Below are 57337 nucleotides of genomic sequence, written 5' to 3' on the forward strand. Positions count from 1 at the left end.
GGCGGGGCGCAGAAGGAAGAAGAGGCGCACCGCGAGTTCGTCGAACACATCATCGACTTCCTGGAGATCCAGGCCTACCGCAAGACGCCGGTGGGGCAGTTGCCCTACGGGCTGCAGAAGCGCGTGGACCTGGGCCGGGCCCTGGCCATGGAGCCGCAGGTGCTGCTGCTGGACGAGCCGATGGCGGGCATGAACCTGGAGGAGAAGCAGGACATGAGCCGCTTCATCCTGGACGTGAACGACGAGTTCGGCACCACCATCGTGCTCATCGAGCACGACATGGGCGTGGTGATGGACATCTCCGACCGCGTGGTGGTGCTGGACTACGGCAAGAAGATCGGCGACGGCACGCCCGAGGAAGTCCGCCGCAACGAGGAGGTCATCAGCGCCTACCTCGGCACATCATGAAACACCCCCGCCGCGCTGCGCGCGCCCCCCTCAAGGGGGCGGCGCCTGTGGCCTGGCAAAGCCAGTTCCACGGCACCACTTGACGGCACCTTTTCTCGCGAACGGAAGCATCCATGGCGTTTTTTCTTGAAACTCTCTTCGGCGGCTTGATGGCCGGCATGCTGTATTCGCTCGTGGCCCTGGGCTTCGTGCTGATCTTCAAGGCCTCCGGTGTCTTCAACTTCGCCCAGGGCGCGATGGTGCTGTTCGCCGCCCTGGCCATGGCCCGCTTCTCGGAATGGATTCCGGTGTGGCTGGGCATCGAGAGCCGGGTGCTGGCCAATGTGCTGGCCTTCGTCCTGTCGGCATTGCTGATGGGCGTCGTGGCCTGGCTGATCGAGCGACTGGTGCTGCGCCACCTGGTCAACCAGGAGGCCGTGACCCTGCTGATGGCCACCCTGGGCATCACCTACTTCATCGACGGCCTGGGCCAGACGATCTTTGGCTCGAACATCTACCCCATCAACGTGGGCATGCCCAAGGACCCGCTGGTGCTGTTCGAGAGCACGTTCGACGGCGGTGTCCTGCTCAACCTGGAGGACGTCTACGCGGCGTGCGTGGCCGCCTTGCTGGTCGCGGTCCTTTCGCTCTTCTTCCAGAAGACGGCCACCGGCCGTGCGCTGCGCGCGGTGGCCGACGACCACCAGGCCGCGCAGTCCATCGGCATTCCGCTCAACCGCATCTGGGTCATCGTCTGGTCGGTGGCGGGCATCACCGCGCTGGTGGCGGGGATCATCTGGGGCTCCAAGCTGGGCGTGCAGTTCTCGCTCACCACGGTGGCGCTGCGCGCGCTGCCGGTGGTGATCCTGGGCGGTCTCACCTCGGTGCCCGGCGCCATCATCGGCGGGCTGATCATCGGCGTGGGCGAGAAGCTCTCCGAGGTCTACCTCGGGCCGTTCGTGGGCGGCGGCATCGAGATCTGGTTTGCCTACGTGCTGGCGCTCGTGTTCCTGCTGTTCCGGCCTCAGGGGCTGTTCGGCGAAAAGATCATTGACAGAGTTTGAATACCTTGCGGGTCAGACCACGATTTGCGCAGCAAATGTGCTCTGACCCCAACTGAAAAAAGAGCCCGCCATGTTCTATCGTGAAAACGGTCAGTTCAAGACCACCTACCGCGCCGACCAGCAGATCTTCCCGATCACCCAGGACCGACGGCTGGTCCTGGCCTTCATCGCCTTCGCTTTCGTCGCGGTCCCCTTGCTCGCGGACGAGTACCTCTTGCGCGCCATCCTGATCCCGTTCCTGATCATGTCGCTGGCGGCGCTGGGCGTGAACATCCTGGTGGGCTACTGCGGCCAGATTTCGCTGGGCTCGGGCGCCTTCATGGCCGTGGGGGCCTATGGCGCCTACAACTTCTTCGTGCGCGTGCCGGGCATGCCGCTGATCCCGGCGCTGATCCTGGGTGGGCTGTGTGCCACCTTCTTCGGCATCCTGTTCGGCCTGCCCAGCCTGCGCGTGCGCGGCCTGTACCTGGCGGTGGCCACGCTGGCCGCGCAGTTCTTCGCCGACTGGATGTTCCTGCGCATCAAGTGGTTCACGCTGAACACGCCTTCGGGTTCGGTGTCGGTCTCCAACCTGCAGGTGTTCGGCTTCTCGCTGGAGAGCGCCGCCGGCAAGTACCTGTTCTGCCTGGCGGTGCTGGCGGTGATCGCGCTGCTGGCCAAGAACCTGGTGCGCAGCGCCATCGGCCGCGAGTGGATGGCGATCCGCGACATGGACGTGGCCGCCGCCGTGATCGGCATCCGGCCCATGTACGCCAAGCTCAGCGCCTTCGCCGTCAGCAGCTTCATCATCGGCGTGGCCGGTGCGCTCTGGGCCTTCGTTCACCTCAGCGCCTGGGAGCCGGCGGCGTTCTCCGTGGACGTGTCCTTCCGCCTGCTGTTCATGGTGATCATCGGCGGCCTCGGTTCCATCGTGGGCAGCTTCTTCGGCGCGGCCTTCATCGTCGTGCTGCCGATCTTTCTCAATCAGGTCCTCCCCGCCGCCGGGGCGCTCGTGGGCATCGAAATCTCCACGGTCGCGGTCTCGCACGCGGAGTTCATGGTCTTCGGGGCCCTGATCGTCTGGTTCCTGATCGTCGAGCCCCACGGGCTCGGCAAGCTCTGGTCACTCGGAAAACAAAAGTTGAGGATCTGGCCGTTTCCTCACTGACAGCCTGGGAGGTTTTGAATCCGGCCACGAGGCACCCCACCACCATCTGGAGACAACATGAAGAAGACCTGCGCGATTTTCGCGACGGTGTTGGCCTTGCTCGCCCCGAGCATGACGACCACCGCCATCGCCCAAGAAAAACAACAGTATTTCCCGCTGCTCACCTTCCGCACCGGCCCGTATGCGCCCAGCGGATCGCCCTGGGCGAACGGCTTTGTCGACTACTTCAAGCTCGCCAACCTCAAGGGCGGCATCAACGGCGTTCGCATCGCCTGGGAAGAGTGCGAGACGGCTTATGCCACCGACCGGGGCGTCGAGTGCTACGAGCGCATGAAGGGGAAGAACGGCGGCGCGACGGTCTTCCAGACCATGTCCACCGGCATCACGCTGGCTTTGACGGAACGCGGCATGACCGATGGCATCCCCATCCTGACGCCGGCCTACGGCTTGAGCGAGAGTGCCGACGGCGAGGTCTTCAAGTGGAGCTTTCCGATCGGCGGCAGCCACTGGGCTTCGGCCGACACGCAGATCCAGTACATCGCGCAGAAGGCGGGCGGGCTGGACAAGCTCAAGGGCAAGAAGGTCACCCTGCTGTACCACGACAGCCCGTACGGCAAGGAAGCGATTCCCGTGGTGACGGCGCGTGCGAAGAAGCACGACTTCGAGCTGACCGCGATTCCGGTGTCTCACCCCGGCGTGGACCAGAAGGCGGCGTGGTTGCAGATCCGCCGCGCACGCCCGGACTTCGTGCTGCTCTGGGGTTGGGGTGTGATGAACTCCACCGCGCTGAAAGAGGCGCAGTCCACCGGCTTCCCGCGCGACCGCGTGGTGGGGGTCTGGCCCTCCGGCTCCGACTCCGATGTGCGGGAAGTGGCGGGTGCCGCCGGCTACAGCGCCGTGCTCGTCTTGCCGGGCCCGGGGTTCGATTCCGCCATCGCCAAGGAGGTGCGCGAGAAGCTGCACGACAAAGGCCAGGGCTCTGGTCCGAAGGAGGAAGTCGGCGAGGCGCTGTACATGCGCGGGCTGATGAACGCCATGGTGGCGGTGGAAGGTGTGCGCCGTGCGCAGGAGAAGTTCGGCAAGGGCCAGGTGATGACGCCTGCCCAGGCCCGGTGGGGGTATGAGAACCTGCAGATCAACGACAAGCGCCTGGCGGAGCTCGGCATTGCCGACGTGATGCAACCGCTGGCCACCACCTGCAAGGACCACATGGGCCCCTCCGCCGCGCGCGCCTACACCTGGAACGGCAGCAAGTGGGAGGTGAGCTCGGAGTGGCTGCACGCGGACCCCGCCGTGCTCAACCCCTTGATCAAGGCCGCAGGCGACAAGTACGCGGGCGAGAAGAAGCTCACGCGCCGTGCAGCCGCCGACTGCCAGAGTTAAGCACCCCCGCCGCGCTGCGCGCGACCCCCTCAAGGGGGCGACACCTTGGGCCGGCGAAGCCGGACCCTCGGTGTCCCTGGAGGGGGCACGCGCTCCGGTAGTGGTTGTTTCTTCTTGCGGCTGGTTCGTCCAGCCGCCATTTGCAAGGCCCGCTGGCCGTGTCTTGCAAATGGTCCCCAAGGAATCGGAATTGTCATGAGCACATCGAACACCGTCCTCAACGTCAATGGCATCGAGGTCATCTACAACCACGTCATCCTGGTGCTCAAGGGCGTCTCGCTGCAGGTGCCCCAGGGCCAGATCGCGGCCATCCTGGGCGGCAACGGCGCGGGCAAGACCACCACGTTGCGCGCCATCTCCAACCTGCTCAAGGGCGAGCGCGGCGAGGTCACCAAGGGCAGCATCGAGCTGCGCGGCGAGCGCATCGAGAACCTCTCCCCCGCCGACCTCGTGCAGCGCGGCGTGGTCCAGGTCATGGAGGGGCGCCACTGCTTCGCCCACCTCACCATCGAGGAGAACCTCATGACCGGCTCCTACACCCGCAAGAGCAAGGCCGAGGTCGCGACCAACCTGGAGAAGGTCTACGCCTACTTCCCGCGCCTGAAGACCCGGCGCACCAGCCAGGCCGCCTACACCTCGGGCGGCGAGCAGCAGATGTGCGCCATCGGCCGCGCCCTCATGACCAACCCCAGCGTGATGCTGCTCGACGAGCCCTCCATGGGCCTGGCCCCGCAGATCGTCGAAGAGGTGTTCGAGATCGTCAAGGACCTCAACCAGAAGGAGAAGGTCACCTTCCTGCTGGCCGAGCAGAACACCAACATGGCGCTGAAGTACGCGGACTACGGCTACATCATGGAGAGCGGGCGCATCGTGATGGACGGCGTGGCCAGCGAGCTGCGCAACAACGAGGACGTCAAGGAGTTCTACCTCGGCATGGGCGGGGGCGAGCGCAAGTCCTTCAAGGACATCAAGAGCTACAAGCGGCGCAAGCGCTGGCTGGCCTGAAGGCTCCCCCCCGCGCCGCGCCTTCGGCGCGTCACCCCCTCCAGGGGGCGATGCCTGAGGCCCGGCAAAGCCGGTTCCTCGGCATCTCTGGATTCAGACACCTCACTCCACATTTGCAGCCATGGCACAGACCGAATTCTTCGACGCACTGGAAACGCGCTCGGCCGATGAGCGCGAGGCCGCGCACATGGCAGCCCTGCCCGTGCAGATTGCGCATGCACAGAGGAATGCGCCCGCGTTTGCCGAGCTGCTGGCGGGCGTGGACGCTTCCGCCATCACCTCGCGCGCGGCGCTGGTCAAGCTGCCGGTGATTCGCAAGCACGAGCTGCTCGAGCGGCAGAAGGCGCACCGCGCCCAGGACCCGTTCGGCGGCTTCTCGGCCTTGCGCTGGGGGCCAGGCATGAGCCGGGTCTGCGCCAGCCCGGGTCCGATCTACGAGCCCGAGGCCAGCACGCGCGACTACTGGCGCGCGGCGCGCGCCCTCTTCGCGGCCGGCTTTCGCAGCGGGGATCTGGTGCACAACGCCTTCAGCTACCACATGACGCCAGGCGCCTTTATCCTGGAATCGGGCGCGCTCGCCGTCGGATGCACCGTGTTTCCGGCCGGCACCGGTCAGACCGAGCAGCAGCTCCAGGCCATCGCCGAGCTGCGGCCCCAGGCCTACACCGGCACGCCGAGCTTTCTGCGCATCCTGATCGAAAAGGCGGCCGCGACCGGCGCCGCCGTTTCCAGCCTGCGCAAGGCCTCGGTGGGCGGCGAAGCCTGCCCGCCCAGCCTGCGCGACTGGTTCGCCGAGCGCGGCGTGGCGGTCTACCAGAGCTACGCCACCGCCGACCTGGGCCTGGTGGCCTACGAGACGAGCGCGCGCGAGGGCCTGGTGGTGGACGAGGGCGTCATCGTCGAGATCGTGCGCCCCGGCACCGGCGAGCCCGTGCCCGAGGGCGAGGTGGGCGAGCTGGTGGTCACCACCCTGAACCCGGCCTACCCGCTGATCCGCTTCGGCACCGGCGACCTCTCGGCCATCCTGCCCGGCGCCTGCCCGACCGGGCGCACCGCACCGCGCATCAAGGGCTGGATGGGGCGCGCCGACCAGACCACCAAGGTGCGCGGCATGTTCGTGCACCCGGCCCAGGTGGCCGACATCGCGCGGCGCTTCCCGCAGGTGAAGAAGGCCCGCCTGGTCGTCAGCGGCGAGATGGCCAACGACCAGATGTGCCTGCGTGTGGAGGCCAGCGTGGCCGACAGCGCTCTGCAGCAGCAGATCGAGGCCGCCGTGCGCGAGGTCACCAAGCTGCGCGCCCAGGTCGATCTGATGCCGCCCGGCTCCTTGCCCAACGACGGCAAGGTGATCGAGGACGCGCGCAGCTTGGCCTGAGCCGGTGCTGTCGTGCTTCTTCACCTCGCGCACCTGCATGCATTGCGCACCACGCCATGGCTGCAGGGTTGGAGCAGGGGCCCCACTTCCAGGAACAGGGTTTCGCCCGCACCGCCGTCTCGGGTGGCGCGGCTGATCTGCGTGGCCAGCCTGAAAGGCCGGGCATATGCAGGGCCATCGCACAAGCCTCAGGGCTCGCGCGGGCAACCGCTGCCGGGCCTGCCGTCCAGGTGGGGCATCAGCACCGGTGCCATGGAGCGCAGGATCTGCACCGGCAGGCCGGAGGTGAAGCGGTAGCCGGCGGCGTCCGGTCCGATCACGTAGGCGGTCACGCTGCCGAAGTGACGCGGTCCCAGGTAGAACACGAAGGTGGCCGTGCGGTTCAGGGCCACGCCGCCGCGCCGGTTCACCACCACGCGGTTGTCGCCGGTGCCGGTCTTGCCGCCGGGCGACAGGTCTTCTCCCGAAGCCGACCGAAAACTGCCCGAGAGCCGGCGGGCGGTGCCGGCTTCCACCACTTCCGACAAGGCCTTCTTCAAGGCCTGGGCCACCTCGGGCACCATGACGCGCTCACCTTCGGCCGGCGTGGGCCGCAGCGCCGTTTCCCAGGGTGTGCCTTGCGCGAAACGCAGGTCGGCGATGCGCAGCGTGGGCCGGCGCACCCCGCCGTTGACGATGATGCCCATCAGCTCGGCCAGCGCGGCGGGCCGGTCCCCGGAACTGCCCAGGGCCGTGGCCAGCGACGGCACCAGATGGCCGAAGGGGTAACCCAGCCGGGCCCACCGGCGGTGGATTTCCAGGAAGGCTTCCACCTCCAGCATGGTGTGGATGCGGGCATCCTGCGCGTCCTTCGCGCGCGTGCGGAACAGCCACCGGTAGACCGCCTGGCGCTCGGCGGCGCTGGCGGCGACCGCCTCGTCCAGCGTGGCCTGGGGGTGTTGCCGGCGGTAGGCCACCAGCCAGAGTTCCAGCGGGTGCACGCGGGCCACGTAGCCCCGGTCCGGCAGGTCGAGGGCGTCGAGCGCGAAGCGCTCGTACAGCTGCGCCACGCGGGGCGCCTCGGGCGCCTTGTCGCCCAGGCGGGCCGAGAGGAAGGCGCCCAGGGCTTCGGGCGATGCCGTGGGCTCCAGGTAGCGGAACACCGCGGTCAGCCGGTCGGCGCCGGGGCGCAGGCCGTCGAGCAGCATGTCGCTCAGCTCGGCCGGTGTGCGGTTGTCGGTCTTGCGCCAGAAGCGGCGCAGGAAGGCCTGGCCTTCGCGGTCGGCGAACAGGGCCAGGTAGGTGTCGCGGCGCGGATCGAGGTGGTCCTCCAGCAGCCGCGCGGTGTCGCCGGGCCCCTGGTACATGGTGTGGCGCACGATCTCGCGCAGCAGGCGCACGAAGGGCAGGTTGATGGAGGCCTGCATGGCCTCGCGCAGGCTGGGCTGCCGCGCGTCGTCCTTCTTGTTGAAGTTGTTGAAGCTGTGCAGGCCGCCGCCGGTGAAGAACTGTTCATGGGGGCTGGCGGAGAAGCGCCGGTCCATCGCCGCTTCCAGCATCGCGCTCAGGCCGTGGTCGTTCGGGCCCGACAGGTAGTCCACGGCCCAGCGGCTCAGGCTGTCCTGCGGGCTGACCTCGGTGGCTTTCAGCGCGGCGGGTTCCAGCGGCGCGAGCCTGGCGTGGAGCTCGGCGACCAGTTCCAGGTAGGTCGCCAGCACCCGCAGCTTGGCGGTGGAGCCCAGCTCCAGCTTGCTGCCTTCGTTGATGTCCAGCGGCTGTTGTGTCGTGTCGGTCTGCACCCGCACCAGGTTGCCCTGCGGCGTGCTTTCCAGCAGGGTGAAGCTGTAGCGCACCTCGCCCAGGGTGTCGGGCTGCAGCAGGCGCTCGCCCATCAGCTCCTGCGAGCGGGCGAAGGCCGGGTCGGTCAGGCGCCCGAGGTAGGTGCTGACCGCGTCCTGCAGCTGGCCGTTCAGCGTGGTGCCGGCCTGGGCGTCGAGCCGGTCCAGGCTGTAGAGCGAGGTGCCGAGCAGGCCGGCCAGCCGGGTGCGCACGGCGGTCGTGCCCTTGCTCGCCGCAGCAGGCAGCAGCGGCGGGTTCTTGGCCATGTCGCGGAACACGAGCTTCTGCCGCAGGGCGGCGTCGCGCCAGGCGGTGTCGATGATGCCGGCCTCGGTCAGCAGGCGCAGGTGGGCGTCGGTGGCGCGGTCGAGTTCCTGGCGGCCCTGCGCGAGGTACCACGAGGGCCGGCGGTGGGCGATCATCAGCGCCACCGCCTGGCGCAGGACGCGGCCGCGGGCCGCGCCGTCGCCAGGGGCCGAGAGCGCGGCCATGGCGCGATCGAAGTCGGTGCCGAACCACACCCACAGGCCATCGCCCAGGCCATGCACTTCGCCATGGCGCGGCGCCGCCGACAGCGGCACCGTGTTGAGGTAGTCCAGCACGAGCTGCCGGCGCACCGGCAGCGTGTCGGTGCCTTGCTGGTAGGCCCGCACCGAGGCCGAGGCCATCTGCCGCAGCTTCTCGCGCGCGTCGTGCGTGATGCCGCCCGGCGAATGGCGGTACTTCTCGATCTGCGTGGCCAGCGTGCTGCCACCGTGCGCGTCGATGTCGGGATCGATCTGGCTGCCCAGCTGCGCGAGCACCGCGCGCGTGAAGCGCAGCCAGTCCACCGCCGGGTTCATCTGCGGGCGCTCGGGGTCGAGCAGGTCGCGGTTCTCGATGAAAAGCAGGGCCTGCACCACCACCGCGGGCACGCTCTCGAAGCTCTCGAAGCGCCGGTAGGGGTAACGGAAGGCGTGCAGCGATTCCCGGCTGCAGTCGAACACGGTCAGTCCGGTGTGGGTCTTCTCCGCGTAGGGGGCGAACCAGCCGCGCTCCAGGTGGGTTCGCAGGGCATCGTCCTGGCGCGACTGCTCCGCGATCTCGAAGCCGCGCTCCCGCAGGCGGGTGGTGAAGGCCGGAAGGCTGGTGTAGCCCATGCGTTCGTCGAACGGGCCGTGGGTGGGGAACCGGATGGGGTCGGCCGGACCAGGGGCGACGTGGTAGTTCAGCGTGGCCGCATAGCCGTGCAGTTCCCGCGCCTGCCAGTGCGAGGTCTGCATCTCCCGGCGCAGCAGCAGCGCGGCGGCCGCGCACAGGATCAGGAGGACCAGCAGGAGCACCCGCCACCGCAGGCGAAAGCCAGGTGGGCGCTGGTACCCGGGTGGGTCACCGGCGTGGGCCGTGTTGGGCGCTGCCTCCATCTGTGGTTCGACCATGTTGTGTTCCATTGGCTTCAAAGCCCCTGTGCGGATCCTGTGCGTGTGTGGACCGTGCCCAGGGTCATCTTGCGCCTGTGCGGGCGCGCTGTTGGGCAGACCGGACCGGCGGCGATGCCACCGCGACGGGGACGGGTGCGGCGTGATGGCTGTCACGCCTGCGGGGTGCGGTGCGCTCGGCGGCGACCTGGCGAACCAGTTGCCAGGCCAGCTCCGCCGGGGGGGTCAAGGTCCGGTGGGCGCGGCGCACCAGCGCGATGTGCCGGTCGATGCGGGGCAGCAGCGGGCGCATCACCAGGCCCTGCAGCCCCGCGGGCGGCAAGGCCAGCATGGGCACGACCGAGATGCCCAGGCCCGCGTCCAGCATGCGGAAGATGGTGGTGACGTGGCCCACTTCCTGCGCCACGGAGGCCTCCACGCCGTGGTGGTGCAAGGCCTCGTCGATCAGGCCCCGGCTGCCGGAGGCGTGGTCCAGCAGCACCAGCGATTCACCGGCCAGATCCGCCCATTTCGCGCCTCGCCGCCGGGCCAGGCGGTGTGAAGGCGGGCAGACGAGGCAGAAGGGCTCGGACAGGATGGTCTCGGCCTGAAGGTCGTCGCGCGCGCCTGTGTCGATCACCACACCGAAGTCCACTTCACCCGCCAGAACGCTGGCCAGGGCATCGTGCTGGATGCGATCCAGCAGCAGCAGGTCCAACCCCGGGTGTTCGCTTCGGCAGCGCGCGATGCATTCGGGCAGCAGGTTGGCCGACAAGGTCGGGCTGCTGGCCACGCGAACCCGGCCATGGCGCTGCGTGGCCTGGCCTCGTGACTCCTGCAGCACGGCATCCAGGTCTTCCAGCACGCGTTCTAGCTGCACGGCCAGGCTGCGGCCGGCATCGGTCAGCACCACCTCGCGCGTGGTGCGGTCGAGCAGCTTGAGCCCGAGGTGCTGTTCCAGTTCGGTCACGCAGCGGCTGACCGCGGGTTGGGACAAGCCGATGTGGGTGCCCGCCCGCGTGAAGCTGCCCTGTGAGGCGACGGCCTTGAAGACCCGCAACTGCCGCAAGCTGACATTCATTTGATATTGGTATCAATGGATCCGATAAATTCATTTTACTGTCGTCGGCGACTGCGGTTCAATGGCCGTCCCACCGACTGACACGCGCGACGCCGCGCGCTCCCGCCATGGCCCGTTCCCGGCTGCTGCCCGACAACTTCACGCTGTATCTCGTTGTGACCGTCGTTCTGGCCAGTCTGTGGCCGGCCCGGAGTGGGTTCGCCCAGGCGCTGAGCTGGGCCACCACGCTGGCGGTGAGCCTGCTCTTCTTTCTGCACGGTGCGAAGCTTTCGCGAGCGGCCATCTGGGCGGGCATCGGGCACTGGCGCCTGCAGTTGATGGTGGTGTCCACCACCTTCGTGCTGTTTCCCTTGCTCGGCTGGGTGCTGGCACCGCTGCTGCGGCCGCTGGTGACGCCCGACCTCTACATGGGCGTCCTGTACCTGTGCGCGCTGCCCGCCACGGTCCAGTCGGCGATCGCGTTCGCCTCCATGGCGCGCGGCAACATTCCCGCGGCCGTCTGCAGCGCCTCGGCCTCGACCTTGCTGGGCGTGGTTCTCACGCCCCTGGTGCTGGGTCTGCTGCTGACGCACAACGCCGCCATGGGCGATCCCCTGCAGGCGGTGGGCCGCATCAGCGTGCAACTCCTGCTGCCCTTCATTGCCGGCCATCTGATGCGGCCCTGGGTGGCGGGTTTCCTGCAGCGCCGCGCTTCCATCATGAAAGTGGTGGACCAGGGCTCCATCCTGCTGGTGGTGTACGCGGCGTTCAGCCACGCCGTCATCGCCGGGCTGTGGTCGCAACTGCCCCTGACGGCCATGCTGGGCCTGCTGGCCGTGTGCGCGGTGCTGCTTGCGCTGGTGCTCACGCTCACGGTCTGGGGCAGCCGCCGGCTGGGCTTCTCGAAGGAAGACGAGATCGCCATCGTCTTCTGCGGATCGACCAAGAGCCTGATCAGCGGCGTGCCCATGGCCAACGTGCTGTTTGCCGCGCCCGTGGCGGGCGCGATCGTGTTGCCGCTGATGGTGTTTCATCAGATGCAGCTGATGGTGTGCGGGGTGATGGCGCAGCGGTATGCGCGCCGCCAGGGGGGATCAGGCCATCTCACCGAAGTGGCCGGCGTTCAACCCAGGGGGGGATAACCACACCTCTGCGGCCACAGGTTGTCGAACGCATGGACCGATGCGCTTGCGTAGAGGCCTGCCTGGGTGAACGGCTCGTTGCGCTGCCAGCGCGCCGCTTCCTCGCGATTCTCGAAGTCGATGGCCAGCAGACTGCCCACCATGGCCGCGCCATCGTCACTTGTCAGGGGCCCTGCAAATGCGATGCGATCGGCCACCCGGGCCAGGTACGCCTTGTGCGATGGCCGCATCGCCTCACGAAGCGCCGCGGCGCCAGGCCGATCCAGCAAGTGAAAAACAAAAATCATGATCGCCTTCGGCTTGTGGCTCGCTGGCGTTTTTATCCGCCGTAGCGGGATTCGATGGTCGACCAGCGATCGAAGCCGACGATCGTCTTGTACGCCTCGAACCCGACGCCGGTGCCCACCAGCTTCAACTCGCCGCTGCGGATGTCCGCAAGGCTTTCCTGCATGACGCGCACGCTGCGCATCAAGAGCGAAATGCCGTAGATGACGATGCGGAACCCGAGGTCTTCCAGTTCCTGCGGGCGCAGGATGGGGGTGCGCCCCCCCTCGAGCATGTTCGCCATCAGGGGCACGCCTGCCAGGTGTCGGCCAATGAGCGCAAGTTCCTCCACCGATTCAGGGGCTTCGATGAACAGGCCGTCGGCACCTGCCTGGGCGTAGCGTTCGCCACGTCGCAAGGCCTCGTCCATGCCGCAGACCTCGCGGGCATCGGTGCGGGCAATGATGAAGGTGCGGGGGTCGCGGCGTTGCTCCGCGGCGGCGCGGATGCGGCGCTCCATTTCCTCGCAGGGCAGGAGCTCCTTGCCCGCGATGTGGCCACACCGCTTGGGAGAGACCTGGTCTTCAAAGAACAGGGCCTGCGCGCCCATCTTCTCGTAGGTGTGCACCGCATGAACCACGTTCTTGACGTCGCCGTAGCCGTTGTCGACATCCACCAGCACGGGCAGGTCGGACACCGCGAGGATGTCGCGCACGCCAGCACCGATTTCCCCCAACGTGGCCAGGCCGATGTCGGGCAGGCCGAACCGAGCGCCGACCAGAGGGAAGCCGCCAATGAAGTAGGCCTTGAAGCCGGCCTGCTGGATGAGCAGGGCGGAGAGCGCATCGTGGGCTCCGGGGAGCACCAGCGGGCGCTCGCTGGCGACCAGATCGCGGAAGTGGAGGGGCATGGACGTGCTTGGTGTGGTCATGGCTTGAGCGTTGCCTTCTTTTTCACTGTTCGATCTTGATGTTGCCCGTGGTGATGACCTTGGCCCATCGGCTGCCATCGTCCCGAACGAGCTTTTCCAGGTCCTGCGGCGTGCCGCCCAAAGCCTCGGCGCCCTGGCGTTCAAACTGGGCTCGCAGGTCGGGGTCGCGCAGCGCCGCGTTGATGTGGCGATTGAGCTCCGCCACGATCTTCGGGGGGATCCCCGCCGGCCCCATGAGCGCAAACCACGTCGTGCCGTCGAACCCCGCGAATCCCGCCTCACGCATCGTCGGCAGATCGGGGGCCAACGGCGATCGTTCCGGGCTGCCGATGGCCAGGGCCCTGATCTTGCCGGCCTGGGCCTGGGGCAGGGCCCAGACGATGCTGTCGAAGGTGAAGTCGATCTGTCCGCTGTTGAGCTCGGGCAGGGCTTGGATGCCCGTCTTGTAGGGAATGTGCCGAGCGCGGATGCCCGCGCGCTGGACAAAGTCCGCCGCAATGAGGTGCGTGACGCTGCCGCTCCCGCTGGACGAGTAGGTCAGTCCACCCTCGCGGGAGGTCGCCAGCTGCGCCAGATCCTTGACGGTGGCCACCTTGAGTGCGGGGCTGACCATGAGCACGTTGGGCGCCGAGGCGATGCGCGCGATGGCTGTGAAGTCCTTGATCGCGTCGTAGGGCAGCGGGCGCAGGTGGGGCAGCACCGCATGGGTGCTGCTTGTCGCCAGCAGGAACGTGGTGCCATCGGGCGCGGCCTTGGACACGGCCTGTGCGCCGATGGCGCCGGCGGCGCCCGCGCGGTTTTCAATGACGACGGTCTGTCCGACGAGCCCCCCCAGCTTCTCTGCCAGGATGCGAGCGAGCGCATCGGTGCTGCCACCCGCGCCGAACGGCACCACGATGCGAATGGGGCGATCCGGCCAGTCGGCGGCCTGCGCGTGGCCGCCCAGCAGCGCGCACAGCGCGGCAGCGCAAAACACGGTGGCCAGGCTGCGCCTGCCTTTGGCCGCCGCTGGTGGGGGAGAGTGGGTCTTGCGGTGCATGGCTGCTCGTCTCCAGGATGGGTGGTTGTCTGATATTCATGCGCACGATGAATAGGCCTTCTTCAGAAGGTGATTGCAATGTAGATATTTCGACAGCCGAGGTCCAATGATGCTTTTCCATTCTCTTCAATGAATGGAATGCATAATGGATTCATGGACCTTCGACGGCTCGATCTCAACCTGTTGGTGGTATTCGATGCGGTGCTCAGCGAACGCAGCGTCTCGCGCGCAGCGGACCGTCTGGCATTGACCCAACCCGCGGTGAGCCATGCGCTGACGCGTTTGCGCCAGGCCTGCGGCGACCAGATCGTTGTCCGGCGCGGGCATGCCATGGTGCCCACGCCCAAGGCCGTCGCCTTGCAGCAGGAAGTCCGGGCGATTCTGGTGCGGGCTCAGCGGGTGTTTGCGATGTCCAGCGCATTCGATCCCGCGCGGTCCCGGCGGCACTATCAGGTCGGTTGCTCAGACCATGCCGCCGTCGCGATCCTCGAACCCGTGCTTGGCCGCATTCTTGCGCAGGCGCCCTTCGTGCGCATTCAACTGACGCACGTGGGGCGAACGCATGCGGCGGACATGATCCGCTCCGGGGCGCTGGATCTGGCACTGGGGGTGCTCAACAGCGCCGACGATGCCATCGCCGTGAAGACCCTGAGGGAGGTTCCCTATGTCTGCGTCGCGCGCGAGGGCCATCCCGCCTTCCAGCGCCGGCTCACGCTGGATCGGTATCTGGCGGCTGAGCACTTGCAGGTGCTGGTGCAGCCCGGGTCCTTCGGGGTCATCGACCAGACGCTGAGCCGCTTGGGGCAGGAGCGGAACATTCGACTCGTCGCCGCTCATTTCGAGGCGGCACTGCGCCTGCTGCCATCGACCGACCTGATCCTGACCGTCCCGAAAGACCTCGTCACACGGCAGGAAGCGCGTTGGTCCCTGCAGGCCGTGCCATTCGCTTTGGAGCCCTTCCGGCATCAGATCGCGATGGGCCGGTCGTTCGCCGATGATCCAGGCACATCCTGGTTGATCGACATGCTGTCTGCCTGAGTTCTCCGGTCTCGCTGCGCCGATCCGTCAATGGCCGGGATCCAGAGGTCGCGCGGTCACCGCTCCCGCCAGCGGCGGGGCCTCGCGCGACACGCCATGGGTGACCTGCCTGGCGAGCTGCTCGGCGATGCGGTGCCGTGAAGAGAAGGTGTCGCCTTTTCGGGGCCGGTACCAGACCGTGATCCAGTTCAGCGAACCCAGAATGCCCTTGGAGGCCAGCGAGGGCTCCACGGCCGCAAGACTTCCGGCCGCGATGCCCTCCCGAAGCACGCTCTCGAACAGGCGCTCGTAGGCATCGCGCATCGCAACGACTTCCTTCAGCGCCTCCCTCTCCGAAGCGCTGGTCGTGGTGGACTGGTGAAGCTCCACACCCTGGACGGTGACACGCTGGTAGTGCAAGTGCTCCATCATCACCATCGCATGCCGATAGGACATGCTTTGCAGCTTCTGGACGGGGTCCAGCGACTTGTCCTGCACCACCGGCAGCAGCGCGCGCAGGTTCAGCACCATCGCACGTTTGTGCACGGCAAAGAACAGGTCGGCCTTGCTGCGGTAGTGGTAGTAGACGCTGCCTTTGGTGGCACCGATCTGGGCCGCGATGACGTCGATGGACGCGGCCGCAAAACCGAAGTTCGTGAAGGCCCTCGCCGCCGCATCGAGAAGGGCCAGTTGCGTCGCCGGCATCGACTCGTAGTCGGTATCCACCCAAGCCATGATGGTGTCCGCAAGTTCCACGAAATGTCCTCTCTCCACGCACGCAGGATCGTCGATCCTACTACGGGCGCGGACAGCGTCAGGCCTGGTCGAACGGGTCGGCATCGGGCTCCAGCGCCGTGCTCCCCAGGGAGGGCGTCCCCTTGCGAATGCTCCCTGGCGTGTCGGAGAGCTTGATCGGAATGCCGGGGCCGACATAGTCGGGCTGGCGAACCACCATCTGCCGGTACTGGGCGTGCTCGGAGGCTGCCACGCTGGCGATGTCCAGAATCGGGGCGGCTGGCACACCGTCCGCCAGCAAGCGCTTGCCGAACTCGTCCCCATCGACCTTGGAAAAAGCCTGGGACAACGCCACTTCGAGCGCCTCGCGGTTCTCGACCCGCAGCTTGTTCGTCGCGAAACGCGGGTCCGTGGGCAGGTGGGGCGTCTGCAGATGCGTGCACAGCTTCGCGAAGAGGCGGTCGTTCGCCACGGCGATGAACAGCGGATAGGACGCTGTCTGGTACACGTTGTAGGGCACGATGTTGGCGTGCCGATTGCCCGTCGGGCCCGGCACCTTGCCCGAATGGAGGTAGTTGCTCAGGAAGGGATGCGCCACCGACACCGCGCAGTCGTAGAGACTGACGTCCGCCATCTGGCCCCGGCCCGTCCGGGCGCGGGCCTGCAGGGCCAGCAAGACCGCCATCGCCGCATTCATGCCGGTGGTGAGGTCGACGACCGGCACGCCGATGCGCACCGGCTCAGCGCCCTGGTCGCCATTGATCGAGAGCAGCCCCGCCATCGCCTGCACGGCGGCGTCGTAGCCTGGCAGCCCGCCGTAGGGCCCGGTATCGCCGAAGCCCGTGATGCGGCAGTGGATCAGGCGCGGATAGCGCTCGGTGAACCATTGGACATTGGGAATGCCCCAGGATTGCAGCGTGCTGAGCTTGAAGTTCTCGAGCAGGACGTCGGCCGTCTCCAACATGGCGTAGAGGCGATCCCGTTCCTCCGCCTTTCCCAGGTCCAGCACGACGCTGCGCTTGTTGCGGTTGACGGCGTTGAAGTAGGCCGAATGGCCGTTGACAAAGGGAGGGCCGAAACCGCGGCACTCGTCGCCTTCCGGACTCTCGATCTTGAGCACGTCTGCGCCGTGGTCCCCCAGGATCTGCCCTGCAAAAGGGCCGGCGAGCACGCGCGCCGCATCGACCACCTTCAGTCCCGCCAGCGCGCCCAACCCGGGTTGCGACGTGTTTTCGGCCTTGGTCGTCATGCCTGGATGCTCCAGCGAAGCTCATGCCCGCCCTGGACTTCCTGGTGCACGAAACCCAGGGAGAGCCGGCGGTTGTGGGCTTGCAAGGCCCCTTCGAAAAGGCCGTTCCATGCGAGGTCCAGGCCAGGGTCCCACTCGGCCACCCCTTCGCGGAATGCCCAGCCTTGCTGCCTCACCTCCATGCCACCGTCGATGCGGGTCAGATCGGCGCGGTCACCGTGAGCGATCGCGATCGCCTGGAGGAAGCGGCCAAAGCCTGCGGCGTCTGTCCCGAAGTCTTCGCCGAGCCTGCGCGAGGTCGCGTGGTAGAACTGCATGCCGATCATCTTGGCCGCCAGTCGAAGGCGCGAAGAGGCCTCGTCGGGTCCCCACAAGGCGAGCGCGGTGGGGAACGCGGAACGCACGTACTCCATCGCGTAGTTGCGATGCGCCTTGTCCAGGCGCTCCTGTGGCCAGGTCTGGGTCGGCAGCTTCGGCGCCTTCTCGGGATCGAAGTCCGGTGCGTCCTCATTGCGGGCGAAGCGCAGCCGCTCGTGCGGCGCCAGGTCGCGGTCGTATTCGAAGTAGTAGCCCTCGAGGCCCGATTGGCCATCGACCGTCTGCTTGGTGCACACGAAACCCAGGCGCGGGTTGTTCAACATGGTGCCGTTCTGGGCGTGCCAGCCCAGGAGCATCGCCCTGGAGACTTCGGGCGGAATGCCACACAGCGCGGTGTCCGCCCAGATCCACCGCGGCGCGGCGTACCGGATCCAGGCTTTGCGTTCGGTCTCGGGCATGAACTCCACGGAGACGCCGCCAATGTGGTTCGAGAGGTAGTGGTACTGCGCGGCAGCGACGGCGGGCGGCAGCTGGTCGATGCCGAGCTTCTTCAGTCCTGGGAGAAACCGTTCACGCCGCTGGCGGCAGAAGATCTCATGCACCAGCTCTTCCGCTTTGGCTGTGCCGAGCCGAGACACGGCGAAAAGCACGATGCCCGTGAAGTAGGCGTGATAGAGCTCAGCGACCGCGCGCCATGCACCGGACTGCGCTGAGATGGAAGGGTCGTTCGGCATCTTCAAGGTGGATTTCATCGTTGCGTCAGGAATGGGAGGCCGAGGCCTCGCGCTTGATCGCCCGGGCGATCACCAGCCGTTGAATCTCCGAGGTGCCCTCGTAGATTTCCGTGATTCGCTGGTCACGATAGCAGCGCTCGACCACATTCGGCTTCACATAGCCTCGACCGGCCAGCACGGACATCGACGTGTCGCAGATCTCGTGGGAAGCTTCCGTGGAGAAGAGCTTCGCCATGGCGCCGAGCGCACTGACGTCCTTGCCCGCGTCGTAGGCCTTCGCGGCTTCGAACACCATCATGCGCGCGGCAGAAAAGCTTGTCGCCGCGTCGGCCATCATGAAACCAACGCCCTGGTGGTCGATGATCGACTTGCCGAAGGTCTTGCGCGACGCCGCGAACTCAGCGGCAGCCCGGTAGCTGCACAGGGCGATGCCGAGCGCCTGCGCCGCGACGACGATCCGTCCGACATTGAGCGTGGACAGCGCGAGCTTCAAACCCTGCCCTTCCTCGCCGACCATGCTCTCTGGCGGCACCCAGACGTCCACCTTCAGGTTCGTCGTCGTCGTGCCGCGAATGCCCATCTTGTCTTCGTAGAAGTCGACGACCGCGCCTGCGGTTGACCGGGGCACCCAGAACGCCGTGATGTTGTTGCGCGCACCTTCTTCACCCGTGCGGGCAAACACGATGAAGTGCGTCGAGTGCCCACCATTCCCGAGCCAGCACTTTTCACCCCGGATGCGCCAGCCGTCACCTTCACGGACGGCCGTGGTCACGACCGCCGCCGCGTCCGATCCGGCGCCACGCTCGCTCAACGCGAAGTTGACCGCCTCCCCCTTGCGCGCCAGCCCCCCGAGCAAGGCCTGCTTCTGCGCTTCGTTGCCGCCCAGGAGCACCGGGAAGGCGCCGAGAGACAGCGCCGCCATGATCGCCGCGGTCGACCCGCAGCCAGCACCGATGGCCTCCACCACGGCGACCAGCGACACGAGTGACGCGCCGCCACCGCCGTAGGCCTTCGGCAGAAACATGCCCGAGATGCCGGACTCCCGCAGCGGGTCCAGGTGCTCGATCGGATAGCGCTGCTCGCGATCGATGGCATCGGCGGCCGGCGCGAAGTGCTTCGCGGTGAGTTCCTGCGCGAGCCCCTGCCAACGCAGCGACTCATCCTCCAGCGGCATTTCCCATAAGACCGACATCTGTTTCTCCGTGTTTTGAGGCGCGGTGCGCCGATGAATACTAGTTGGTATCTTACGACTTCATCGATTGCTGTGCAATGGATATTCTTGGCAATGTACCTATTCCAAACTTGCAAGATACTTGTTAGTATGTTGAAAACAGATGCAGGATGACATGACTGGACCATTGCTTGGAATTCGAGTGCTGGACGCGACCGCGGCCCTTTCAGGGCCGGTCGCGACACAAATCCTGGGTGACATGGGTGCCGATGTCATCAAGGTGGAGTCGCCTGACGGCGACACCATTCGCGGAATGGGCCCCGCCCGCCATGACGGCATGGGGGCGATGTTCCTGCACACGAACCGCAGCAAGCGCAGCATCGTTCTCGACCTGAAGGAGGGCGCCGCACGAGAGGCGTTCGTTCGCCTGTCTGGCACTTGCGACATCGTCGTGTGCAACACGCGACCGAAGGCCATGGCCCGCCTGGGCCTGGACTACGCGAGCCTCAGCAAGGAAAGGCCTGGCCTCGTCTACGTGAGCATCGTGGGCTACGGGGCCGGTGGGCCCGATTCCGACAAGCCGGCCTATGACGACCTGATCCAGGCCGTTGCAGGCATACCCTTGCTCCACGCGCCTGGCGAGCCACCGCGGTACGCGCCCATTGCCGTCGCGGACCGGGTGACCGGCATCTGCGCCGCGAACGCCGCGCTGGGCGCCATGGTGCACAAGCTGCGCACAGGCCAGGGCCAGCACGTTGAAGTCCCCATGTTCGAGACCATCGCAGCGCTCGTCCTCGCCGACCACATGGCAGGACTGACGTTCGAACCCGCCTTGGGCCCGCCCATCTTCCAGCGGTACGTGTCCATCCGGCGGCCATTCCCGACCGCCGATGGCTCCATCTGCCTCATGGTCCTGACGGACAAGCAGTGGCGCACCTTCTTCAACACCGCCGGCCAGCCCGAGGTGATGGACGACGAGCGCTTCAAGACGGTGGCGAGCCGCACCCGCCATCTCGAGGCGCTGTACGGCATCGTTGCCTCACTGCTCAAACAGCGACCCACGGACGAGTGGATCGCCCTGCTGCAGGAGGCCGACATCCCGGTGGCCAAGCTGGAGACGGTGCAGTCCCTCATGTCGCATGCGCATTTGATCAAGACGGGATTCTTCCAGGCACTGCAGCACCCCAGCGAGGGTGCCATCCGAACGGTCGCAAAGACCAGCAACTGGTCGCTCACGCCAACGGGACCGACCAGGCCGACGCCGAGGTTGGGCGAACACACGCGCGAAATCCTCGCGGAATGCGGCTATTCGCCGCAGCAGGCAGACGAGCTCATCGCTGCCGGCGCAGCCCGGGAGGCCCCATGAAAGCCGTCGTGTGCCGCGAGTACGGCGGGCTCGATGCCGCCAGGCTGGAGGAGGTGCCTTCGCCAACGATCCGGCCGGGGTGCGTGCGCATCCGGGTGGAAGCCTGCAGCGCCAGCTTCGCCAGCCTCCTGGTCATGGAGGGCAAGCACCAGAACAAGGCACCCTTGCCCCTGATTCCCGGCACCGAACTGGCCGGCGTGGTCACCGAAATCGGCGAAGGCGCATCGCGATTTGCCCTCGGCGACCGGGTCATCGCAGGGGTCCAGTCTGGGGCGTACGCCCAGGAAGTGATTGCGCCCGAAGAGACGGTGTTCGCCCTGCCTGACGGGGTGAGCTTCGACACGGGTGCGCAGATCCCCACGATCTACGGCACAGCGTTCGGTGCGTTTGCCTGGCGGGCGAAGGTCGAGCCTGGTGAAGTCGTGCTGGTTCATGGTGCAGGCGGCGGGAGTGGCCTGGCGGCCATCGAGGTCGCCAAGGCGTTGGGGGCACGCGTGATTGCCACAGCAGGTTCGGAAGAGAAGGCGGCGATCGCGCGGGCCCATGGTGCGGATCTCGCCATCAACTACCGGACAGAAAACTGGCGGGAGGCCGTTCTCGCGGCCACCCATGCCCGCGGCGCAGACGTCATCTACGACCCGGTCGGCGGCGAGACGTTCGACACCTCGCTGCGATGCATCGCACCCGACGGGCGCATCATTCCCATGGGGTTTGCCAGCGGCACCATCCCGACCATCCCGGCCAACATCGTGCTGGTCAAGAACATCACCGTCATCGGGGTGTACTGGGGCTACTACTTCGGCTGGGGCAAGCACCCGGTGCCGGCCACCAACGACACCAGGCTGCGGCGCACCTACGCCCAACTGTTCGCGTGGGTCCTGGAGCAGAAGCTGCGCCCCCGTGCGCACGCTGTCCTTCCTCTCGCCAACTTTCGCGAAGCCCTCGAAATGATTGCCTCTCGCGAGGTCATCGGCCGCGTCCTGATGCGGCCACAGCAAGAGACTGCGCCGTCAGCCTCGAAAACCACCTGAACCCAGAAGGAGACACCATGTTGATTCGCCGAGCCTTGTGCGCCATTCCACTGCTTGCCCTCATCGGGGCCGCACACGCGCAAGACAAGTACCCGTCCCGCCCGATCATGCTGGTCTCGCCCTATGCCGCCGGCGGGGCCACAGAGACCTTCGCACGCCTGCTGAGCGAGGATTTCTCGGCCATCATCGGGCAGCCCCTGGTCATCGAACAGAGAGCGGGCGCCGCCGGAACGATCGGTGCGCGCTACGTCGCGACCAGCAAACCGGATGGGTACACGCTTCTCGCGAACACGTCACAGCACGTGATGTACGAGGGCATGTACCGGAAGCTGCCCTTCGATGCCATGAAGGACTTCAAGCCCGTCGGCATTCTGGGCTCGTCGCCGATCCTGGTCGTCGTGGCCGAAGCGTCCCCGTACAAGAGCTTCAAGGACGTGCTCGAAGCGGCCAAGACGAAGGACATCACCTACGCATCTGGCGCGCTGGGCTCCTTGCCGCACCTCACAGGTGAGCGCGTCGCGAGCCTGGCCAAGATCAAGATGACCCATGTCCCGTTCTCGGGCAACGCGCCGGCGGTGACCAGCACGCTCGGTGGACACGTCGACATGATGTACTCCACCGCTCCCAGCGTCATCACGCAGATCAAGGGCGGCAAGATGCGGGCCTTGGCGGTCTCGACCAAGGAACGCATGCCCGAACTGCCGAATGTGCCAACCATCGCCGAGTCCGGCATGGCCGGCTTCGACGTCACGGCCTGGTATGCGGTGTGGGCGCCGAAAGACACGCCCAACGACGTGGTGCGGACCCTCAATGAAACGCTGCGCGCTGCCTCTGCGAAGCCGGCGACTCGCAAGCGCATGGCCGACGCGAGCGTGACGCCCAGCAACCTGACCGCCGAGCAGTTCGCGACCTTCGCGGAGCGCGAGCGCCAGGTTTGGCTGCCCGTGATGAAGGCTGCCGGCCTGGAGCCTGAGAACTGACATGGCCGACGGTGGCGTTGAGGTCCGCGTCGACGGACACGTGGCCTGGGTGACGATCAACCGGCCCGGGCGGATGAATGCGTTGGCCGAGGCCACGTTCGCCGAGCTCGCGCAGGCTTCGCTCACGCTGGACGACGATCCGCAGGTTCGAGTCGTCGTCTACACCGGCGCAGGTGAGCGCGCGTTCTCTGCGGGCGTGGACTTGAAGGAGCTGAACGCCGCCGGCCGCATGGCACACCCCATGGGCGGGCGGGAGCGAAACCTCAATGAGCTTGTGCTGGAGATGTCCAAGCCCACCATCGCCGCCATCAACGGTGTCGCTGCCGGCGGCGGGTGCGAACTCGCGCTCGCCTGCGACATCCGGATCGCCGCGCAAGGCGCAAGAATGGGCCTGCCGGAAGCCAAGGTGGGGATGGGGGCCAACTTCGGCAGTGTGGTCCTGCCCTTGCTGGTCCCGCGAGGCATCGCCCTGGAACTGTTGTACACCGGGCAACTGGTCGACATGGAGGTGGCGCAGCGGATCGGCCTGGTGAACCACGTGGTGCCTCAGGCCGAGCTCATTGAGCGGACCCGTGCGCTGGCCACCCACATCGCGGACAACGCACCGTTGACGGTGCAGCGCATGAAGGCCGTCACCTTCAAGAGCATCGGACTGCCGGCCTCGGCCGCCTTGCGCTTGAACGTGGGCCCGAATCCGTACATCTCTGAAGATCGGCTCGAAGGCAACCGCGCCTTTGTGGAAAAGCGCAAGCCCAGATTCCTTGGCCGCTAAGGCCGCGCCTGTTTCGTAGGGAGTCTGAACGGGTCGCGACCCCTTGAGCGTCATCAAGGGGTGGCGGAGGACCTAGAAAGCAGCGAACCCTTCTCACGGAAGTTGGTGAGCGTTAACCATTGAATTTCTGCAGGCGTTTAAAAAATGCGCTCGCCGCCTCAGCGCCCCCCAGTGGCCCTACGGGTTGCTCTAAGGGACGTTGTGGCTTGCAGTGGCCGTGCGACGAGGGGCCCGACCTTGATCGCACGAAGCTGATGTGGCGGCAGGTCCAGGCGTCTTCGGCAACGTGCCATTCGAGACGCTGTGGCTCATTGGACTTGCGCCAGTCTGCGAAACTTTTCCAGCCATGGCGATCCGCCTCCTTGGTTCTGTGAGGTTGGCCCTCAGTCAGGGCCAATGATCTGGGGCGCGCAGCCGCCCGCGCCGGTTCCCTGCGTCACGCAAGGGAACCGGAGGGGGAAGCCGCAACTACGCGCCTCACCTTGGAAACTGGCGGTACGGGCGACCTCAGCGACCTCGGAAACTCCTTTGAGCGTAGTTGACAAAGCTAACGAGAGATGGGTTCAAGCTGCCGAACTGCGTCTTGCCCAGAATGATTTTCCGGCAGATCGGCGTTCGCGAGGCCGGCGCATCAGCAAGTACACCGCGGGGATCACAAACATGGACAGCAAGGGGGCGGTGATCATGCCGCCGACCATGGGCGCGGCAATGCGTTGCATGACCTCGGAGCCGGTTCCCGTCCCCCACATGATGGGAAACAAACCGCCCAGAATGACGGCCACGGTCATCGCCTTGGGACGCACTCGCAGCACCGCGCCTTCCCGAATCGCATCGAGCAGGTCGGCCGCCGTGGTCTTGCCCTGGTCGAGTCGGTCGCTCCAGGCGGATTTCAGGTACAGCAGCATGATCACGCCGAACTCGGCGGACACCCCGGCCAAGGCGATGAACCCGACGGCGCCGGCCACCGACAGGTTGTAGCCCAACAGGTACAGCAGCCAGATGCCACCCACCAGCGCAAACGGCAGCGTGGCCATGATCAGCAAAGCCTCGTCAAAGCGTTTGAACGTCAGGTAGAGCAGCACGAAGATGGTCAGCAGCGTGAACGGCACCACCACCTTGAGCTTGGCCGTGGCGCGCTCCAGAAACTCGAACTGGCCGGACCAGGAGACCGAATAACCTGGCGGCAGCTGGACCTTGTCCGCGACGGCTTTCTGCATGTCCTGCACGGCCGAGCGCAGATCACGTCCGCGAATGTCTACATAGACCAAGCCCGACAGGCGGGCGTTTTCGCTGCGCAGCATGGGTGGACCGTCGGTGATGCGGATGTCGGCCACGTCCGACAGCAGCAGGCGCGAGCCGCGTTCTGTCACAAAGGGCAGGCTGCGCAGCTTCTCCAGCGAATCCCGGATCTCGCGCGGGTAGCGCATGTTGATCGGGAAGCGCTGCAGGCCTTCCACCGTCTCACCAATGTTCTCGCCACCCACGGCCGCGCTGATGACCGACTGCACGTCGGCCACGTTGAGGCCAAAGCGCGATGCCGCATCCCGCTTGATATTGACGTCCACATAGCGCCCCCCGGTCAGGCGCTCGGCCAGCACGCTCGTGACGCCAGGAACACCCTTGAGGGCCCGCTCGATCTCGCCAGTCAGTCGGTCTATCGTGACCAGGTCGGCACCCGCCACCTTGACCCCCACCGGGCTCTTGATGCCGGTGGCCAGCATGTCGATGCGGTTGCGGATGGGCGGCACCCAAATGTTGGACAGGCCGGGCACCTTGACGATGCGGTCCAGTTCTTCCACCAGCTTGTCCTGCGTCATGCCGGCGCGCCACTGTTCGCGTGGCTTGAACTGAATGGTGGTTTCAAACATCTCCATCGGTGCCGGGTCGGTTGCCGTCTCGGCGCGGCCGGCTTTGCCATACACGCTGGCGACCTCGGGCACGGTCTTGATCAACCGATCGGTCTGCTGCAGCAACTCGCTGGCCTTGCCAGCCGACAGACCTGGCAGCGCGGACGGCATGTAGAGCAGATCACCTTCGTCCAGCCGCGGCATGAACTCGCCGCCGATGTGCCGCAGCGGCCAGAGGCTGATGAGCAGGACCATGCCGGCGGCCAGCAGCGTGATCTTGGGCGCGCGCAGTACAACCTCCAACGTCGGCCGGTAGACGGCGATCAGCATGCGGTTCAACGGATTGGACTTCTCATCGGGAATCCGGCCCCGGATCAGGTAACCCATCAGCACAGGAATCAAGGTCACCGACAACCCGGCCGCCGCCGCCATGGCGTAGGTCTTGGTGAACGCCAGCGGCGAGAACAGCCTTCCTTCCTGGGCTTCCAGCGTGAACACCGGGATGAACGACAAGGTGATGATCAGCAGCGAGAAGAACAGCGCCGGCCCGACTTCGGCCGCCGCGTCGCCGATGACCCGCCAGCGCGCTTCCCCTTTCAGTGTTTCGCCCGGATGATCTTGCCCCCAATGCTCCAGGTGTTTGTGGGCGTTCTCGATCATCACCACGGCGGCGTCTACCATGGCGCCGATGGCAATCGCAATGCCGCCCAGCGACATGATATTGGCGTTGACGCCCTGGTAGTGCATCACGATGAAGGCGGCCAGGATGCCCAGTGGCAACGAAACGATGGCCACAAACGCCGAGCGCAGGTGGAACAGGAAGATGAAGCACACCACGGCGACGACCAGGAACTCCTCCAGCAGCTTGTGTATGAGGTTGTCCACGGCACGTTCGATCAGTCCCGAGCGGTCGTAGACCGGGACGATTTCAACGCCCCTGGGCAAGCTGGCCTGCAGGGTCTGGATCTTCGCCTTGACGGCGCCAATGGTCTCCAGCGCGTTCTTGCCGGAACGCATGATGATCACGCCACCGGTGGCCTCACCTTCACCGTCCAGCTCGCCGATGCCGCGGCGCATCTCCGGGCCGATCTGGATACGTGCCACGTCTCCCAGGCGCACGGAGATGCCGGCAGGCGTGGTCGTCAACGGCACCGAACGGAAATCCTCCAGGCTCTGCAGGTAGCCCGAAGCCCGCACCATGTATTCGGCCTCCCCGAGTTCCAGCACCGAGCCACCGGCTTCCTGGTTGGCCTTCTGGATGGCGTCGGCCACCTTGGTATGCGCAATCGCATAGGCCGCCAGCTTGTCCGGGTCCAACACGATCTGATACTGCTGCACCATGCCACCGACCGATGCGACCTCGGCCACGTTGGGCACGGTCTTGAGCTCGTACTTCAGGAACCAGTCCTGCAGGGCACGCAGCTGCCCGACGTCCTGAGTGCCGCTGCGGTCGATCAGGGCGTACTGGTAAATCCAGCCCACTCCGGTGGCGTCCGGCCCCAGCGAGGCCTTGGCCGCCGCCGGCAGACGCGACTGGACCTGGTTGAGGTACTCCAGCACGCGGGAGCGCGCCCAGTAGAGGTCGGTCCCGTCCTCGAACAGCACATAGACGTAGGAGTCGCCAAAGAAGGAATAGCCGCGCACCGTCTTCGCCCCCGGCACCGAGAGCATGGTCGTGGTCAGCGGATAGGTGACCTGGTTCTCGACAAGGCGCGGTGCCTGGCCGGGATAGGTGGTGCGGATGATGACCTGCACATCCGACAGATCAGGCAAGGCGTCCAGCGGCGTTCTCATCACCGAGTACACGCCCCAGGCCGCGATCATCAGCGTGGCCAGCAGCACCAGAAAACGGTTGCCGATGGACCAGCGTATCAGGCGGGCGATCACCGCGGAACTCCCGATGCCGGGGTAACGGGTGCCAAGGGCTGAATGGAGGTCAGGGTCGGCTCGCCGTCCTTGGGCATCACGAACTCGAACTGGACCCTGTCGCCCTTGACCACGTTGCTCGGCATGCCGCTGGCAGGTGCTTTGAATTCCATGGTCATGGCGCCCATACCGGCCGTAGGGAGCGGGCCATGGGCCAGCAGCGCGCTGTGCTGGTCGATGGCGATCACCTGTGCTTCGCCGGGGTGCCGGGCCAGCGGCGGCGGAGCGGCCTCGCTGTTGAGCCGGGCCTCCACGCCCTTGAGGCTGGCCTCCGAGTCAATCAGGAACTGCGAGGACACCACCACACGCTGGCCAGCCTGCAGGCCGCGTCTGATTTCCGTCTGCCCGCCGCTTTCAATGCCGGCCTCGACATCGACGGGCCGGAAGCGGCCGTTGTCCTCGGCCAGCATCACGACGGTGCGTTTACCGGTCTGGATGACCGCTTCGGTGGGGACTAGCAAGGCCTTCTCCGCCCGCATGTCCATGAACTGCATGGTCACAAACATGCCCGGCACCAGGCGCGAGCCCGGGTTGGCCAGCTCCAGCCGGGCCTTGAGCGTGCGCGTCGCCGCATTGACGTCCGGCAAGATGGCTTGCACCTTGCCATCGAAGACCGTGCCGGGCATGGCCGGACTGCGGGCTTGCAGCTTGGCACCCGGGCGCAGCAGCGCCGCCTGGCTCTCGGGCACCTCGGCGTTGGCCCAGACTGTGGACAGCCCATTGATGCGGAACAGGGTCATCCCCGCCGACACCGCCATGCCCTCACGTGCCACCAGTTCCACCACCACGCCACCCAATGGCGCCGTGACCGTGGTGTGGGCCTGCGTCTTGCCGCTGGCCTCCACCCGCTGGATCTGCTGCTCGCTCATGCCCGCCTGGCGCATGCGCTGGCGCGCGCCATCGACCAACGATCCCAAGTCGTTGCCCTGCATGCGCTTGAGCGCCAAAAACTCTTCTTGAGCGGCCACCCAATCCGGAACATACAGGTCCAGCACAGGCTGCCCATTGGTCACAGGGTCCAGCGTGGCGCGCACATGCAGACGCTCGACGTAGCCGGTCGCCCGGGCTTGCACGGTGGCCTGGTTGCGCTCGTTGAAAGCAATGTTGCCGACCGCGGAGACCTGAGGCGACAGCGTGCCCTCGGTGACGGCTGCGGTGCGCACCCCCAGGCTCTGCTGAATCCGCGGGCTGACGGTGACCTTGCTTTGGTCGGCATCGCTATCCGCATAGACCGGCACCAGCATCATGTCCATGAAAGGCGACTTGGCCGGCTTGTCGAACTTGTTGCCCGGCACCATCGGGTCGTGGTAGTAGAGGATCTTGCGGCCAGTGACCAAGTCGGTATCGCCCGCCTTGAGGCCTGCGCTGATGTGGCGGCGTGTGGCTTCTTCGCCTTCGGCGATGCTTTGGGGTCCGGCTGTGGGCGCTGTCGCTAGGGTCGACGCTGATCCACTCGGTGAGGTGGTGGCAGTCATGCTGCTGCCGTTTTTCATGCCCAGGGCGTACAGGCCATAGCCTGCGGCGCCCAGCACGCCGGCAGCGATCAGCCCGGCAGCGAGGTGTTTCTTGTTCATGGCAGTTTCCTGGCTTGAGCCGGCATGCTGTGTTCGGCGGGGACGAGGAAGTTGAGCTGGGCCCAGGCGCGCGCGGCTTCCATTTCCAGCGTCAGGGCCTGCGCACGGATGTCGATCTCATCGCGGCGCGCGGCCAGCACGCTGGCCAGGTCGCTCTTGCCGGTGCGGTAGCTGGTCAGTGCCGCCTCGGTGCGCTGACGCGCTGTCGGGATCAGCTCATTGCGGTACCGGGCGACCCGGTCCTTCCCGGTTTGCCAGTCGTTGAGCCAGCCGCGCACCTCGGCTTCATGGTTGCGCAGCGTGTCTTCGTAACGGGCCTTGGCTTCGTCGACCATGGCCAGCTTGGCGGCCAGTTCGCGGTCTTGGCGGTTCCTCTGATCCCATTGAAGGGGGATCGATACGCCGATCGAGACCATGTTGGCGTACGCCGGGCCACGCTGGGCGTAGCTGGCCTCGACGCTCCAGTCGGCTTGTTTGTTGGCTTGGGCCAGCCGGGCATCGGTTTGCGCGGCATCGACCTCTGCGCTCACGACCAGCAGCTCCGGGTGTTGCTTGAGGTGCTCGCTTGAAACTCCGCTCGGGAAAGGATGGCTCTGCCAAGGCGGCGAACCGGAAAGCGGTCGCTCCGCATCGGGAGCGCCCACCCAGCGGGCCAGCATCAGGCTGGCGTTGCGCGACTGGCGGTCGATCTGGCTGAGCCGGTCCTCCAGCTGAATCACGGCGCTGCGGGCAGCGAACACATCGGCCTGACTGCCCCGCGCGGTGCGAAAGGCGCTATCGGCAGACTGCATCTGCAGCCGGGATTCGTCGACCTGTTGCTGAACCAGCTCGCGCATGGCCTGGGTGTAATACCGGTCCAGCCAGGCCAGTGATGTGTCGCGTTGCAGTTTGGCCAGTGTCAACTGGCGCTGTGCCTGCACTCGTTGCGCGTCGCGTTCAAAGCGCTCCGAGCGCAACTGACGCTTTTCGGACCGGGTGATTTCCTGCATGACGCCGATGCGGCGCATGGTCATGAAGTCGCGCGTCAGGCTGCCGCGGTCCGAGCCATTGGCAGGCAGGTTGTCGATGCCGAATTTGAGCACCGGATCGGGGAGCTGGCCGGCCGCCACCGCCTGTTCGCGGGCAGAGGCGGTCAGCGCACCTTGGGCAGCCAATTGTTGGGACCGATCGACGGCAATGCGCTGCGCATCAATCAAGGACAAAGGGCCAGCGGCCCACGCCGCAGACGCCATGGCCACCATCAAGGCTGGCGCGGCAGTCCGATAAATCGGAAGGGGAATCAACATAAAACCTCCAGAGCACGAAGAACGACCTGTCGATGCACGGGCAATGCATCAGACAGGACCTAAGTGGTCTGAGAGGTCAGAGGCGGAAGCAGCAGTTCCGGATAGCTACAGGGGGCGCGGTGGTGCGCTGCAGATGAGGCGCCTGTAGCGGCGCTTCAGAAAACACGGGGATGGCCACATGCAAGCTGAAATTGGCTGGCAACGTGCCGATGGCCACCGGCGACGGCAACTCATACTTGTCGGCGGACTGCTGCCCAGCTTGGCAATGTGCATGGCACAGACTGGGCTGCCCGTCGTCCATTGTGAGCGGCATGGACTCCGCGCAGGGCATACCCGCTTCGGCCATCGCGGCCGCTTCAGCGATTTTTGCTTTGGAACCGGGACAGACGTAGCTCGCCACAGCCAACTGCATGAACAGCAGGCTGATCAGTGCAAAGAGCACGGTGATCAGGCGGTGGCGACGGTTTCGGGTCACGATTTAAGTTTACTGGAGGTGCAGAGCGGGTGAAAGTTCCATGCGAGCACAACGCGTGGTCTTGTTCGTGGCGACTTTTGGCACTCCTTCTCGGTTGCCCGTCAGTGCGGACGCGGAAACCGCAAGCAAAACTGCGTTTTCCCGGCTGTCGATGTGACCGATACGCTTCCACCGTGAGCCAGCATGATGGCTTTCGTGATGGCCAGACCAAGTCCTGCACCATCCGATGAAGGGTGCGCGCGCGACTTGTCAACCCGGTAGAACCGATCAAACAGCCGGGGCAGATCGGACGCATCAATGACGTCACCGGTGTTCGTCACGCACAGGCTGCAATCCTGCTCCGAAGAGCGGATGGTGAGTTCGATATCGGTGCGGGGGTGCGCATGGCGCAGCGCGTTGGACAGCAGGTTGCCGATGGCCCGCCGGATCATCAGGCGGTCGCCAGATACCGCGCCCGACCCCAGGACCCGCAGACGAATCTCTTTGTCCTCGGCAACCGCATCGTAGAAATCCAGCAGGCTGGCCACCTCGTCTTCCAGCGCGACCTTCTCTCGATTCGGGAGCTGAATGCCGTGATCGGTCTTCGCGAGAAACAGCATGTCTGACACCATGCGAGCCAGGCGCTGGAGCTCCTCGGCATTGGAGGCGAGGATGTCTCGGTAGGTGTCGGGATCGCGACGTTGCGAGAGGGACACCTGGGTCTGGGTCAATAAGTTGCTGATGGGTGTACGCAGTTCATGTGCGAGGTCGCTTGAGAACTCCATCAGCTTCGCAAAATCCAACTCCAGCCGCTCAAGCATCGTGTTGAGGCTGTTGGCCAGTTCCGCCATCTCTACCGGTACCGCCTCGATCGGCATCCGCTCGTCGAGCTTGTGGGCGGTCACCTTCAGTGCTCGATCCTTCATGATCCGCAGCGGCGCCAGACCGCCGCGAGCAGCCCACCAACCCAGCAAGCCACTGAGCAGGGTGGCGATCACCACGTATATCGCCAGCTGCTGGCGCAATACCTGCATGAAATGGTTGTGGTGTAGTGTGTCCAGGGCGAGCGTCAAGCGGATGCGCTTCCCTGAACTTCCAGCTCCGCCAGTCACCTGGGCTGCCGACAGCTCTGTGCTCATTCCGCGCAACTGTCGTTCGCCGTCGGCCCAATCCATGGGCTGACCTATGGCGCTTTGGGCGGCCAGTTCGGGTGGAAAAGAGATGCTGCTTGGTCCAAACAGTTGTTCATCGCCAAGCGTGATTGCGATAAACAAGCCATGGTGGCTGTCCAGCAGCTCATTGAGCTTGTCGGTCAGCTCGGCGGCATCTGGCGTCTCATCGACGATCTTCTGGATCAAATGCACCTTGTCCTGCAGGTAGTGACGGTCTAGATCGACGAAGTGCAGATGGGTGGACCACGCAACCAGCAGCCCCAGACCGAGTAGAACCGAGGCGGAAACCAGGGTGTGCAGAACGGTGAGACGGGCGGTGAGGGTCAAGCGCCGGATCATCAGGATGACTCCGGTACTTCCAGCACGTAACCCATGCCCCGCACCGTCTGCAGCAGACGGTATTCAAATCCGTCGTCCACCTTGGCACGCAGTCGGCGCATGGCCACCTCGATCACGTTGGTGTCGCTGTCGAAATTGACGTCCCACACCTGAGAGGCGATCAACGAGCGAGGCAGCACCTCACCCTTGCGGCGCATCAGCAACTCCAGCAAACCGAACTCCTTGGCGGTCAGGTCGATGCGCTTGCCCGCGCGGGTCACCCGGCGGCGCAGCAAGTCCAGCTCCAGATCGGCGACTTGCAAGGTGGTCGGCTCCATGCCAGAGCGCCCCCTACGCAGGATGGTGCGCACCCTCGCCAGAAGCTCGGAGAATGAGAACGGCTTGACCAGATAGTCATCCGCGCCCAGTTCCAGTCCCCTGACGCGGTCATCCACATGGTCTTTGGCCGTCAGGAACAACACCGGTATCTGGCGGCCTTGGTCGCGCAGACCCTTGAGGATCTCCCATCCGCTCATACCGGGCAGCATGACGTCCAGGATGACGAGGTCGTGGTCGCCCTCCAGGGCCTGGTGCAGTCCATCCACCCCATTGACGAGCCATTCAACGGCGTAACCGGCCTCGCGCAGCCCCAGACGGAGGTAGTCACCGGTCTTGGGTTCGTCTTCAACGATCAGAATTTTCACATGCACTCCTGGCCGGCATTTTCGCTGCGAGCGGCTGCCATGAACCGAGCCTGACAACTTTGTAATGTGCTCGAAAGGTTCGCGACGGGGGGGGCTTTGCAAACTGCATGCAGCTTGAAACGGCTGAACAGGAGCAAATAAGTGATTCATCGACGCAATTCCTTCCCAGCACTGCGGGCCATCGCTCTGAGTGTGTTGGTCATTCCTTTGGGGGTGTCTGCCCAGCTCGCTCCGGCACCCACCGAAAAGAACTGGCGTGAGGCCAACGACGCCGTTGGGCAATTCAAACGTGGCCATGCGGACATTCTCAAATGGGAAAAAGAAAACGCGCCCGCAGCGCAAAACCAGGTGGAGCCTGCCGCCAGTCTGAGCTTGATGTCGTCAGAAGAGGCTGTGCGCCAAGCCTGGCGGGCGCACCGTGAACTGATCAAGCCGATGAACCGGATCGGTGAAGCGAACGTGGACCTGCTTGCCAAGGGCCGATGGGTCGAACTGGATCCAACGCTTCAGCGCAGGGTAGACGATCTGGACGAACTGATGGAAGTCGCCGCGCAGGGTCGCAAGGCGTGGCTTCAAGCCGTCGCCGCCCGCCAGGTCCTCAAGCAACACCGTAGCGCTAAGGATGCCGCCGAGGCCGGTAACGAATTGGGTCGCCGGATGGTGAGCGTGGGCAACTGGAGCAAGCTCCAGCAGGCTCAGGTTCAGCTGGCGCAGTCTTCCGCTCAGATGAATGTGCGACGAGCACAGTACGCGGCCACACAGGCGGAGGCCGCCCTCATCAGGACACTGGGGCTCACGGGAATGCACACCGCTGTCGCCCTCCCAGACCAATTGCCAGACCTACCGGCCCAAGCCCTGTCGCTACAGTTTTTAGATGGGCGGGCCACGGCCATTGCGGCACAACTGCCGCGTGCAGAGGGCATGAAAAACGGGGCCAACGTCCGACAGGCGCGCCAGGCCTATCTGTCCAGCCACGTCTTGGCCGTGAGCGCACGTGAGGAAGTGCTGAAGGTGCGCGAGTTCATCACCGAGGAAACCATTCTTCATTACAACGGAATGCTCAAGAGCGTCTGGGACTTGTTGGGTGAGGTTTCCAGTCAGTCGCAAGCGGTGGCCAGTGCTATCGAAGCGCAACGCGACTTCTGGATCGCCGAGACCGACCTGCAGTGGGTCCTTCAAGGTGGAGCTCCTGACAGCTTTGTCTCTCTGGGCGGTGGCAGCGGTGAGCCCGCGTCCGCTGCCGGTCACTGAACGCAATGAAAGCACGGAAAGAAAATTAGCATGAGCCTCCTCAATTCACGTCGTCAATTCTTCGCAGGTGCTGCAGCTTCGGTGGCTGGGCTGGCGGTTGCGCGATCTGCCATGGCCGCCTTGCCCGAACCGGTCTACGCGACCTCTGTGGACACCGCGCCTCCGTTGATGCCGACCACAGGCCGACCCTACAACCCGGTGGTGACGCTCAATGGATGGACCTTGCCCTGGAAGATGAACAACGGTGTCAAGGAATTCCACCTGGTGGCCGAACCTGTGGTGCGCGAAGTCTCGCCTGGATTCAAGGTCAACATGTGGGGCTACAACGGCCAGAGCCCGGGCCCGACGATTGAAGTGGTCGAAGGCGACCGGGTGCGCATCTTCGTCACCAACAAGCTTCCCGAGCACACCACCATTCATTGGCATGGCCAGCGTCTGCCCAACGGCATGGACGGCGTGGGTGGTCTTAACCAGCCCGCCATCCCCGTGGGAAAAACCTTCGTTTATGAGTTCGAAGCGCGCCGTCCGGGCACCTTCATGTACCACCCCCACGCGGACGAAATGGTCCAGATGGCCATGGGCATGATGGGCATGTGGGTCACCCACCCCAAGGCCAAGCACCCGCACATCAGCGAGGTGGATCGAGACTTCTGCTTCCTTCTCAACGCCTTTGACGTCGAGCCCGGCAGCAAGACGCCCAAAACCGCCACGATGACCGACTTCAACATCTGGTGCATGAACAGTCGGGTGTTCCCGGCCATTGACACGCTCAACGTGCGTCTGAACGACCGTGTCCGGATTCGGGTGGGCAACCTGACCATGACCAACCACCCCATTCACCTACATGGGCACGAGTTTCTGGTGACGGGCACTGACGGTGGGCCGACGCCACCGAGCACACGCTGGTACGAGGTGACGACCGACGTGGCCGTGGGGCAGATGCGCCAGATTGAACTGATCGCCGATGAGGAGGGCGACTGGGCTATGCATTGCCACAAGAGCCACCACACCATGAACGCCATGGGCCACGACGTGCCAACCATGATCGGCGTGGACCACCGAGGGATGATCAACAAGATCCAGAAACTGGTGCCTGACTACATGCTGATGGGCGAGCGCGGCATGGCCGACATGGGCGAAATGCAAATGCCCATACCCGACAACACCGCCCCCATGATGACCGGCACAGGCCAGTTTGGGCCGCTGGAGATGGGTGGCATGTTCACGGTGTTCAAGGTGCGCAAGGATCAGAAGCCCGGCGACTATAAGGATCCGGGGCACTACAAGTTCCCCGAGGGCACCGTCGCGCGCGAATGGACAGGTGGCCCGTTGCCCGCTGTCAGGCCGAAGGCCAGTGCAGACACAGCGCCTGCCAGGGCGACGGCGGTCAAACCCAGTGGCGCGGCCATGAAGCACTGAGCAGAATTGTTATCTCCCCACCCCCTCAACTCCACCAGCCGATAGGAACCTTCATCATGCGTATCACCCAAACCCTGTTCGTGGCCGCTATTCTTGCTGCCTCCACCGCTTCATTCGCTCATGGCGATGAAAAGCACACCAAAGGGACTGCTCCCATGAAAATGGAGCAAAAGGAATGGGGTATTGGCGGCCTCTCGAATGCTGTCAAGCGCACCGTGGAGATCCGCATGACGGACAACATGCGCTTTACGCCCGACCTCGTTGAAGTCAAGCAAGGCGAAACGATCAAGTTTGTTCACGTCAACAACGGCAAGGTAATGCACGAATTCGTCTTGGGAACCAAGAAGGAGCTCGATGAGCATTCCGCGTTGATGAAGAAGTTTCCTGGTATGGAGCACGATGAACCCTACATGGCCCACGTGGCGGCAGGCAAGAAGGGGGAGATCATCTGGAACTTCAACAAGGTCGGTGAGTTTGACTTCGCCTGTTTGCTTCCTGGCCACTACGAGGCAGGCATGGTTGGCAAGATCAAGGTCGTTGCCAATTAGACCTTCACGACATCTCGATCAAGGAACGACATCATGAACACATACGCCCAAAATGTGGCGCAACTTCTTGCCGCTGCTGCGCTTTCACTGTCTTTGCCGTCGATGGCACAGATGACAATGGACCACAGCAAGATGGGCATGGATCAAGCCAGAACGGGTACGGCGGCTACACCAAGTCTGACTGACGGCGAAGTACGCAAGATCGACAAAGAAAACGGCAAGATCACGATCAAGCATGGCGAAATCAAGCACATGGACATGCCCCCCATGACCATGGTCTTCAACGCCAAGGACAAGGCCATGCTGGACAAGATTCAGGTGGGCCAGAAGATCCAGTTCATCGTTATTCAGGACGCCGGAAAGATGGTCGTCACGGACATTCAGCCCGGCAAATGAGCTGACGAGCGCACTCAAAGGCATCTCACGTGAAGGGCTCGGTTTCTAAGACCGGGTCCTGTGCTTTTTTGATCTCCAGTGTTCCTCGTATGCATTGGTAGCATCGGATGTCATCCTGGTCGACTTCTTCTGAGGGAAGTTGTTTTCGATCGTGAGGTGAGGCCCTCATCCATCACGAGTATTTCTATAGGCCCGATCACCAGGAGATACAAATGACAGCTACAACTCAGCCGCAAAAGGCCACGCTCTACCGCATGGTCATGGACAAGCACGTGTGCCCCTATGGATTGAAGGCAAAGGATCTTCTGCGCCGCAAAGGATTCAAGGTGGAAGACAACTGGCTGACCACCGAGGAGCAAACCGACAACTTCAAATCGGAGCATGGCGTGAAAACCACGCCACAAATCTTCATTGATGGAGTTCGGGTCGGCGGATACGACGACCTCCGCCGCCGCTTTGGTCTGACTGTCGCAGACCCGAAGGCCACGACCTATCGGCCTGTGCTCGCGCTCTTCTGCATGACGGCGCTGATGGCCCTCGCGGTGAGCTACGCCGTTTTCGACAATCCTTTCACAAGCCGAGCAGCGGAGTGGTTTGTTGCCTTCAGCATGGCTGCGCTGGCGCTGCTCAAGCTTCAGAACGTCGAGAGCTTCGCGACGATGTTCCTGAACTACGACTTGTTGGCCCGGCGGTGGGTACCCTACTCGTACATCTATCCGTTCGCCGAAGGTCTAGCAGGGGTCTTGATGATCGCGGGTGCCCTGAATTGGTTTTCGATCCCGGTGGCTCTATTCATCGGAACCGTGGGGGCCGTTTCCGTCGTCAAGGCTGTGTACATCGATCGCCGCGATTTGAAGTGCGCATGCGTTGGCGGCGCCAGCAATGTGCCGCTGGGCTTCGTATCACTCACCGAAAATCTTCTGATGATCGGCATGGGTGTCTGGATGGCCTTGTCAACGTCAAGCCACGCAGCAGCCCCGTGAGCTCTTACGCCTCCTGACTTTGTGCTGACCAAGATGTAATGGATTCGAAAGCTGCAGGTCATGGGTCCCTCGATACATTGAGCTCGTACGCTGTACCACATTGATTCAGTCGAACGATGTGATTTTTGTTCTCAAAGGAGATCTCCATGAATCGCAAGCTCAGCATCCTCATCCTCTCCATCGCCGCCATGGCGCCCGTTTTCGCAATGGACGCCGCCCAGTCCGAGGCCAAGCAAGTCATTTCGCTGCAGGGCGGCGAGAAGCTCTACGTTTTCAAGGACGGCCTGATGGCGAAGGAAGGCAAGTTCGGTGGCGTGGTTCACCTCAGCAAGGGTGAAGTTGTCCAGACGGCCGATGGGAAAAGCATCACCACGATGGGCAATGAAGTTGCGCGCCTGCATGTATTGCTGAACAAGGGCCACAGCAATTGAGGCAGGGCCAACTTAGCTAGAGCACCCAAGGCTTCGCTGCATTCGAACCAGGACTCCAAGACCTTCTCGTCATTGCTCGTGAGAGGGTCTTTTCTGTGGAGTATCTGCTCTTTGGGTGCTTTTCCTGGATCGCCGCGTTGCGTAACCAAAGTGCATCGCCGATCACCAGTGCCGCGGTGGTGTTGGGGGGGGGGCGGACGAAAACTTGGACTACCAGGAGGTAGTTCATGTGTTCCTACTGACGTGCCTCCGAAAAATCTGCACAGGTCAAAACTAGAGGTACTGTCGCTTTCCAAGGCCTCGAGAGGGGCAAGGAGAAGCGATGAAGAAGTCCCGATTCAGCGAAGAGCAGATCGCATATGCGCTGCGAATGTCCGACGGCGGTACGCCAGTGGTAGACGTGTGCCGCCAGATCGGCATCTCAGAGGCCACGTTCTGCACCTGGAAAAAGAAGTACGGGGAGCTGGGCGTGAGCGAGCTGCGCAAGCTCAGACAGCGTAGCCTGTGGATGCAGGAACGTTGCAAGGTCAGCGTGCACCGCTCGTGCCGACTGGCGCTGCTGCAGCGTTCGAGCTGGTACGCCAAGAGCGCGGCGCGCGATCAGAGCCTCCTGCGTCAGCGCATTCGAGACCTCGCGATGAGTAGGCCCCGGTTTGGCTATCGGCGTGTCCTGGTGATGCTCAAACGCGAGGGCTGGGAGGTGGGAGAAAAGCGCGTGTACCGGTTGTATCGCCTGGAAGGCCTGCAGTTGCGTATGAAGGTCAAGCGCCGCAAGCGCATCGCGTTGCCGCGCGGCAAACCGCAGCCTGCAACCGGGCCAAACCAGCACTGGAGCATGGACTTTGTGCACGACCAGACACAAGATGGACGACTACAACCACCACCGTCCACACGGCTCACTCGGCAACCTGACCTCGAGCGAGTTCGTCAACAGCAGGTCAGTTCAACCCCAGGAAGCGGTCAGACTCTAGTTGTTAACTGCCCGGTCTAAGGGGGCACGTCAGTACCCCGGAACATGGGCCGTCGAGAGAAACTGAGAGAGCAAACGGCCAGAACCGGAGGAGGAGCCGCCTGAGAATCTGCCCAGAGAGAAAGCGACTGTTGCGAAACCCGCATAAAACGGGGCTTTGCACCAGAAAAAAAGCCTCAGTGAAACTGAGGCTCCAGACTTGCTGGCGGAGAGGGTGGGATTCGAACCCACGGTACGTTGAAAACGTACACGGGATTTCGAGTCCCGCGCATTCGACCACTCTGCCACCTCTCCGTGTTCGAAGCCTTGGATTCTAGCAGGCTGCGGAGCGGGGTTTGCCTCAGGTGGTCCGGGCAGGCCGGGTGAGACAATGCGCCATCGCTTGTCCGCTGGTCCTTCATGCTCGTCGATACCCAACCCGCCACCTACCAGCATGTGCCCGCTTCGCCCGAAGTGCGCGACCACTGGGTCAATTCCCAACTCATCGGGGTCCTGATGGACAACATGGGGCCCTCGCTGCTGGCGGGGGTGCTCTCCCTGCCGGTGCTGGTCTACCTCATGGCCGGGCAGGCGAACACCATCGCGCTGGTGGTGTGGGCAAGCTTGACGCTCGCCATGCTTGTGATGCGCTACCGCCTGATCGGCATCTACCGGCTGCGCCACGACAGCCTGGAAGGCCCGCAGCGCATGAATTTCGTGGAGCGCTACCAGTGGTCCTGGACGGCCATGGCGCTGCTCTGGGGTGGCCCGGTATTGCTGAGCTACCAGCAGTCCTCCCAGGCAACCCAGTTCGTGTGTGGGCTGGTCGTGCTGGGTCACGGCCTGCTCACCCTGACGGCCTTCAGCGCCTACCTGCCGGTGTTCCGCCAGTACGCCAACGCCCTGATCTTCTCGGTGTTCGTCGGGTTGGCCTGGAACACCTTGTGGATGCTGCACAAGCCCGAAGTGGTGCAGATCGGCCTGGTGCTGATGGCGCTGCTGTTCGTCTTCTGGGGCTTGCTGATCATGGCGGGCCGGCGCCTGCACGAGGTGCACCGCTCCAGTTTCGAGCTGCAGTTCTCCAACCAGGAACTGATCGATTCGCTGACGCTGCAGACCCGCGCCTCGCTGCGGGCGGTGGCGACCAAGAACCGTTTCCTTGCCTCGGCCGCGCACGATCTGCGCCAGCCGGTGCACGCGCTCAGCCTGTACGCCGACTGGCTGGCCACCGAACCGGAGATGGCGCGCGACATTGCGCCGCGCATCCTGCAGTCCACGCGGGCGATCAATGAGCTGTTCGACTCCCTGTTCGACCTGACCCGCATTGACGCCGGCAACTACAAGGTGCGCCTGCAGCACGTGGACGTGAAAAAACTGTTTGCCGACCTGTCTCTGCAGTTCGAGCCGGTGGCGGTGGGCAAGTCGCTGCGCCTGCGCACGCACACCCGGCCCTGCACGATCTGGTCCGACCCGGTGGTGCTGCGCCGCATCCTGGGCAACCTGGTGTCCAACGCCTTGCGCCACACGCAGCACGGTGGCGTGCTGCTCGGGCTGCGCCACCGCGAGGACATGCTGGTGTTCGAGGTGTGGGACACGGGGGTGGGTATTGCCCGCGAGCACCAGCAGGCGATCTTCCAGGAGTTTTTCCGGGTGTCGCAGCACCAGGGCACCGAGGACAGCCTGGGCCTGGGTCTGACAATCGTCTCGAAGCTGACGTCCCTGATGGGCTACCAGCTGGCCCTGAACTCGGTGGCCAACCGGGGCAGCGTGTTCCGCGTGATGCTGCCCGACTTCACCCAGCGCGAGCCGCTGGAGGCGCATCCGACGGCCTCGGGCGCCAACTCCGGTTTTTGAGGGGGTGCCTGGCCGCCCGGTTGGGGGCGGGCCAGCAGGGTGATCAGAGGTCGAGCAGGCCGGCGGTGCGGGCCAGGTGGCTCGCCTGCGAACGGCTCTTCACGTTGAGTCGGCGGAACAGCCGCCACAGGTGCACCTTGACAGTGTGTTCGCTGATCTGCAGCTGTTCGGCGATGTCGCGGTTGCTCAGGCCCCGGTCGAGCATGACCAGCAGCTGCTTCTGGCGCTTGGAGAGCTTGTCGGGGATGGTGGGCGCGTTTTCGTCTTCCACCTCGTCGGCCAGGAACTCGCGCAGCACCTTGGCGATCTGCGCGGCACCAGCGGACTTTTCCACATAGGCATCGGCACCGGCTTCCCGGGCCAGGTCTTCGTAGTCGGAGGAGGGCGAGGCCGAGAGCACGATCAGCGAGGTGTCTGGCAGCATCTGTCGCACCTCGCGCACGCCCGAGACGCCGTTGGTGTCGGGCAGCTTCAGGTCCAGGCAGACCAGCTCGGGCTCGCCATGCTCGGCGATGGCCTTGCTCACGGCCGCCAGACGTTCAAGTTCAACGACCTGCGTGGAAGCACGCAGGCGTCGCAACAGCATGACGACGGCTTCGCGCATCAGCGGGTGGTCGTCGATAACAAAAATACTCATGTCTGGCGGGCCGGTAATAACGGAGGTCGAGTTGACAGCATATCGAGAATGCACGTGTTTGGCGATAGCCAATAACGGGCCAATGCAGTCGTTCTTTTTACTTTTGGAACCCTACACCCGGGGGTATTTGAGCCGAGGGGCTCAACGCCGCTGGGGGATCGAGGTCGGAAGAACACGTTCTCGGGGTGCACTGCAAGCCCCGATTGTGTATCAAAGCTTGAGCAGGGGTGACACAGGGCGGACACTTATGCCTTGTCGGGGCCGAAATGGGCCAGGGCCTGGGCCAGTGCCGCAGGGTCGGCCTGGGTGATCAGTTGCGCCTGCAACCCGTCGAGGGCCTGGCTGCCTTGCTGCTGAAGGCGCGCAATGGCGCCGGCGGCTTCCTTGCCCGAAGCGAATCCCGTGCTCTGCAGCAGCAGCTGCCCGCCGGCGTCGACCAGCTTGAAATAGAACAGGCCATCGCTTTCGCGGTACTGCTTGAACGCCGGCGCGGCCGCCTTGGCGGCTTTGGTGGCGGTGGCCGACACCGCGCTGTCGAGCCGGCGCAGGCCGACGGCCTCGCGCAGCCGGGCGGTGAAGGGCGTGGCGATGGCGCGGGCCTTGTCGGCGCCGGCCTTGAGGGTTTTTTCGATGCGCGCCGGGTCCTGGATGAGCCGGTCGTAGACCTCGCGCAGCGGCGCGATCTCGCGATCCAGGCGTTCGAACAGGGTCTGCTTGGCGTCACCCCAGGCGATGCCCTCGGCGAACGCCTGGGCCAGCGCGGTGGTTTCGTCGGCCGAGGCGAAGGCCTGGTAGAGCTGGAACAGCGCTGAGCCTTCGGTGGGCTTGGGTTCGCCGGGCGCGCGCGAGTCGGTCACGATGCCCATGATGAGCTTGCGCAGCTGTTCGCGCGGCACGAACAGCGGAATCGTGTTGTCGTAGCTCTTGCTCATCTTGCGGCCGTCCAGGCCGGGCAGCAGGGCCACATGGTCCTCGGTCACCGCTTCGGGCAGCGTGAAGTGCTCGCCATAGAGGTGGTTGAAGCTGGACGCCATGTCGCGCGCCATCTCGATGTGCTGGATCTGGTCGCGGCCCACCGGCACCTGGTGCGCGTTGAACATCAGGATGTCGGCAGCCATCAGCACCGGGTACATGAAGAGGCCGGCGGTCACGCCCGCGTCCGGGTCCTCCCCGGCGGCGTTGTTCTTGTCGACCGAGGCCTTGTAGGCATGGGCGCGGTTGAGGATGCCCTTGCCGGTCACGCAGGTGAGCAGCCAGGTGAGTTCGGGGATCTCGGGGATATCGGACTGGCGGTAGAAGGTCACCTTCTCCGGGTCGAGCCCGCAGGCCAGCCAGGTGGCGGCGATTTCCAGCGTGGAGCGCTGCACGCGAGCGGGCTCACCCACCTTGATGAGCGCGTGGTAGTCGGCCAGGAAGTAGAAGCTCTCCACCTCGGCCAGGCGGCTGGCGCGCACGGTCGGGCGGATGGCGCCGACGTAGTTGCCCAGGTGGGGGGTGCCGGAGGTGGTGATGCCGGTGAGGACGCGGTGGGTTTTCATGGCGGGATCAGAACAGCAGCATGCGAAGGGGGGAAAGCAGCACCTGGATGGCGCTCTGCGTGATTGACATCAGGGGGAGCAGCCAGAAGGTGCCGACCACGCCGGTGATGACCAGGGCCATCACGATGAAGAAGCCCCAGGGTTCGACGCGGGAGACGAGGGCGGCCTGTTTCCAGGGCAGCAGGCCGACGAGGATGCGGCCGCCGTCCAGCGGCGGCAGCGGGAACAGGTTGAAGGCGTACATGACGAGGTTGACCTTCAGCCCGGCCTCGCACATCTTGAGGAAGAAGGGCTCTTCCACGCCGGTGGCCACCAGCACATAGAACAGCACGATCCAGGCGATGGCCTGGATCAGGTTGGCGCCCGGGCCGGCCAGAGCGACCCAGATCATGTCGCGCTTGGGGTTGCGCAGGCGACCGAAATTCACCGGCACGGGCTTGGCATAACCAAACAGGAAGGCGCCGGAGGTGGCGAAGTACAGCAGCAGCGGCATGGCGATGGTGCCGATCGGGTCGATGTGGCTCAGCGGGTTGAGCGTGATGCGCCCCATCATCTCCGCGGTGTTGTCGCCATAGTGCCGGGCCACGTAACCGTGCGCCGCCTCGTGCAGGGTGATGGCGAACAGCACCGGGATGGCGTAGAGAGCGACGGTTTGAACGATCTGGGCGAAATCCATGGTGGGGCGCGGCGGGCAAACCGGTATTGTCCCAGACTGGGCGGGCCGCCCGGTGGGACGGCTCAGAGGCCGAGGCGGGCCAGGGCGCCCTGGCCGGTGCGCACCACCTCGGGTTCGCCGCCGGTGCCCATGGGCGTGAGATCGACCACCGTGGTGGGGGCCAGCGCGCAGGCGCCCGCGTCGATCACGCCGGCCAGATCGTGTTCGAGCCGGTCGCGGATGTCCTGCGCGTCGTTGAGCGGGTCGGTTTCGTCGGGCAGGATCAGCGTGGTGGCCAGCAGTGGGGCGTTGTGCAGGTCCAGCAGGGCCTGCAGGGTCTTGTGCTCGGGCACACGCAGGCCGATGGTCTTGCGCGAGGGGTGGCTCACGCGGCGCGGCACCTCCTTGCTGGCTTCGAGGATGAAGGTGTAGGGGCCGGGCGTGGCGAGCTTGAGCAGGCGGTACTGCCGGTTGTCCACCTTGGCGTAGCTCGCGAGCTCGCTCAGGTCGCGGCAGAGCAGAGTGAGGTGGTGCTTGTCGTCCACCTGCCGGATGCGGCGCAGCCGGTCGGCTGCGGCCTTGTCGTCGAGGTGGCAGACCAGGGCGTAGCTCGAATCGGTGGGCACCGCGAGCACGCCGCCGCGTTCGAGCAATTGCACCGCCTGCTTGAGCAGGCGCGGCTGCGGGTTTTCGGGGTGGACTTCGAAGTACTGGGACATGCCGACATTGTGACCCGCTCGGCGCGATCGACGCACACCAGGGGAGACAGTAGAAATTGCCGCAAAGGCGGTGTGCGGCGCGGCCTGCGCCCTTGGCCGTCCTCTGTCGTGGCGGCGGGCGCGCCAATTGCCCTGGGACTGCATGGCGGCCACCACCACCACCACCAACTCCTCCAACCTGCTGCAGCGGTACAAGGCCAAGCGCGATTTCGCGCGCACACCGGAGCCACAGGGCGAGGTCGGCCGCGCCGCCAAGGCCCTGGGCTTCGTGGTCCAGAAACATTGGGCGAGCCGGCTGCACTACGACTTCCGCATCGAACTGGATGGCGTGATGAAGAGCTGGGCCGTGCCCAAGGGCCCCAGCCTGGACCCCATGGACAAGCGCATGGCGGTGGAGGTGGAAGACCACCCCCTGGCCTACGCCGCCTTCGAAGGCACGATTCCGCCCAGGCAGTACGGGGCGGGCAAGGTCATCATCTGGGACAAGGGGGTGTGGGCGCCCGAGGGCGACCCCCACGCCGGGCTGCGCAGCGGCAACCTGAAGTTCGAGTTGCTGGGCCACAAGCTGCGCGGGCGCTGGGCCCTGGTGCGCATGAAGACGCGCGACGAGAAAAAGCCCGCCTGGCTGCTGATCAAGGAGCGCGACGCCTTTGCCCGGCCTGCGGACGAGTTCAGCGTGGTCGACGCCGCGCCGGACAGCGTGGCCTCGCAAGGCCTGCCATCGAAGGACGCCGCCGACTGGCCGCCCGAAGCCGTGCCAGCCGCGCTGCCGGCCACCCTGTCGCCGCAGCTCGCCACGCGCTCGGAAAGCCCACCCGCCGCCGAGGCGGACTGGCTTTACGAAATCAAGTTCGATGGGTACCGCATGCTGGCGCGCATCGACGGCACCGAGGTGAAGCTGTTCACCCGCAACGGCCACGACTGGACGCACCGCCTGCGGCCGCTGCAACAGGCGCTGAAGGACAGACACCTGCCGCCGGGCTGGTACGACGGCGAGATCGTCGTGTTCGGCGACAGTGGCCTGCCCGACTTCGGCGCGCTGCAGCAATCGTTGGAGAACGAGCGCACCTCGGCTGTGGTGTTCTACCTGTTCGACCTGCCCTACGTGGGCGGCCACGATCTGCGGGCCGCGCCGCTGGTGGCGCGCCGCGCGGTGCTGGAGCGCCTGCTGCGCGACCACCCCGGCGGTGATGCGGTGCGCTTCAGCGCGGTGTTCGAGGAGTCCGCCGCCAGCGTGTTGACGTCGGCTTGCCGGCTCGGCCTGGAGGGCGTGATCGCCAAGCGCAAGGATGCCCTTTACCGAACCACGCGCGGTACCGACTGGCTCAAGCTCAAGTGCGGGCAGCGCCAGGAGTTCGTGATCGGCGGTTTCACCGAGGGCAAGGGCTCGCGCACCGGCTTTGGCGCCCTGCTGCTGGGTCTGCACGAAGCGGACGGCTCGCTGCGGCATGTGGGCAACGTGGGCACCGGCTTCGACACGGGCACCCTGTCCAGCCTGCACCGCAAGCTCAAAGCCCTGGAGCGGCGGACCAGCCCGTTCGCCCAGGCGACCCTGGCGGGCAAGCCGCACTGGGTCACGCCTTCATTGGTGGCCGAGGTGGCCTTCTCGGACTGGACACACGCGGGCCACATCCGCCATGCGGTGTTCGTGGGACTGCGCGAAGACAAGGCCGCAACCGCGGTGGAACGGGAGGTGGAAGTGCCCAAGCCGAACGACTCGCCCGCGCCGGTGCGAAAACCGGGCAACCCGCCCGTGCCGGCGCAGAAGCCGCCCGCGCCTTCATCGGTGCGCGTGACCCACCCCGAGCGCGTGATCGACGCGAGCACCGGCGTGTCCAAGCTCGATCTGGTCACGTTCTACGCCGCCGTGGGGCCGTTGATGATTGAGCACCTGCGGCAGCGGCCGGTGGCCCTGATGCGCGCGCCTTCGGGCATCGAGGGCGAGCTGTTCTTCCAGAAGCATGTGCCGCCGTCGATGAAGATGGCCGGCGTGGTGCAGCTCGATCCCGCGCTGGACCCGGGCCACGACCCCTGGGTGGCGGTGGCCACGCGGCGCGGGCTGCTCTCGGCGGCGCAATGGAACGTGGTCGAGTTCCACACCCAGAACGCGTTCGCGCGCACGTTCGAGAAGCCCAACCGCATCGTGTTCGACCTCGACCCCGGGGAAGGCGTGGCCTGGGCGCAGGTGCAGGAGGCGGCGCAGCTCACGCATTCGCTGCTGGACCACCTGGGCCTGGTGAGCTTTCTCAAGACCAGCGGTGGCAAGGGCCTGCACGTGGTCGTGCCGGTGCGCCAGCAGCACGGGTGGGACACCGTGAAGGGGTTCGCGCAGGCCGTGGTGCGGCACATGAGCGAGACCATCCCGCAGCGCTTCGTGGCCAAGAGCGGGCCGAAGAACCGGGTCGGCAAGGTCTTCGTCGACTACCTGCGCAACGGGCGCGGGGCGACCACCGTCAGTGCCTGGTCGGCGCGCGCGCGTGCGGGCATGGGTGTGTCGGTGCCGCTGGACTGGAGCGAGCTGCCGGCCTTGCGCGGCAGCGACCACTGGCACGTGCGCAACATCGCCGAGCGCCTGCCCATCGGCAACCGGCCCTGGAACGGCTATGCGCGGTCCGCGCGCTCGCTCACGCCGGCCATGAAGCTGCTGGGGTACCAGCCATGAGCCCGCGCGTGATCTGGAAAGGCGCGATCAGCTTCGGTCTGGTGCATGTGCCGGTGGCGCTGTACCCGGCCTCGCAGGACAGCGGCATCGACTTCGATTGGCTGGACCGGCGCTCCATGGACCCGGTGGGCTACCAGCGCATCAACAAGCGCACGGGCAAGCCGATCAAGGGCGACGACATTGTCAAGGGTGTCCAGCAGGACGATGGCGAGTACGTGATCGTGAGCGACGAGCAGATCAAGGCCGCGTACCCGGTGTCCACGCAGACCATCGAGATCGAGTCCTTCGTGCAGGCGGCCGAGATCCCGTTCCTGCTGCTGGAGAAGCCGTACTACCTGGAGCCCATCGGCAAGGGTGAGAAGGTCTATGCCCTGTTGCGCGAGGCCATGGCGCAGGCTGGCGTGATCGGCATCGCGCGCGTGGTGATGCACACCAAGGAACACCTGGCCGCGCTGATTCCCATGGGGCCTGCGCTGGTGCTCAACACCATCCGTTGGGCCAGCGAGATCCGGCCGGTGGAGGACCTGAAACTCCCGGCGGCCGGCAAGTCGGCCGCGGGCGTGAAGGCGGCCGAGCTCAAGATGGCCACGCAGCTCATCAGCGACATGACCGGTCCCTGGGACCCGGAGGCCTATGAGAACCGGTTCGTCAGCGCGGTGCAGGCCCTGGTGCGGCAGAAGGTGAAGGCCGGCGACACCAAGACCGTGACGCCGCTGGAGGACGCGACCGAAGCGGCGGCACCGTCGAACGTGGTCGATCTCACCGAGCTGCTCGCGCGCAGCCTGGCCGGTCGCAAGGGCGGCACCCCGAAAGCCGCCGCGGCGAAGAAAACCGCCCCGGCGCGTCGGCGGGCGTGAATCACTCGGGTGGGTGGGCGTCGGCTGGCAGGCGCCGGTCGCGCGCGGTGAGCCAGCTCGCGGTCGCGCCGCACAGCACGATCAGCGCGATGCCGATCAACTCCCACCGGCCTGGCACGTGGCCGAACACCAGCCAGCCGCAGAACATGGCGAAGCCGATCTGGCCGTAGAGGTAGGGCGTGAGCGTGGAGGCCGGCGTGCGCTGGAACGCCAGGATCAGCAGGAAGTGGCCGACCGTGCCCATGAGCCCGATCAGGCACAGGATGGCGAAGGTGGCCATGTCAGGAATCGTCTGCCAGACCACCGGCAGCATCAGGCTGGAGACCAGCGCACCGACCCAGCCAGTGTAGAAGTGCATGGTCATCGGGTCTTCGGTGCGCGCCATCTTGCTGGTGAGGATCTGGAACCAGGCGTAGGTGAACACCATCACCAGCGGCAGCAGGCTGGCCCAGCCGATCACGTCGCCACCGGGCTGCACCACCAGCAGCGCGCCGGCAAAGCCGCCCACCACCAGCAGCCAGCGCAACGGCGGCACGCGCTCGCGCAGGAACAGGGCCGCCAGCAGCGTGACCACCAGCGGCGTGATCATCACGATGGCGGTGAATTCGCCCACCGGCATGTACTGCAGAGCGACGAAGGACAGGGCACTCACCGTCAGCAGCAGCGCGCCGCGCAGCAGCTGGAAGCGCGGGTGCTCGGTGCGCACCAGGCCGCGGCCGCGCACCGGCAGCATGACGGCAGTGACGAGCACCGCATGGAACACGTAGCGGAACCACACGGCCATCAGCACCGGCACGAAGGCGCCGACGTACTTCACCGAGGTGTCGAGCACCGCGAAGCAGGCCGTGGCCAGGATCAGGAAACCGATGCCCAGTGCGGCCTGCGCGGGCGTGTGGCGCGGGGGCTGCGCCATCACTGCAGGATGCGCGACTGCAGCAAGGCCCACACGGGCGTGACACTGCCCGGCAGGTCGGGCAACTGGCCCAGGTCGGTGTGGCTTTCCTCGGGGCTGTGGAAGTCGCTGCCGCGCGACGCGGCCAGGCCGAACTCCTGGCAGAACCCGGCGTACTTCACGTAGTCGGCCTGCCCGTGCGCGCCGGTCATCACTTCCACGCCCTGGCCGCCATGGGACTTGAATTCGGTGAACAGCGCGAACTCTTCGTTGGGCGTGAGCTTGTAGCGCCCCGGGTGAGCGATCACCGCGACCCCACCGGACTGCGTGATCCAGCCCACCGCGTCACCCAGCGCCGCCCAGCGGTGCGGCACGTAGCCGGGCTTGCCTTCGGTGATGTACTTTCGGAACACCTCGTTGGTCTCCTTGCACACGCCGATCTCCACCAGATAGCGCGCGAAATGCGAGCGCGAGATCAGTTCCGGGTTGCCCACGTACTTCAAGGCGCCTTCGTACACGCCCTTGATGCCCACGCGGGCCAGGTCGTCGCTCATTTCGCGCGCGCGCTGTTCGCGCCCGCCGCGCGTGGCGCGCAGGCCGGCCAGCAGGGCGGGGTGATGGTGGTCCATGCCCAGGCCGACGATGTGCACGGTGATGCCGGCGAAAGTGACCGAGATCTCCGTGCCCGTGAGGTAGGGCAGGCCGGCCTCGCGCGCCGCGGCGATGGCGCGGTCCTGGCCGCTCAGTTCGTCGTGGTCGGTCAGCGCCCACAGCTCGACGCCGTTGGCCTTGGCGCGCTGGGCGAGCACCTCGGGCGTGAGGGTGCCGTCCGAGATCACGGAGTGGCAGTGCAGGTCGGCGTTGAGCAAAGGGTTCACCCGTTCATTTTAGGTGGGGGTGCCATGGCCGTGTGCGCCCAGGGGTTCAGCCCGTGTTCCGCAGGCCGGCGGCGATGCCGTTGATCGAGATGTGGATGCCCCGGCGCACGCGTTCGTCGCGGTCGGCCTGGTTCTCACCCGCCCGGTAGCGGCGCACCAGCTCCACTTGCAGGTGGTGCAGCGGGTCGATGTAGGGGAAGCGGTGGCGCATGGAGCGCTGCAGCGCGGCGTTGTTCACCAGCCGCTGCTTCTCGCCGGTGATGAGCGCCAGCGCGTCGGCCGTGCGCTGCCATTCGGCCTCGATGGCCTTGAACACCTGGTTGCGCAGGCGCTTGTCGGGCATCAGCTCGGCGTAGCGCGAGGCCAGGGCGAGGTCGCTCTTGGCCAGCACCATGTCCATGTTGGAGAGCAGGGTGCTGAAGAAGGGCCACTGCTTGACCATCTTCTGCAGCAGCGCCTTCTGCGCGGCCACGCCCTTGGGGCCGTCCTGGTGCAGGAAGGCGTGCACGGCCGAGCCGAAGCCGTACCAGCCCGGCAGGGTGAGGCGGCACTGGCCCCAGCTGAAGCCCCAGGGGATCGCGCGCAGGTCCTCGATCTTCTGCGTGGCCTTGCGCGAGGCCGGGCGCGAGCCGATGTTGAGCTCGGCAATCTCGCGGATTGGGGTGGCGGCGAAGAAGTACTCGGCGAAGCGCGGGGTGTCGTAGACCAGCGCGCGGTAGGCCGCCATGCTCTGGCGCGAGAGTTCGTCCGCTGCGGCGAGGAAAGCGGCGGGCGCGTTGCGCGTGGGCTTGAGCAGCGTGGCTTCCAGCGTGGCGGCCACCAGGGTTTCGAGGTTGCGCCGGCCGATCTCGGGGTTGGCGTACTTGGAGCCGATCACCTCGCCCTGTTCGGTCAGGCGGATCTGCCCGCGCACCGTGCCCGGGGGCTGCGCCAGGATGGCCTGGTAGCTCGGGCCGCCGCCCCGACCCACCGTGCCGCCGCGGCCGTGGAACATGCGAAGCTGGATCGGTTTTTCGCTGCCCTTGTTGAGGGTGTCGAACAGCTCGACCAGGGCGATCTCGGCGCGGTACAGCTCCCAGTTGCTGGTGAAGATGCCGCCATCCTTGTTGCTGTCGGAGTAGCCGAGCATGATGTCCTGCTCGCTGTAGCCGTCGCCCGCGCCGCGTTGCACCATGGCGCGCACGCCGGGCAGGGCGAGGTATTCGCCCATGATGGGCGCGGCATTGCGCAGGTCTTCGATGGTCTCGAACAGCGGCACCACGATCAGGTCGCACACCGCGTCGTCGGCCAGCGTGCCGCGCATCAGGCCGGCTTCCTTCTGCAACAGCAGCACTTCCAGCAGGTCGCTTACTGTTTCGGTGTGGCTGATGATGGCGTGGCGGATGGCCTGTGCGCCGAAGCGCTCGCGCCCGCTGCGTGCGGTGTCGAAGATCGCCAGCTCGCCCAGGGTGTGGGCCGAGTAGGCGACGCCGGGCACGCGCAACGGGCGCGCGTCGTTCAGCTGGCGCAGCAAGACGGCGCGTTTGCCTGCTTCGTCGAGCTTCGAGTAATGGGGCTCGATGCGCGCGGCCGCGAGCAACTCGGCCACCACTTCTTCGTGCTTGTCCGAGCTTTGCCGCAGGTCCACGGTGGCGAGGTGAAAGCCGAACACCTGCACCGCGCGAATCAGCGGCAACAGGCGCGCGCGCGCCAGGGCTTCGCCGTGGTGGGCCTTGAGCGAGGCCTCGATGGTGCGCAGGTCGTCCAGCAGCTCGGCGGCGCTGGCGTAAGGGTCTTGCGGTGCGATGGCATGGCGGGCCGCCTCGCCGCCGGTGAGCCGTCCGAGCGTGGCGGCCAGGCGCGCGTACATGCCGGTGAGCGCGCGGCGGTAGGGCTCGTCCTGGCGGTGGGCGTTGGTGTCGGGCGAGCGCTCGGCCAGGGCCTGCATGGCCGGGCTCACGCTGTTGAGCATGGCCGAGACCGACAGCTCCGCGCCCAGGTGGTGCAGCTGCGTGAGGTGGTGGCGCAGCACCATGTCGGCCTGGCTGTGCAGCGCGAGTTCCAGGGTCTGCGCGGTCACGTTGGGGTTGCCGTCGCGGTCGCCGCCGATCCACTGGCCCATGCGCAGGAAGGGCGCGATGGGCGGTGCGGCGTTGCCGCTGTCGCCCAGGCCTTCTTCCAGTTCGCGGTAGAGACGGGGGATCTGCGTGAGGAAGGTCGCTTCGTAATAGCTCAGCGAGTTTTCGATCTCGTCGGCCACGGTGAGCTTGGTGAAGCGCAGCAGCCGCGTCTGCCAGAGCTGTGTGACGCGGGCGCGGATCTGCGCCTCGATGTCGGCGCGTTCGCGCGGCAGGCGCTGCGGTTCGTCGCGCTCGCCGAGCAGGCGGGCGATGGCGCGTTCGGCGTCCAGGATGCTCTTGCGCTGCACTTCGGTGGGGTGGGCGGTGAGCACGGGCGAGATGTGGGCGCTGGCCAGCGTCTGCACCACCTCGGCGGGCGCGATGCCGGCCTTGTGCAGGCGCTGCAGCGTGCGCGCGAGGCTGCCTTCCTGCAGGTTGCCGGCGCGCTCGTGCACCGCGCGGCGGCGGATGTGGTGGCGGTCTTCAGCCAGGTTGGCCAGGTGGCTGAAATAGGTGAAGGCGCGGATCACGCTCACGGCCTGGTCGCCGGTCAGGCCCTTGAGCAGCTTCTTCAGCGCCTTGTCGGCCGACTGGTCCGCATGTCGGCGGAATGCCACCGAAAGCTGGCGGATCTGCTCGATCAGATCGAACGCGGCCTGGCCCTCCTGCTCGCGGATCACGTCGCCCAGGATGCGGCCGAGCAGCCGGATGTCGTCGATGAGCGGCTGGTCCTTGTCGGCCCGTCCGGCGCCCTGGTTGGTGGTGGTTGGGTGGGCGGGGCGGGCGGGCTTTCGCGTCATGGTGGGTGGTGGGTTGGGGTGGACGGGCGCTCGACGGAACAGGGCATGCTAGCATCCAAAATCACCGCTTCCGTTACCAGCCGGGTACCAAAATCGCCCGCGACGTCCGGCCTTCCCGGACCCTTCTTCCCGACCCATGTCCCCATCCTCTTCCGCCGCTCTGGCCATCACCATCGCCACCCGTGAAAGCCGCCTCGCCCTGTGGCAGGCCGAACACGTCAAGGCCTTGCTCGAAGGCCTGGGCCACCGCGTCACGCTGCTGGGCATGACCACCCTGGGCGACCAGATCCTGGACCGCAGCCTGTCCAAGGTGGGCGGCAAGGGCTTGTTCGTGAAGGAACTCGAACTCGCGCTGGAAGACGGCCGCGCCGACATCGCCGTGCACTCGCTGAAGGATGTGCCCATGGAACTGCCGCCCGGCTTCGCGCTGGCCTGCGTGATGGAGCGCGAAGACCCGCGCGATGCCTGGGTCTCGCCGCACTGCGCCGGGCTGGCCGATCTGCCGGCCAACGGCGTGGTGGGCACCTCCAGCCTGCGCCGCCTGGTGCTGCTGCGCGCGGCGCTGGACCAGCTGGGTCGGGACGATGTGCGCATCGAACCCTTGCGCGGCAACCTCGACACGCGCCTGCGCAAGCTGGACGAAGGCCGGTACCACGCCATCGTGCTGGCCGCTGCCGGCCTCAAGCGCCTGGGGCTGGCGGCGCGCATCCGCCACATTTTCGACCCGATCGATTCCTTGCCGGCCGCCGGGCAGGGCGCCTTGGGCATCGAGGTGCGGGCCGATCGCGCCGACCTGATCGCCGCGCTGGCGCCGCTGGTGCACCAGCCCACCTGGCTGCGCGTGGCCGCCGAACGCACGGTCTCGCGCGCCATGGGTGGCAGCTGTTCCATGCCGCTGGCCGCCTACGCCGACTGGGGCCGCGAAGGCACACTGCGGCTCGACGCGGCCTGGGGCGATCCCGAGGGCCGGGCGCCCCTGGTGCGTGTCGGCAACCAAGCGGCCGTGACCACACTGAACGAGGCCGAGGCGCTGGGTCAGCAGGTGGCCCAGGCGCTGCGTGCGGCCGGTGCCGCCCCACCGGCCGCGGAGACCTGAGGCCTTGGTGGACACCGCCGCCCACCCGCCTGGCACCCGGCGCCGGCTGGAACGGCTCATCGTCACGCGGCCGGCGCCCGAGGCCCACGCCTGGGTGGATGCCCTGCGCGCCGAAGGCTGGCCGGCCCAGGCCCTGCCCCTGATTGAAATTGCGCCACCCGCCGCCGAGGCCGACCAGGCCACGCTGCGCCACTGGCGCGCGCACTGGACGCAGGCCGATGCCATCCTGTTCGTGAGCGGCGCGGCGGTGAGCCATTTCTTCGAGGGCGGGGTCGCACCCGCCAGCCAGCCGCCGCACACCCGCTTCTGGGCCCCGGGACCGGGCACGGCGCGCCTGCTCGAGCAGGCCCTCAAGCCGCTGGGCCTGGGTGCGGCCCACATCGATGCACCGCCTCCCGACGCCGCGCAGTTCGACTCCGAGCATTTGTGGCCAGTGGTCTCGTCCCAGGTCGGCCCGGGGCGGCAGGTGCTCATCGTGCGCGGCACCTCGGCCCAGGGCACCTCGGAGGCCGGGGTGGCCGGCACTGGCCGCGACTGGCTGATCCGCCAATGCACCGCCGCCGGTGCGCAGGTGCAGGGGTGTGTGGCTTATGCGCGACGCGCGCCCGTGCTCTCCGCCACCGACCGCGCCGTGATCGAGGCGGCAGCCACGGCACACGGCGTGTGGCTGTTCAGCAGCTCCGAAGCCCTGCTGCCACTGCAACAACTGCAGCCAGCCCCAGTGTGGGCGCCGGCGAGCGCGCTGGTCACGCACCCGCGCATCGCCGCTGCGGCCGCTCAGGCAGGGTTCGGCCAGATCTGTCAGACCCGTCCTGCATTGGCCGATGTGGTGCGCGCTCTAGAATCGGGCTGGACCCGACCATGAGCGCCGACACACCCGACCCCACTCCCCCCGTTGCCGCGCCGGCGCCCGCCGCCGTTGCGCCTCCCCCGGTGTCCGTGGCCGCTGCGCGGCGTTCGGGCCAGGTCTTTCAGTGGCTGGCCCTGCTGATCGCCGCGCTGGCGCTGGTGATGACGGGCCTGCTCTGGCAGAAGCTCGGCTTCACCCAGCAGGAGCTGGCCCGCCGAAGCCAGGACACCATCGCGCAGGCCGTGGAGGCGCGCACGCTGGCGGCCCAGGCCGAAGCCCTCACGCAGGAACTGCAGGCCCGCCTGGCCGTGGCCGAGGTGCGGCTGTCGGAAGTGACCCTGCAGCGCAGCCAGCTCGAAGAGCTCATGCTCTCGCTCTCCCGCTCGCGCGACGACAACCTGGTGCAGGACCTGGAATCCGCGCTGCGCCTGGCACAGCAACAGGCCCAGCTCACCGGCACCGCCCAACCGCTCATCTCGGCCTTGCAGGCCGCCGACCAGCGCATCGCGCGCGCCGCGCAGCCGCGCCTGAACCCGGTGCAACGCGCCATCGGTCGCGACATCCAGCGCATCCAGGGCGCGTCCCTGGCCGACATCCCCGCGTTGACGCTGCAGCTCGATGAGCTCGCGCGGCAGGTGGACGACTGGCCGCTGCTCAACCAGGTGGGCCAGCCGGTGGCCGCACCGTTGAGCAAGGGCAAGGCCGGGCGAAAGGCCGCCCCCGAACCCGTGGTGGTGAAGGACGCCGCGCCCGAGACCGCTGCCGCGCCCGATGTGGCGGCCGAACCGGACACCACCGGCTGGAGCCGCGTATCGGGTTGGTGGAGCAGCCTGTGGACGCGCATCTGGACCGATGTCACCCGCAATGGCCGCGAGTTGGTGCGCGTGAGCCGCATCGACCGGCCCGAAGCCGTGCTGCTTGCGCCCGACCAGGCGCTGTTCATGCGCGAGAACCTCAAGCTCAAGCTGCTCAATGCGCGCCTGGGCCTGCTGGCCCGTCACATGCAGGCCAGCCAGGCCGATCTGATGGCCGTGGAAGCCGCGCTCGCGCGTTATTTCGACACCAACTCGCCCCGTGTGACCACCGCCCAGGCCACGCTGGCGCGCCTGCGCAAGGACCTGGTGGACAGCGACCTGCCGCGGCCCGAAGAAACCCTGACGGCCTTGACCGCCGCGGCAGGGGGGCGCTGATGGCCGCCCGTTTTGGTGGTGCCATGCGCAGCGTGTTCTGGCTGCTCGGCCTCGCGGCGCTGGCCGTGGCGCTCGCGCTGCTGGTGGGGCACAACGAGGCCACGCTCACCCTGTTCTGGCCGCCCTACCGTTTCGATGTCTCCTTCAACTTCGTCGTCTTCTGCCTGATCGGCGGCTTTGTGCTGCTGTATGCCGCGCTGCGCGCGTTCTCGATGTTGCGCGACCTGCCCGCGCAGGCCCAGCGCTGGCGCAGCCAGCAGATCGAGCGTGCCGTGGTCGGTTCGGTGATGGACGCGCTGTCGCACCAGCTGGCAGGCCGCTTCGTGCGCGCGCAGTCGGCGGCCCAGCAGGCGGTGGACCAGCTCAAGGGCGTGCCGGCCGGCCAATGGCCCCGCCGCGACCAGCTTCAGCTGCTCGCCCACCTGCTGCTGGCCGAGAGCGCGCAGTCGTTGCAGAACCGCGAGCGCCGCGACGAGAACCTGCAGGCCGCCCTCAGCCCCAAGCTGGCCAAAAGCGCGCCGGAAGCCCACGAAGGTGCGCTGCTGCGCGCGGTGCGCTGGGCGGTGGAAGACCATGATGCCGACGCCGCGCGTGCGCGCCTGGCCGAGCTGCCGCAAGGCGCGGGCCGGCGCATCCAGGCGCTGCGCCTGAAGCTGCGCATCGCCCGCCTGGGCGGTGAAACCGGCGAGGCGCTGGAGACCGCGCGCGTGCTGGCCAAGCACCGCGCGTTTTCGCCCGAGGCCTCCCGCAGCATCGTGCGCGGCCTGGCGCTGGACGCCCTGCGCGAAGCACACGACATGGCGCAGCTGGACGCGTTCTGGAACGGCCTGGACGCCACCGAGCGCGCCATGCCCGAGGTGGCCCTGGCTGCCGCGCGCCGCGCCAACCAGTTGACCGGCCCGGCCACCAGCGAGCAGGACCGCGAGCTGGTCCACGCCCGCGTGCGCGCCTGGCTCGAACCCCTTTGGCCCGAGTTCGGGGCGCTGGACGTGGCGCAGCAGCGCCAACTTGTGCTGGCGCTGGAACCCGGCCTGGGCGAGCTCGACGCCGCCGGGCTGGCCCGGCTGGAGCAGTTGCAGCGCCAATGGCCGCAGAACGGCTTCCTGCAGTACCTCGCGGGTCAGGCCTGCATGCGTCGCCAGCTCTGGGGCAAGGCCGCGCAGATGCTGAACCAGTCCAGCCACAGCCTGGACGACCCCGCCCTGCTGCGCCGCACCTGGCGTGGCCTGGCGCAGCTGGCCGAAGAGCGGGGCGATGAAACGGCCGCGCAAGCTGCGTGGAAGCGGGCCGCGCTGCTGGACTGAGTCGAACCGAACCCAGGGGATGCGCCAAGGCATCCCCAAAGAAAAAGCCGATCGGAACCCGATCGGCTTTTTCTTTGGGGCCTGCCGCCACGCCCGGAGGCGGGCGGCGGTGGCGAGGACTCAGGGGTTCTCGAACGGCAGCTTCATGTCGCGCAGGTCCTTGCGCGTTTCCACCAGCACCAGCGGGCCTTCGTCCAGCACCACGGGCGGCTTGGGTTCGCGCGGCACATGGATGGGCTTGGGTTCGGCCGCGATGGCGGCCTGCACCTGGGCCACCTTCTCCGCGTTGGAGTTCACCCATTCCAGGCCGCTGGCCTGCGCCACCTGGTCGAGGGATTCGACGGACAGCGTGAACGGTTGCACCTTGGGCAGGCCTCGGGTGCCGGGCGCTTCGACCGCGCGCGGTGCGGCAGCGGCCACGGGGGCTGCTGCGCGCGGCGCGCGAGGCGCTTCCGGCACCACGGCGGGCGCGGGTGCCGCCACTTCGGCCGCAGGTGCGGCCACCGGGGCCGGCACCACTTCGGCAGGCGCCACAGCGACGGGTTCGGCCGCCGGCGCTTCGGTGGTTTCCGCGTTCACGGCAGGCGGCGTGGCCATGCTGAAGTAGCTGCGCACGGGGGCTTCGTAGGCCGAGGCATCGGGCGAGTCGTTCACCGCTTCGCT

At 66.2% G+C, this 57337-nt stretch carries 49 protein-coding genes, 1 tRNA gene and 1 pseudogene (1 of these 51 cut by a window edge); 27 read left to right on the forward strand and 24 right to left on the reverse strand.

The window, feature by feature from the left end; translation table 11 throughout:
* From ACODTB_RS17650 to ACODTB_RS17675, 6 genes are all read left to right on the forward strand, one after another.
* On the forward strand, positions 1–408 hold a 408-nt coding region (locus ACODTB_RS17650), incomplete at its 5' end, for an ABC transporter ATP-binding protein (RefSeq protein ID WP_488929588.1).
* Positions 409–521: 113 nt separating this feature from the next.
* Positions 522–1451: a branched-chain amino acid ABC transporter permease gene (locus tag ACODTB_RS17655; protein ID WP_488929589.1), complete on the forward strand. Its 930-nt coding sequence runs from the start codon at positions 522–524 to the stop codon at positions 1449–1451.
* 70 nt (positions 1452–1521) lie between these two features.
* Positions 1522–2598: a branched-chain amino acid ABC transporter permease gene (locus tag ACODTB_RS17660; RefSeq protein ID WP_291121996.1), complete on the forward strand. Its 1077-nt coding sequence runs from the start codon at positions 1522–1524 to the stop codon at positions 2596–2598.
* Between the two features lie 57 nt (positions 2599–2655).
* Positions 2656–3981 (forward strand): ABC transporter substrate-binding protein, encoded by a 1326-nt coding sequence (locus ACODTB_RS17665; RefSeq protein ID WP_291121998.1) that lies wholly within the window; start codon positions 2656–2658, stop codon positions 3979–3981.
* Positions 3982–4176: 195 nt separating this feature from the next.
* On the forward strand, positions 4177–4986 hold the full coding sequence (locus ACODTB_RS17670; RefSeq protein ID WP_488929590.1) for an ABC transporter ATP-binding protein: 810 nt from the start codon (positions 4177–4179) through the stop codon (positions 4984–4986).
* A 121-nt stretch (positions 4987–5107) separates the two neighbouring features.
* Entirely contained in the window at positions 5108–6361 is a 1254-nt protein-coding gene (locus ACODTB_RS17675; RefSeq protein WP_291121054.1) for a phenylacetate--CoA ligase family protein, read from the forward strand.
* 188 nt (positions 6362–6549) lie between these two features.
* Here the strand turns inward: ACODTB_RS17675 and ACODTB_RS17680 are convergent, their stop codons facing one another.
* Positions 6550–9597 carry a transglycosylase domain-containing protein gene (locus ACODTB_RS17680; RefSeq protein WP_291121052.1) on the reverse strand — a complete coding sequence of 1016 codons (3048 nt, stop codon included), beginning with the start codon at positions 9595–9597 and terminating at the stop codon, positions 6550–6552.
* Positions 9598–9661: 64 nt separating this feature from the next.
* The gene (locus tag ACODTB_RS17685) at positions 9662–10657 is read right to left on the reverse strand and encodes a LysR family transcriptional regulator (protein ID WP_291121050.1); all 996 of its coding nucleotides are present in this window, start codon (positions 10655–10657) and stop codon (positions 9662–9664) included.
* Between the two features lie 107 nt (positions 10658–10764).
* Here ACODTB_RS17685 and ACODTB_RS17690 point away from each other — a divergent pair, with 107 nt between their 5' ends.
* The gene (locus tag ACODTB_RS17690; protein WP_291121049.1) at positions 10765–11778 is read left to right on the forward strand and encodes a bile acid:sodium symporter family protein; all 1014 of its coding nucleotides are present in this window, start codon (positions 10765–10767) and stop codon (positions 11776–11778) included.
* Here the strand turns inward: ACODTB_RS17690 and ACODTB_RS17695 are convergent.
* The 3 genes from ACODTB_RS17695 to ACODTB_RS17705 are packed head-to-tail and all read right to left on the reverse strand — an operon-like array spanning position 11760 to position 14012.
* Positions 11760–12065, reverse strand: coding sequence for a YciI family protein (locus ACODTB_RS17695; protein WP_291121048.1), 306 nt, complete (start codon positions 12063–12065; stop codon positions 11760–11762). The two genes, ACODTB_RS17690 and ACODTB_RS17695, sit on opposite strands and share 19 nt — an antisense overlap.
* A 32-nt stretch (positions 12066–12097) precedes the next feature.
* Positions 12098–12952: an isocitrate lyase/PEP mutase family protein gene (locus tag ACODTB_RS17700; protein ID WP_291121046.1), complete on the reverse strand. Its 855-nt coding sequence runs from the start codon at positions 12950–12952 to the stop codon at positions 12098–12100.
* A gap of 43 nt (positions 12953–12995) precedes the next feature.
* Positions 12996–14012: a Bug family tripartite tricarboxylate transporter substrate binding protein gene (locus tag ACODTB_RS17705; RefSeq protein ID WP_291121044.1), complete on the reverse strand. Its 1017-nt coding sequence runs from the start codon at positions 14010–14012 to the stop codon at positions 12996–12998.
* Between the two features lie 153 nt (positions 14013–14165).
* Here ACODTB_RS17705 and ACODTB_RS17710 point away from each other — a divergent pair, with 153 nt between their 5' ends.
* Positions 14166–15050, forward strand: a complete 885-nt coding sequence (locus tag ACODTB_RS17710; protein ID WP_291121042.1) for a LysR family transcriptional regulator — start codon at positions 14166–14168, stop codon at positions 15048–15050.
* A gap of 27 nt (positions 15051–15077) precedes the next feature.
* Here the strand turns inward: ACODTB_RS17710 and ACODTB_RS17715 are convergent, their stop codons facing one another.
* The 4 genes from ACODTB_RS17715 to ACODTB_RS17730 all read right to left on the reverse strand — a co-directional run bounded on the left by ACODTB_RS17715 (position 15078) and on the right by ACODTB_RS17730 (position 19257).
* Positions 15078–15764 (reverse strand): TetR-type transcription factor C-terminal domain-containing protein, encoded by a 687-nt coding sequence (locus tag ACODTB_RS17715; protein WP_488929615.1) that lies wholly within the window; start codon positions 15762–15764, stop codon positions 15078–15080.
* Between the two features lie 79 nt (positions 15765–15843).
* Entirely contained in the window at positions 15844–17013 is a 1170-nt protein-coding gene (locus ACODTB_RS17720) for a CaiB/BaiF CoA transferase family protein (protein WP_291121040.1), read from the reverse strand.
* Positions 17010–18065 carry a hypothetical protein gene (locus tag ACODTB_RS17725; protein WP_488929616.1) on the reverse strand — a complete coding sequence of 352 codons (1056 nt, stop codon included), beginning with the start codon at positions 18063–18065 and terminating at the stop codon, positions 17010–17012. Before ACODTB_RS17725 ends, ACODTB_RS17720 begins: the two co-directional genes overlap by 4 nt.
* A gap of 25 nt (positions 18066–18090) precedes the next feature.
* Positions 18091–19257: an acyl-CoA dehydrogenase family protein gene (locus ACODTB_RS17730; RefSeq protein ID WP_291121037.1), complete on the reverse strand. Its 1167-nt coding sequence runs from the start codon at positions 19255–19257 to the stop codon at positions 18091–18093.
* A 154-nt stretch (positions 19258–19411) separates the two neighbouring features.
* Between ACODTB_RS17730 and ACODTB_RS17735 the strand changes: the two genes are divergently transcribed.
* The 4 genes from ACODTB_RS17735 to ACODTB_RS17750 are packed head-to-tail and all read left to right on the forward strand — an operon-like array spanning position 19412 to position 23385.
* A complete protein-coding gene (locus tag ACODTB_RS17735) occupies positions 19412–20602 on the forward strand; it encodes a CaiB/BaiF CoA transferase family protein (protein WP_488929617.1) in 1191 nt (396 codons plus the stop codon).
* Positions 20599–21633: an NADPH:quinone oxidoreductase family protein gene (locus ACODTB_RS17740; protein WP_291121033.1), complete on the forward strand. Its 1035-nt coding sequence runs from the start codon at positions 20599–20601 to the stop codon at positions 21631–21633. Before ACODTB_RS17735 ends, ACODTB_RS17740 begins: the two co-directional genes overlap by 4 nt.
* Positions 21634–21650: 17 nt before the next feature.
* Complete coding sequence (locus ACODTB_RS17745; protein WP_291121031.1) at positions 21651–22613, forward strand: Bug family tripartite tricarboxylate transporter substrate binding protein; 963 nt, start codon at positions 21651–21653, stop codon at positions 22611–22613.
* Position 22614: 1 nt separating this feature from the next.
* Positions 22615–23385 (forward strand): enoyl-CoA hydratase/isomerase family protein, encoded by a 771-nt coding sequence (locus ACODTB_RS17750; protein WP_291121029.1) that lies wholly within the window; start codon positions 22615–22617, stop codon positions 23383–23385.
* A 563-nt stretch (positions 23386–23948) separates the two neighbouring features.
* Here the strand turns inward: ACODTB_RS17750 and ACODTB_RS17755 are convergent.
* From ACODTB_RS17755 to ACODTB_RS17780, 6 genes are all read right to left on the reverse strand, one after another.
* The gene (locus ACODTB_RS17755; protein ID WP_488929591.1) at positions 23949–27119 is read right to left on the reverse strand and encodes an efflux RND transporter permease subunit; all 3171 of its coding nucleotides are present in this window, start codon (positions 27117–27119) and stop codon (positions 23949–23951) included.
* The gene (locus tag ACODTB_RS17760) at positions 27116–28732 is read right to left on the reverse strand and encodes an efflux RND transporter periplasmic adaptor subunit (protein WP_488929592.1); all 1617 of its coding nucleotides are present in this window, start codon (positions 28730–28732) and stop codon (positions 27116–27118) included. Before ACODTB_RS17760 ends, ACODTB_RS17755 begins: the two co-directional genes overlap by 4 nt.
* Positions 28729–29928 carry a TolC family protein gene (locus ACODTB_RS17765; protein WP_488929593.1) on the reverse strand — a complete coding sequence of 400 codons (1200 nt, stop codon included), beginning with the start codon at positions 29926–29928 and terminating at the stop codon, positions 28729–28731. Before ACODTB_RS17765 ends, ACODTB_RS17760 begins: the two co-directional genes overlap by 4 nt.
* 166 nt (positions 29929–30094) lie before the next feature.
* Positions 30095–30493, reverse strand: coding sequence for a hypothetical protein (locus ACODTB_RS17770; RefSeq protein ID WP_488929594.1), 399 nt, complete (start codon positions 30491–30493; stop codon positions 30095–30097).
* A gap of 101 nt (positions 30494–30594) precedes the next feature.
* On the reverse strand, positions 30595–31971 hold the full coding sequence (locus tag ACODTB_RS17775) for a heavy metal sensor histidine kinase (RefSeq protein WP_488929595.1): 1377 nt from the start codon (positions 31969–31971) through the stop codon (positions 30595–30597).
* Between the two features lie 11 nt (positions 31972–31982).
* Entirely contained in the window at positions 31983–32666 is a 684-nt protein-coding gene (locus ACODTB_RS17780; RefSeq protein WP_382160755.1) for a heavy metal response regulator transcription factor, read from the reverse strand.
* A 141-nt stretch (positions 32667–32807) separates the two neighbouring features.
* Here ACODTB_RS17780 and ACODTB_RS17785 point away from each other — a divergent pair, with 141 nt between their 5' ends.
* From ACODTB_RS17785 to ACODTB_RS17820, 8 genes and pseudogenes are all read left to right on the forward strand, one after another.
* Positions 32808–33917, forward strand: coding sequence for a TolC family protein (locus ACODTB_RS17785; protein ID WP_488929596.1), 1110 nt, complete (start codon positions 32808–32810; stop codon positions 33915–33917).
* 30 nt (positions 33918–33947) lie between these two features.
* Positions 33948–35336 carry a multicopper oxidase family protein gene (locus ACODTB_RS17790; RefSeq protein WP_488929597.1) on the forward strand — a complete coding sequence of 463 codons (1389 nt, stop codon included), beginning with the start codon at positions 33948–33950 and terminating at the stop codon, positions 35334–35336.
* 56 nt (positions 35337–35392) lie between these two features.
* Positions 35393–35884 (forward strand): cupredoxin domain-containing protein, encoded by a 492-nt coding sequence (locus ACODTB_RS17795; RefSeq protein ID WP_488929598.1) that lies wholly within the window; start codon positions 35393–35395, stop codon positions 35882–35884.
* A gap of 33 nt (positions 35885–35917) precedes the next feature.
* Positions 35918–36280: a copper-binding protein gene (locus ACODTB_RS17800; protein ID WP_488929599.1), complete on the forward strand. Its 363-nt coding sequence runs from the start codon at positions 35918–35920 to the stop codon at positions 36278–36280.
* A 212-nt stretch (positions 36281–36492) separates the two neighbouring features.
* Positions 36493–37263, forward strand: a complete 771-nt coding sequence (locus tag ACODTB_RS17805; protein ID WP_488929600.1) for a MauE/DoxX family redox-associated membrane protein — start codon at positions 36493–36495, stop codon at positions 37261–37263.
* A 146-nt stretch (positions 37264–37409) separates the two neighbouring features.
* On the forward strand, positions 37410–37694 hold the full coding sequence (locus tag ACODTB_RS17810) for a CopK family periplasmic copper-binding protein (RefSeq protein WP_382160740.1): 285 nt from the start codon (positions 37410–37412) through the stop codon (positions 37692–37694).
* A gap of 322 nt (positions 37695–38016) precedes the next feature.
* A pseudogene (locus ACODTB_RS17815) lies at positions 38017–38190 on the forward strand (transposase); the annotation flags it as partial.
* A gap of 12 nt (positions 38191–38202) precedes the next feature.
* Positions 38203–38685, forward strand: coding sequence for an IS3 family transposase (locus ACODTB_RS17820; protein WP_488929618.1), 483 nt, complete (start codon positions 38203–38205; stop codon positions 38683–38685).
* A 182-nt stretch (positions 38686–38867) separates the two neighbouring features.
* On the opposite strand, the gene ACODTB_RS17825 is transcribed toward ACODTB_RS17820, so the two are convergent.
* A tRNA-Ser gene (locus ACODTB_RS17825) sits at positions 38868–38958 on the reverse strand.
* A gap of 105 nt (positions 38959–39063) precedes the next feature.
* Here ACODTB_RS17825 and ACODTB_RS17830 point away from each other — a divergent pair.
* A complete protein-coding gene (locus tag ACODTB_RS17830; protein ID WP_488929601.1) occupies positions 39064–40497 on the forward strand; it encodes a sensor histidine kinase in 1434 nt (477 codons plus the stop codon).
* Between the two features lie 43 nt (positions 40498–40540).
* Here ACODTB_RS17830 and ACODTB_RS17835 read toward each other — a convergent pair whose 3' ends face one another.
* The 4 genes from ACODTB_RS17835 to ACODTB_RS17850 all read right to left on the reverse strand — a co-directional run bounded on the left by ACODTB_RS17835 (position 40541) and on the right by ACODTB_RS17850 (position 44046).
* Positions 40541–41134: a LuxR C-terminal-related transcriptional regulator gene (locus ACODTB_RS17835; RefSeq protein ID WP_204732508.1), complete on the reverse strand. Its 594-nt coding sequence runs from the start codon at positions 41132–41134 to the stop codon at positions 40541–40543.
* Between the two features lie 245 nt (positions 41135–41379).
* Positions 41380–42672, reverse strand: a complete 1293-nt coding sequence (locus ACODTB_RS17840; protein ID WP_291121810.1) for a tryptophan--tRNA ligase — start codon at positions 42670–42672, stop codon at positions 41380–41382.
* 7 nt (positions 42673–42679) lie between these two features.
* Positions 42680–43348 carry a site-2 protease family protein gene (locus tag ACODTB_RS17845; protein ID WP_291121811.1) on the reverse strand — a complete coding sequence of 223 codons (669 nt, stop codon included), beginning with the start codon at positions 43346–43348 and terminating at the stop codon, positions 42680–42682.
* A gap of 62 nt (positions 43349–43410) precedes the next feature.
* A complete protein-coding gene (locus ACODTB_RS17850) occupies positions 43411–44046 on the reverse strand; it encodes an L-threonylcarbamoyladenylate synthase (RefSeq protein WP_291121812.1) in 636 nt (211 codons plus the stop codon).
* A 142-nt stretch (positions 44047–44188) separates the two neighbouring features.
* Here ACODTB_RS17850 and ligD point away from each other — a divergent pair, with 142 nt between their 5' ends.
* Both ligD and ku read left to right on the forward strand, forming a co-directional pair.
* Positions 44189–46708 (forward strand): DNA ligase D, encoded by a 2520-nt coding sequence (gene ligD / locus ACODTB_RS17855; RefSeq protein WP_291121813.1) that lies wholly within the window; start codon positions 44189–44191, stop codon positions 46706–46708.
* Positions 46705–47565, forward strand: a complete 861-nt coding sequence (gene ku / locus ACODTB_RS17860) for a non-homologous end joining protein Ku (protein WP_291121814.1) — start codon at positions 46705–46707, stop codon at positions 47563–47565. The genes ligD and ku overlap by 4 nt, the downstream gene beginning before the upstream one ends.
* 1 nt (position 47566) lies before the next feature.
* On the opposite strand, the gene ACODTB_RS17865 is transcribed toward ku, so the two are convergent.
* Genes ACODTB_RS17865 through ppc form a run of 3 tightly spaced genes read right to left on the reverse strand, consistent with a single transcriptional unit; the run spans position 47567 to position 52234 of the window.
* On the reverse strand, positions 47567–48478 hold the full coding sequence (locus tag ACODTB_RS17865) for a DMT family transporter (RefSeq protein WP_291121815.1): 912 nt from the start codon (positions 48476–48478) through the stop codon (positions 47567–47569).
* Complete coding sequence (locus tag ACODTB_RS17870) at positions 48478–49335, reverse strand: 3',5'-nucleoside bisphosphate phosphatase (protein WP_291121816.1); 858 nt, start codon at positions 49333–49335, stop codon at positions 48478–48480. Before ACODTB_RS17870 ends, ACODTB_RS17865 begins: the two co-directional genes overlap by 1 nt.
* 46 nt (positions 49336–49381) lie before the next feature.
* On the reverse strand, positions 49382–52234 hold the full coding sequence (gene ppc / locus ACODTB_RS17875) for a phosphoenolpyruvate carboxylase (RefSeq protein WP_291121817.1): 2853 nt from the start codon (positions 52232–52234) through the stop codon (positions 49382–49384).
* 136 nt (positions 52235–52370) lie between these two features.
* On the opposite strand from ppc, the gene hemC reads away from it, so the two are divergent.
* The 4 genes from hemC to ACODTB_RS17895 are packed head-to-tail and all read left to right on the forward strand — an operon-like array spanning position 52371 to position 56674.
* On the forward strand, positions 52371–53330 hold the full coding sequence (gene hemC / locus ACODTB_RS17880) for a hydroxymethylbilane synthase (protein WP_291121818.1): 960 nt from the start codon (positions 52371–52373) through the stop codon (positions 53328–53330).
* 7 nt (positions 53331–53337) lie between these two features.
* Positions 53338–54195, forward strand: coding sequence for a uroporphyrinogen-III synthase (locus ACODTB_RS17885; protein ID WP_488929619.1), 858 nt, complete (start codon positions 53338–53340; stop codon positions 54193–54195).
* Positions 54192–55370: a uroporphyrinogen-III C-methyltransferase gene (locus ACODTB_RS17890; RefSeq protein ID WP_488929602.1), complete on the forward strand. Its 1179-nt coding sequence runs from the start codon at positions 54192–54194 to the stop codon at positions 55368–55370. The genes ACODTB_RS17885 and ACODTB_RS17890 overlap by 4 nt, the downstream gene beginning before the upstream one ends.
* A gap of 23 nt (positions 55371–55393) precedes the next feature.
* Positions 55394–56674 carry a heme biosynthesis HemY N-terminal domain-containing protein gene (locus ACODTB_RS17895; RefSeq protein ID WP_291121821.1) on the forward strand — a complete coding sequence of 427 codons (1281 nt, stop codon included), beginning with the start codon at positions 55394–55396 and terminating at the stop codon, positions 56672–56674.
* Positions 56675–56794: 120 nt separating this feature from the next.
* Here the strand turns inward: ACODTB_RS17895 and ACODTB_RS17900 are convergent, their stop codons facing one another.
* Positions 56795–57337, reverse strand: partial view of an Rne/Rng family ribonuclease gene (locus ACODTB_RS17900; protein ID WP_488929603.1) — the 3' portion only. It continues 2556 nt past the right edge of the window; only the last 543 of its 3099 coding nucleotides appear in the window; its start codon lies beyond the right edge, outside the window; it ends in the stop codon at positions 56795–56797.

This window comes from Hydrogenophaga sp. FG152 (assembly GCF_057809615.1).

Coding starts and splice junctions, on each gene's coding strand:
- ACODTB_RS17655 (WP_488929589.1), top strand. CDS start 522: ATGGCGTTTTTTCTTGAAACTCTCTTCGGCGGCTTGATGGCCGGCATG.
- ACODTB_RS17660 (WP_291121996.1), top strand. CDS start 1,522: ATGTTCTATCGTGAAAACGGTCAGTTCAAGACCACCTACCGCGCCGAC.
- ACODTB_RS17665 (WP_291121998.1), top strand. CDS start 2,656: ATGAAGAAGACCTGCGCGATTTTCGCGACGGTGTTGGCCTTGCTCGCC.
- ACODTB_RS17670 (WP_488929590.1), top strand. CDS start 4,177: ATGAGCACATCGAACACCGTCCTCAACGTCAATGGCATCGAGGTCATC.
- ACODTB_RS17675 (WP_291121054.1), top strand. CDS start 5,108: ATGGCACAGACCGAATTCTTCGACGCACTGGAAACGCGCTCGGCCGAT.
- ACODTB_RS17680 (WP_291121052.1), bottom strand. CDS start 9,597: ATGGTCGAACCACAGATGGAGGCAGCGCCCAACACGGCCCACGCCGGT.
- ACODTB_RS17685 (WP_291121050.1), bottom strand. CDS start 10,657: ATGAATGTCAGCTTGCGGCAGTTGCGGGTCTTCAAGGCCGTCGCCTCA.
- ACODTB_RS17690 (WP_291121049.1), top strand. CDS start 10,765: ATGGCCCGTTCCCGGCTGCTGCCCGACAACTTCACGCTGTATCTCGTT.
- ACODTB_RS17695 (WP_291121048.1), bottom strand. CDS start 12,065: ATGATTTTTGTTTTTCACTTGCTGGATCGGCCTGGCGCCGCGGCGCTT.
- ACODTB_RS17700 (WP_291121046.1), bottom strand. CDS start 12,952: ATGCCCCTCCACTTCCGCGATCTGGTCGCCAGCGAGCGCCCGCTGGTG.
- ACODTB_RS17705 (WP_291121044.1), bottom strand. CDS start 14,012: ATGCACCGCAAGACCCACTCTCCCCCACCAGCGGCGGCCAAAGGCAGG.
- ACODTB_RS17710 (WP_291121042.1), top strand. CDS start 14,166: ATGGACCTTCGACGGCTCGATCTCAACCTGTTGGTGGTATTCGATGCG.
- ACODTB_RS17715 (WP_488929615.1), bottom strand. CDS start 15,764: ATGGCTTGGGTGGATACCGACTACGAGTCGATGCCGGCGACGCAACTG.
- ACODTB_RS17720 (WP_291121040.1), bottom strand. CDS start 17,013: ATGACGACCAAGGCCGAAAACACGTCGCAACCCGGGTTGGGCGCGCTG.
- ACODTB_RS17725 (WP_488929616.1), bottom strand. CDS start 18,065: ATGCCGAACGACCCTTCCATCTCAGCGCAGTCCGGTGCATGGCGCGCG.
- ACODTB_RS17730 (WP_291121037.1), bottom strand. CDS start 19,257: ATGTCGGTCTTATGGGAAATGCCGCTGGAGGATGAGTCGCTGCGTTGG.
- ACODTB_RS17735 (WP_488929617.1), top strand. CDS start 19,412: ATGACTGGACCATTGCTTGGAATTCGAGTGCTGGACGCGACCGCGGCC.
- ACODTB_RS17740 (WP_291121033.1), top strand. CDS start 20,599: ATGAAAGCCGTCGTGTGCCGCGAGTACGGCGGGCTCGATGCCGCCAGG.
- ACODTB_RS17745 (WP_291121031.1), top strand. CDS start 21,651: ATGTTGATTCGCCGAGCCTTGTGCGCCATTCCACTGCTTGCCCTCATC.
- ACODTB_RS17750 (WP_291121029.1), top strand. CDS start 22,615: ATGGCCGACGGTGGCGTTGAGGTCCGCGTCGACGGACACGTGGCCTGG.
- ACODTB_RS17760 (WP_488929592.1), bottom strand. CDS start 28,732: ATGAACAAGAAACACCTCGCTGCCGGGCTGATCGCTGCCGGCGTGCTG.
- ACODTB_RS17790 (WP_488929597.1), top strand. CDS start 33,948: ATGAGCCTCCTCAATTCACGTCGTCAATTCTTCGCAGGTGCTGCAGCT.
- ACODTB_RS17795 (WP_488929598.1), top strand. CDS start 35,393: ATGCGTATCACCCAAACCCTGTTCGTGGCCGCTATTCTTGCTGCCTCC.
- ACODTB_RS17800 (WP_488929599.1), top strand. CDS start 35,918: ATGAACACATACGCCCAAAATGTGGCGCAACTTCTTGCCGCTGCTGCG.
- ACODTB_RS17805 (WP_488929600.1), top strand. CDS start 36,493: ATGACAGCTACAACTCAGCCGCAAAAGGCCACGCTCTACCGCATGGTC.
- ACODTB_RS17810 (WP_382160740.1), top strand. CDS start 37,410: ATGAATCGCAAGCTCAGCATCCTCATCCTCTCCATCGCCGCCATGGCG.
- ACODTB_RS17820 (WP_488929618.1), top strand. CDS start 38,203: ATGCAGGAACGTTGCAAGGTCAGCGTGCACCGCTCGTGCCGACTGGCG.
- ACODTB_RS17830 (WP_488929601.1), top strand. CDS start 39,064: ATGCTCGTCGATACCCAACCCGCCACCTACCAGCATGTGCCCGCTTCG.
- ACODTB_RS17835 (WP_204732508.1), bottom strand. CDS start 41,134: ATGAGTATTTTTGTTATCGACGACCACCCGCTGATGCGCGAAGCCGTC.
- ACODTB_RS17840 (WP_291121810.1), bottom strand. CDS start 42,672: ATGAAAACCCACCGCGTCCTCACCGGCATCACCACCTCCGGCACCCCC.
- ACODTB_RS17845 (WP_291121811.1), bottom strand. CDS start 43,348: ATGGATTTCGCCCAGATCGTTCAAACCGTCGCTCTCTACGCCATCCCG.
- ACODTB_RS17850 (WP_291121812.1), bottom strand. CDS start 44,046: ATGTCCCAGTACTTCGAAGTCCACCCCGAAAACCCGCAGCCGCGCCTG.
- ligD (WP_291121813.1), top strand. CDS start 44,189: ATGGCGGCCACCACCACCACCACCAACTCCTCCAACCTGCTGCAGCGG.
- ku (WP_291121814.1), top strand. CDS start 46,705: ATGAGCCCGCGCGTGATCTGGAAAGGCGCGATCAGCTTCGGTCTGGTG.
- ACODTB_RS17865 (WP_291121815.1), bottom strand. CDS start 48,478: ATGGCGCAGCCCCCGCGCCACACGCCCGCGCAGGCCGCACTGGGCATC.
- ppc (WP_291121817.1), bottom strand. CDS start 52,234: ATGACGCGAAAGCCCGCCCGCCCCGCCCACCCAACCACCACCAACCAG.
- hemC (WP_291121818.1), top strand. CDS start 52,371: ATGTCCCCATCCTCTTCCGCCGCTCTGGCCATCACCATCGCCACCCGT.
- ACODTB_RS17890 (WP_488929602.1), top strand. CDS start 54,192: ATGAGCGCCGACACACCCGACCCCACTCCCCCCGTTGCCGCGCCGGCG.
- ACODTB_RS17895 (WP_291121821.1), top strand. CDS start 55,394: ATGCGCAGCGTGTTCTGGCTGCTCGGCCTCGCGGCGCTGGCCGTGGCG.